The 55,847-nt window shown below is 61.0% G+C and carries 58 protein-coding genes and 1 pseudogene (2 of these 59 cut by a window edge); 34 read left to right on the top strand and 25 right to left on the bottom strand.

Translation table 11 applies throughout. The features are described 5' to 3' along the window. The 5 genes from urtB to AC3WOG_RS04320 all read left to right on the top strand — a co-directional run. Positions 1-142, top strand: partial view of an urea ABC transporter permease subunit UrtB gene (gene urtB / locus AC3WOG_RS04340; protein WP_492576845.1) — the final stretch only. Its footprint begins 1,484 nt before the window's first position; the window shows 142 of its 1,626 coding nt (coding positions 1,485-1,626); its start codon lies off the left edge, out of view; it ends in the stop codon at positions 140-142. Beyond that, a complete protein-coding gene (gene urtC / locus AC3WOG_RS04335; protein WP_492579714.1) occupies positions 142-1,326 on the top strand; it encodes an urea ABC transporter permease subunit UrtC in 1,185 nt (394 codons plus the stop codon). The genes urtB and urtC overlap by 1 nt, the downstream gene beginning before the upstream one ends. Then, a complete protein-coding gene (urtD, locus tag AC3WOG_RS04330) occupies positions 1,323-2,186 on the top strand; it encodes an urea ABC transporter ATP-binding protein UrtD (protein WP_492576844.1) in 864 nt (287 codons plus the stop codon). The genes urtC and urtD overlap by 4 nt, the downstream gene beginning before the upstream one ends. Positions 2,187-2,929: 743 nt before the next feature. Further along, complete coding sequence (gene urtE, locus AC3WOG_RS04325) at positions 2,930-3,622, top strand: urea ABC transporter ATP-binding subunit UrtE (RefSeq protein ID WP_410836715.1); 693 nt, start codon at positions 2,930-2,932, stop codon at positions 3,620-3,622. A gap of 105 nt (positions 3,623-3,727) precedes the next feature. Further along, on the top strand, positions 3,728-4,621 hold the full coding sequence (locus AC3WOG_RS04320) for an urease accessory protein UreD (protein WP_492576843.1): 894 nt from the start codon (positions 3,728-3,730) through the stop codon (positions 4,619-4,621). Between the two features lie 114 nt (positions 4,622-4,735). Here AC3WOG_RS04320 and AC3WOG_RS04315 read toward each other — a convergent pair whose 3' ends face one another. Both AC3WOG_RS04315 and AC3WOG_RS04310 read right to left on the bottom strand, forming a co-directional pair. Further along, a complete protein-coding gene (locus AC3WOG_RS04315; protein ID WP_492576842.1) occupies positions 4,736-4,972 on the bottom strand; it encodes a hypothetical protein in 237 nt (78 codons plus the stop codon). Between the two features lie 75 nt (positions 4,973-5,047). After that, positions 5,048-5,320 carry a CHC2 zinc finger domain-containing protein gene (locus AC3WOG_RS04310; RefSeq protein WP_492576841.1) on the bottom strand — a complete coding sequence of 91 codons (273 nt, stop codon included), beginning with the start codon at positions 5,318-5,320 and terminating at the stop codon, positions 5,048-5,050. Positions 5,321-5,454: 134 nt separating this feature from the next. Here AC3WOG_RS04310 and AC3WOG_RS04305 point away from each other — a divergent pair, with 134 nt between their 5' ends. Together AC3WOG_RS04305 and AC3WOG_RS04300 are read left to right on the top strand one after the other, a co-directional pair. Further along, positions 5,455-5,790 (top strand): helix-turn-helix domain-containing protein, encoded by a 336-nt coding sequence (locus AC3WOG_RS04305; protein ID WP_492579713.1) that lies wholly within the window; start codon positions 5,455-5,457, stop codon positions 5,788-5,790. 116 nt (positions 5,791-5,906) lie between these two features. Further along, positions 5,907-6,221 carry a SymE family type I addiction module toxin gene (locus tag AC3WOG_RS04300; protein WP_492576840.1) on the top strand — a complete coding sequence of 105 codons (315 nt, stop codon included), beginning with the start codon at positions 5,907-5,909 and terminating at the stop codon, positions 6,219-6,221. Positions 6,222-6,515: 294 nt separating this feature from the next. Here the strand turns inward: AC3WOG_RS04300 and AC3WOG_RS04295 are convergent, their stop codons facing one another. From AC3WOG_RS04295 to AC3WOG_RS04275, 5 genes are all read right to left on the bottom strand, one after another. Further along, positions 6,516-7,346, bottom strand: coding sequence for a hypothetical protein (locus AC3WOG_RS04295; RefSeq protein WP_492576839.1), 831 nt, complete (start codon positions 7,344-7,346; stop codon positions 6,516-6,518). A gap of 384 nt (positions 7,347-7,730) precedes the next feature. Continuing rightward, on the bottom strand, positions 7,731-8,003 hold the full coding sequence (locus AC3WOG_RS04290) for a hypothetical protein (RefSeq protein WP_492576838.1): 273 nt from the start codon (positions 8,001-8,003) through the stop codon (positions 7,731-7,733). A gap of 7 nt (positions 8,004-8,010) precedes the next feature. Further along, positions 8,011-8,766, bottom strand: coding sequence for a hypothetical protein (locus AC3WOG_RS04285; RefSeq protein WP_492576837.1), 756 nt, complete (start codon positions 8,764-8,766; stop codon positions 8,011-8,013). Position 8,767: 1 nt separating this feature from the next. Continuing rightward, positions 8,768-9,202 carry a hypothetical protein gene (locus AC3WOG_RS04280; RefSeq protein ID WP_492576836.1) on the bottom strand — a complete coding sequence of 145 codons (435 nt, stop codon included), beginning with the start codon at positions 9,200-9,202 and terminating at the stop codon, positions 8,768-8,770. 259 nt (positions 9,203-9,461) lie between these two features. Beyond that, entirely contained in the window at positions 9,462-12,827 is a 3,366-nt protein-coding gene (locus AC3WOG_RS04275; protein ID WP_492576835.1) for a two-partner secretion domain-containing protein, read from the bottom strand. Positions 12,828-13,266: 439 nt separating this feature from the next. On the opposite strand from AC3WOG_RS04275, the gene AC3WOG_RS04270 reads away from it, so the two are divergent. From AC3WOG_RS04270 to ureG, 7 genes are all read left to right on the top strand, one after another. Beyond that, positions 13,267-14,070 (top strand): transporter substrate-binding domain-containing protein, encoded by an 804-nt coding sequence (locus AC3WOG_RS04270; RefSeq protein ID WP_492576834.1) that lies wholly within the window; start codon positions 13,267-13,269, stop codon positions 14,068-14,070. 161 nt (positions 14,071-14,231) lie between these two features. After that, a complete protein-coding gene (ureA, locus tag AC3WOG_RS04265; RefSeq protein ID WP_054041799.1) occupies positions 14,232-14,534 on the top strand; it encodes an urease subunit gamma in 303 nt (100 codons plus the stop codon). 10 nt (positions 14,535-14,544) lie between these two features. After that, on the top strand, positions 14,545-14,850 hold the full coding sequence (locus tag AC3WOG_RS04260; RefSeq protein WP_492576833.1) for an urease subunit beta: 306 nt from the start codon (positions 14,545-14,547) through the stop codon (positions 14,848-14,850). A 55-nt stretch (positions 14,851-14,905) separates the two neighbouring features. Then, positions 14,906-16,612: an urease subunit alpha gene (gene ureC / locus AC3WOG_RS04255; RefSeq protein WP_492576832.1), complete on the top strand. Its 1,707-nt coding sequence runs from the start codon at positions 14,906-14,908 to the stop codon at positions 16,610-16,612. 3 nt (positions 16,613-16,615) lie between these two features. Continuing rightward, a complete protein-coding gene (gene ureE / locus AC3WOG_RS04250) occupies positions 16,616-17,266 on the top strand; it encodes an urease accessory protein UreE (protein ID WP_492576830.1) in 651 nt (216 codons plus the stop codon). Continuing rightward, the gene (locus AC3WOG_RS04245) at positions 17,253-17,933 is read left to right on the top strand and encodes an urease accessory protein UreF (RefSeq protein ID WP_492579712.1); all 681 of its coding nucleotides are present in this window, start codon (positions 17,253-17,255) and stop codon (positions 17,931-17,933) included. The genes ureE and AC3WOG_RS04245 overlap by 14 nt, the downstream gene beginning before the upstream one ends. A gap of 12 nt (positions 17,934-17,945) precedes the next feature. Beyond that, positions 17,946-18,599: an urease accessory protein UreG gene (gene ureG / locus AC3WOG_RS04240; protein WP_492576828.1), complete on the top strand. Its 654-nt coding sequence runs from the start codon at positions 17,946-17,948 to the stop codon at positions 18,597-18,599. Between the two features lie 4 nt (positions 18,600-18,603). On the opposite strand, the gene AC3WOG_RS04235 is transcribed toward ureG, so the two are convergent. The 5 genes from AC3WOG_RS04235 to AC3WOG_RS04215 all read right to left on the bottom strand — a co-directional run bounded on the left by AC3WOG_RS04235 (position 18,604) and on the right by AC3WOG_RS04215 (position 24,347). Continuing rightward, on the bottom strand, positions 18,604-19,353 hold the full coding sequence (locus AC3WOG_RS04235) for a Fic family protein (RefSeq protein WP_492576826.1): 750 nt from the start codon (positions 19,351-19,353) through the stop codon (positions 18,604-18,606). 130 nt (positions 19,354-19,483) lie between these two features. Continuing rightward, positions 19,484-20,797, bottom strand: coding sequence for a lipid IV(A) 3-deoxy-D-manno-octulosonic acid transferase (waaA, locus tag AC3WOG_RS04230; protein WP_492576825.1), 1,314 nt, complete (start codon positions 20,795-20,797; stop codon positions 19,484-19,486). A gap of 58 nt (positions 20,798-20,855) precedes the next feature. Continuing rightward, a complete protein-coding gene (gene kdoO / locus AC3WOG_RS04225; RefSeq protein ID WP_492576824.1) occupies positions 20,856-21,740 on the bottom strand; it encodes a Kdo hydroxylase KdoO in 885 nt (294 codons plus the stop codon). A gap of 47 nt (positions 21,741-21,787) precedes the next feature. Further along, positions 21,788-22,789, bottom strand: coding sequence for a lipopolysaccharide heptosyltransferase I (gene waaC / locus AC3WOG_RS04220; RefSeq protein ID WP_492576823.1), 1,002 nt, complete (start codon positions 22,787-22,789; stop codon positions 21,788-21,790). A gap of 163 nt (positions 22,790-22,952) precedes the next feature. After that, a complete protein-coding gene (locus AC3WOG_RS04215) occupies positions 22,953-24,347 on the bottom strand; it encodes a phosphomannomutase/phosphoglucomutase (protein WP_492576821.1) in 1,395 nt (464 codons plus the stop codon). A gap of 305 nt (positions 24,348-24,652) precedes the next feature. Here AC3WOG_RS04215 and AC3WOG_RS04210 point away from each other — a divergent pair, with 305 nt between their 5' ends. From AC3WOG_RS04210 to AC3WOG_RS04170, 9 genes and pseudogenes are all read left to right on the top strand, one after another. Continuing rightward, positions 24,653-25,915, top strand: coding sequence for an oligosaccharide flippase family protein (locus AC3WOG_RS04210; protein WP_492576820.1), 1,263 nt, complete (start codon positions 24,653-24,655; stop codon positions 25,913-25,915). Then, positions 25,912-26,742, top strand: a complete 831-nt coding sequence (locus AC3WOG_RS04205) for a glycosyltransferase (RefSeq protein WP_492576819.1) — start codon at positions 25,912-25,914, stop codon at positions 26,740-26,742. Before AC3WOG_RS04210 ends, AC3WOG_RS04205 begins: the two co-directional genes overlap by 4 nt. Before the next feature lie 28 nt (positions 26,743-26,770). Further along, positions 26,771-27,919: a glycosyltransferase family 4 protein gene (locus tag AC3WOG_RS04200; protein ID WP_492576817.1), complete on the top strand. Its 1,149-nt coding sequence runs from the start codon at positions 26,771-26,773 to the stop codon at positions 27,917-27,919. Positions 27,920-27,931: 12 nt separating this feature from the next. Further along, on the top strand, positions 27,932-28,954 hold the full coding sequence (galE, locus tag AC3WOG_RS04195) for a UDP-glucose 4-epimerase GalE (protein ID WP_492576815.1): 1,023 nt from the start codon (positions 27,932-27,934) through the stop codon (positions 28,952-28,954). A gap of 12 nt (positions 28,955-28,966) precedes the next feature. Then, a pseudogene (locus AC3WOG_RS04190) lies at positions 28,967-29,701 on the top strand (helix-turn-helix transcriptional regulator); the annotation flags it as partial. A gap of 209 nt (positions 29,702-29,910) precedes the next feature. Then, the gene (locus tag AC3WOG_RS04185; protein WP_492576814.1) at positions 29,911-30,693 is read left to right on the top strand and encodes a DeoR/GlpR family DNA-binding transcription regulator; all 783 of its coding nucleotides are present in this window, start codon (positions 29,911-29,913) and stop codon (positions 30,691-30,693) included. Between the two features lie 33 nt (positions 30,694-30,726). Continuing rightward, positions 30,727-31,863: an MFS transporter gene (locus tag AC3WOG_RS04180; protein ID WP_492576812.1), complete on the top strand. Its 1,137-nt coding sequence runs from the start codon at positions 30,727-30,729 to the stop codon at positions 31,861-31,863. An 11-nt stretch (positions 31,864-31,874) separates the two neighbouring features. Beyond that, complete coding sequence (locus tag AC3WOG_RS04175; protein WP_492576811.1) at positions 31,875-32,150, top strand: VOC family protein; 276 nt, start codon at positions 31,875-31,877, stop codon at positions 32,148-32,150. 254 nt (positions 32,151-32,404) lie between these two features. After that, positions 32,405-33,202, top strand: coding sequence for a class I SAM-dependent methyltransferase (locus AC3WOG_RS04170; protein WP_492576810.1), 798 nt, complete (start codon positions 32,405-32,407; stop codon positions 33,200-33,202). 462 nt (positions 33,203-33,664) lie between these two features. Here the strand turns inward: AC3WOG_RS04170 and AC3WOG_RS04165 are convergent, their stop codons facing one another. The 5 genes from AC3WOG_RS04165 to AC3WOG_RS04145 form a co-directional block, all read right to left on the bottom strand. Next, positions 33,665-34,045, bottom strand: a complete 381-nt coding sequence (locus tag AC3WOG_RS04165; RefSeq protein WP_172176801.1) for a DsrE family protein — start codon at positions 34,043-34,045, stop codon at positions 33,665-33,667. A gap of 10 nt (positions 34,046-34,055) precedes the next feature. Next, positions 34,056-34,469, bottom strand: coding sequence for a DsrE/DsrF/TusD sulfur relay family protein (locus tag AC3WOG_RS04160; protein WP_172176799.1), 414 nt, complete (start codon positions 34,467-34,469; stop codon positions 34,056-34,058). Between the two features lie 15 nt (positions 34,470-34,484). After that, positions 34,485-34,811, bottom strand: coding sequence for a sulfur reduction protein DsrE (locus AC3WOG_RS04155; RefSeq protein ID WP_492576809.1), 327 nt, complete (start codon positions 34,809-34,811; stop codon positions 34,485-34,487). Between the two features lie 564 nt (positions 34,812-35,375). Then, positions 35,376-35,723 (bottom strand): MTH938/NDUFAF3 family protein, encoded by a 348-nt coding sequence (locus tag AC3WOG_RS04150; RefSeq protein ID WP_492576807.1) that lies wholly within the window; start codon positions 35,721-35,723, stop codon positions 35,376-35,378. A 485-nt stretch (positions 35,724-36,208) separates the two neighbouring features. Further along, positions 36,209-36,571: a winged helix-turn-helix transcriptional regulator gene (locus AC3WOG_RS04145; RefSeq protein ID WP_279610703.1), complete on the bottom strand. Its 363-nt coding sequence runs from the start codon at positions 36,569-36,571 to the stop codon at positions 36,209-36,211. A gap of 89 nt (positions 36,572-36,660) precedes the next feature. Here AC3WOG_RS04145 and AC3WOG_RS04140 point away from each other — a divergent pair, with 89 nt between their 5' ends. From AC3WOG_RS04140 to AC3WOG_RS04130, 3 genes are all read left to right on the top strand, one after another. Beyond that, entirely contained in the window at positions 36,661-36,987 is a 327-nt protein-coding gene (locus tag AC3WOG_RS04140; protein ID WP_492576806.1) for a nuclear transport factor 2 family protein, read from the top strand. After that, positions 36,987-37,766 (top strand): SDR family oxidoreductase, encoded by a 780-nt coding sequence (locus tag AC3WOG_RS04135; RefSeq protein WP_492576804.1) that lies wholly within the window; start codon positions 36,987-36,989, stop codon positions 37,764-37,766. The genes AC3WOG_RS04140 and AC3WOG_RS04135 overlap by 1 nt, the downstream gene beginning before the upstream one ends. 714 nt (positions 37,767-38,480) lie before the next feature. Continuing rightward, complete coding sequence (locus tag AC3WOG_RS04130) at positions 38,481-39,380, top strand: patatin-like phospholipase family protein (RefSeq protein ID WP_492576803.1); 900 nt, start codon at positions 38,481-38,483, stop codon at positions 39,378-39,380. A gap of 126 nt (positions 39,381-39,506) precedes the next feature. Here the strand turns inward: AC3WOG_RS04130 and AC3WOG_RS04125 are convergent, their stop codons facing one another. From AC3WOG_RS04125 to AC3WOG_RS04115, 3 genes are all read right to left on the bottom strand, one after another. Then, positions 39,507-39,950 carry a cupin domain-containing protein gene (locus AC3WOG_RS04125; protein ID WP_492576802.1) on the bottom strand — a complete coding sequence of 148 codons (444 nt, stop codon included), beginning with the start codon at positions 39,948-39,950 and terminating at the stop codon, positions 39,507-39,509. Between the two features lie 398 nt (positions 39,951-40,348). Beyond that, positions 40,349-40,693: a DoxX family protein gene (locus AC3WOG_RS04120; protein WP_492576801.1), complete on the bottom strand. Its 345-nt coding sequence runs from the start codon at positions 40,691-40,693 to the stop codon at positions 40,349-40,351. Positions 40,694-40,695: 2 nt separating this feature from the next. Further along, entirely contained in the window at positions 40,696-41,619 is a 924-nt protein-coding gene (locus AC3WOG_RS04115) for an NAD-dependent epimerase/dehydratase family protein (protein WP_492576800.1), read from the bottom strand. A gap of 128 nt (positions 41,620-41,747) precedes the next feature. Here AC3WOG_RS04115 and AC3WOG_RS04110 point away from each other — a divergent pair, with 128 nt between their 5' ends. The 5 genes from AC3WOG_RS04110 (at position 41,748) to AC3WOG_RS04090 (ending at position 45,312) form a co-directional block, all read left to right on the top strand. After that, positions 41,748-42,353, top strand: coding sequence for a TetR/AcrR family transcriptional regulator (locus tag AC3WOG_RS04110; protein WP_492576799.1), 606 nt, complete (start codon positions 41,748-41,750; stop codon positions 42,351-42,353). A gap of 126 nt (positions 42,354-42,479) precedes the next feature. Continuing rightward, entirely contained in the window at positions 42,480-43,238 is a 759-nt protein-coding gene (locus AC3WOG_RS04105; RefSeq protein WP_492576797.1) for a CoA transferase subunit A, read from the top strand. Positions 43,239-43,268: 30 nt separating this feature from the next. Then, positions 43,269-43,979: a 3-oxoacid CoA-transferase subunit B gene (locus AC3WOG_RS04100; RefSeq protein ID WP_492576795.1), complete on the top strand. Its 711-nt coding sequence runs from the start codon at positions 43,269-43,271 to the stop codon at positions 43,977-43,979. Between the two features lie 2 nt (positions 43,980-43,981). After that, entirely contained in the window at positions 43,982-44,623 is a 642-nt protein-coding gene (locus AC3WOG_RS04095) for a 2-hydroxychromene-2-carboxylate isomerase (RefSeq protein WP_492576794.1), read from the top strand. Between the two features lie 14 nt (positions 44,624-44,637). Next, positions 44,638-45,312, top strand: a complete 675-nt coding sequence (locus AC3WOG_RS04090; RefSeq protein WP_492576793.1) for a Crp/Fnr family transcriptional regulator — start codon at positions 44,638-44,640, stop codon at positions 45,310-45,312. A gap of 65 nt (positions 45,313-45,377) precedes the next feature. Here the strand turns inward: AC3WOG_RS04090 and AC3WOG_RS04085 are convergent, their stop codons facing one another. Next, positions 45,378-46,928 carry a methyl-accepting chemotaxis protein gene (locus tag AC3WOG_RS04085; protein WP_492576792.1) on the bottom strand — a complete coding sequence of 517 codons (1,551 nt, stop codon included), beginning with the start codon at positions 46,926-46,928 and terminating at the stop codon, positions 45,378-45,380. Between the two features lie 271 nt (positions 46,929-47,199). Between AC3WOG_RS04085 and AC3WOG_RS04080 the strand changes: the two genes are divergently transcribed. Beyond that, complete coding sequence (locus AC3WOG_RS04080) at positions 47,200-48,300, top strand: MraY family glycosyltransferase (protein WP_492576791.1); 1,101 nt, start codon at positions 47,200-47,202, stop codon at positions 48,298-48,300. A 22-nt stretch (positions 48,301-48,322) separates the two neighbouring features. Here the strand turns inward: AC3WOG_RS04080 and AC3WOG_RS04075 are convergent, their stop codons facing one another. The 4 genes from AC3WOG_RS04075 to AC3WOG_RS04060 are packed head-to-tail and all read right to left on the bottom strand — an operon-like array spanning position 48,323 to position 52,672. After that, complete coding sequence (locus tag AC3WOG_RS04075) at positions 48,323-48,775, bottom strand: hypothetical protein (RefSeq protein ID WP_492576789.1); 453 nt, start codon at positions 48,773-48,775, stop codon at positions 48,323-48,325. A gap of 12 nt (positions 48,776-48,787) precedes the next feature. Beyond that, entirely contained in the window at positions 48,788-50,668 is a 1,881-nt protein-coding gene (locus tag AC3WOG_RS04070) for a polysaccharide biosynthesis protein (protein ID WP_492576788.1), read from the bottom strand. Between the two features lie 11 nt (positions 50,669-50,679). Next, positions 50,680-51,702 (bottom strand): MraY family glycosyltransferase, encoded by a 1,023-nt coding sequence (locus AC3WOG_RS04065; protein WP_492576787.1) that lies wholly within the window; start codon positions 51,700-51,702, stop codon positions 50,680-50,682. A 10-nt stretch (positions 51,703-51,712) separates the two neighbouring features. Continuing rightward, positions 51,713-52,672 (bottom strand): UDP-glucose 4-epimerase family protein, encoded by a 960-nt coding sequence (locus AC3WOG_RS04060; protein WP_492579711.1) that lies wholly within the window; start codon positions 52,670-52,672, stop codon positions 51,713-51,715. Positions 52,673-53,303: 631 nt separating this feature from the next. Here AC3WOG_RS04060 and AC3WOG_RS04055 point away from each other — a divergent pair. Next, positions 53,304-54,278 carry a glycosyltransferase family 4 protein gene (locus AC3WOG_RS04055; protein ID WP_492576786.1) on the top strand — a complete coding sequence of 325 codons (975 nt, stop codon included), beginning with the start codon at positions 53,304-53,306 and terminating at the stop codon, positions 54,276-54,278. Next, positions 54,275-55,847, top strand: the 5' portion of a protein-coding gene (locus AC3WOG_RS04050; protein ID WP_492576785.1) for a glycosyltransferase family 2 protein. Its footprint extends 599 nt past the window's final position; the window shows 1,573 of its 2,172 coding nt (coding positions 1-1,573); it begins with the start codon at positions 54,275-54,277; its stop codon lies beyond the right edge, outside the window. The genes AC3WOG_RS04055 and AC3WOG_RS04050 overlap by 4 nt, the downstream gene beginning before the upstream one ends.

Raw genomic sequence — 55,847 nt, 5'->3', positions numbered from 1 at the left:
ACTCGGCCTGGTCAGCAAAGCGATCGAACCGTTCTGGGGCGCGGTGCTGGCGAAGATCGCGGTGCTCGTGCTGATCGTGTTGTTCATCCAGAAGCGTCCGCAGGGGATGTTCGCCCTCAAGGGCCGTAGCGCGGAGGCATGATGACGTCTGCGACTACACCGGCTCACGTTTCGTCAGCGGCCGCGGCCGCGGGCCCCGGCCGCGAGGCGCAGTCCGGCTTCGCGCTCGGCTTGCCGCCGCGTCCCGCGCTGCTGTCACGGCGTGCATGGCTCGCGCTGATCGCGCTGATTATCGTGTTCGGCTTCGGCGTGCCGTTCGCCACGCTGGTGGTGCCGGAGACGAGCGCGTTCCATCTGTCCGCGTACGCGACGACGCTGATCGGCAAGTTCATGTGCTACGCGATCGCCGCGCTCGCGCTCGATCTCGTGTGGGGTTACTGCGGCATTCTGAGCCTCGGGCACGCATTGTTCTTTGCATTGGGCGGCTACGCGATCGGCATGTACCTGATGCGCTCGATCGGCCACGAAGGCAAATACGGCAGCGATCTGCCGGACTTCATGGTGTTTCTCGACTGGCATCAGCTCCCGTGGTACTGGCAAGGCACCCAGCATCTCGGTTATGCGCTGCTGCTGGTGGTACTGGTGCCGGCGGTGGTCGCGTGGGTGTTCGGCTTCTTCACGTTCCGCTCGCGCGTGAAGGGCGTGTACCTGTCGATCATCACGCAGGCGATGACCTTCGCCGCGATGCTGCTGTTCTATCGCAACGAAACCGGCTTCGGCGGCAACAACGGCTTCACCGACTTCAAGCGCATCGGCGGCTTTCCGATCACGCATCCGGGCACGCGCACTGTCCTCTTGCTGATCACGTTCGCCGTATTGATTCTCGCGTTTATCGGCGCACGGGCGATCGTCACGTCGAAGCTCGGCCGCGTGGTCACCGCGGTACGCGACGGTGAAACGCGCCTGATGTTCCTCGGCTACAGCCCGTTGGCGTACAAACTGTTCGTGTGGACCGTATCCGCCGTGTTGTGCGGGATTGCCGGTGCTTTGTATGTGCCGCAGGTCGGCATTATCAATCCGGGCGAGATGTCGCCGGGGAACTCGATTGAAATGGCGATCTGGGTCGCCGTGGGCGGACGCGGCACGTTGATCGGACCGATCATCGGCGCATTTGCGGTGAATGGCGCGAAGAGCTTCTTTACGGCGAACTTCCCTGAGTATTGGCTGTTCTTTCTTGGCTTGATCTTCGTACTGGTGCCGTTGCTGCTGCCGAACGGCATCATGGGACTGATCGAACTCGTGACGCGCAAGAGGAACCGTTCATGAACGAAAACCCGATGGTTCCTGATCTTGCCTTGCCTGAAGCACCTGCTGAACGGTCGTTGAGCGGCGTCGCCAGCATGGGGCACGCGGTGGTGCCGGGCGAGATCGACGTGTCGCACGGGACGATTCTGTACCTTGAAGATGTGACCGTCAGTTTCGATGGTTTTCGCGCGCTGAATGCGCTTACGTTGTCGATCGATGCCGGTGAATTGCGCTGCATCATTGGGCCTAACGGCGCGGGTAAGACGACGATGATGGATGTCATCACGGGGAAGACGGAGCCGGATTCCGGCAAGGTTTTTTTGGGGCAGTCGATTGATTTGACGCGGATGAATGAGCCTTCTATTGCGCGTGCCGGGATTGGGCGGAAGTTTCAGAAGCCTACTGTGTTCGAGCAACATCCTGTTTGGGAGAACCTTGAGTTGGCGATGAAGGCTGACAAGGGGTGGTGGGCTTCTTTACGCGCCCGGTTGGATCGCGAGGCTCAAGCTCGCATTGAAGAGACGTTGGCTTTGATTGGACTTGAGAGTGAGGCTCGACGGCTTGCTGGCGAGTTGTCGCATGGGCAGAAGCAACGGCTCGAGATTGGGATGTTGCTTATGCAGCAACCGGCGCTGCTGCTGCTCGATGAGCCTGCGGCTGGGATGACCGATGATGAAACTATGCAGTTGGCTGATTTGCTCAATCACTTGCGGGGGACCTGTTCGATGATGGTTGTGGAGCACGATATGGAGTTTGTTGCCGCTCTGTCTGGTGACACCGGGCGGGTCACCGTGATGGCCGAAGGGCGGGTTCTTGCTCATGGCACGCTTGATGACGTTAAGAAGGATGAGATGGTTATTGAGTCTTATCTAGGGAGGTGATTTGGGGTTTTTTTGCCTTTGGCGGCGGCATTGTCTGTATGCCTACGGCGTTGGCCTTTCCTTGCTTTCTTATTGGTTTATTAGCATTCCCCCTGTGCGGGGGGGCACCTACTTTTCTTTGCCTGCCGCAAAGAAAAGTAGGCAAAAGAAAGCGGCTTTACACCGCCAGCTCCTAAGCGGGTCCCCTGGCTTGGAGGAGGTAGTGGAACATCTGGAATCGGTGTCATCGCGCACTCCGCGCTGGTGACAAGGCAGTCATCCTTCCCGCCTCGCACTACGTGCTCGCCGGAACGGTATGCGAGGGAAACCAGTGGCTTTGTTCTTTTGCTGTGGGGGCCGTCGGCTTCGCGTCGGCGAGGCGCCGAAATTGGCTGGTGGTTTTGGAAGTGCGCTGAACACATGAAACGGCTAGCGCTTTTATGAAGTACCGCTACGGCGCGCGCAGCGCCGCCGGAAGTATGACTGCCTTGTCACCAGCGCCGAATGTGCGATGACACCGATTCCAGATGTTCCACTACCTCCTCCAAGCCAGGGGACCCGCTTAGGAGCTAGCGGTTTGAGCCGCTTTCTTTTGCCTACTTTTCTTTGCGGCGGCAAAGAAAAGTAGGTGCTCCCCCGCACAGGGGGAATGCTAATAAACCAATAAGAAAGCAAGGAAAGGCCAACGCCGTAGGCACACAACCAATGCCGCCGCCAAAGGCAAAAAAAAGCAAAACCACACCAGAATCAGAGGAACGATCCAAATGTTAGAAGTAGAAAACCTGAACCAATACTACGGCGGCAGCCACATCCTCCGAGATGTGAAACTAACCGTGCCGGACGGCAAGCTCACCGTCCTATTGGGCCGCAACGGCGTAGGCAAAACCACGCTGCTCAGATGCCTGATGGGCGTAGTCCAAACCAGGAGCGGTTCAATCGCCTGGCGTGGCACGCCAATCACAAAACTCCCAACTTACTCGAGAGTAGAACAAGGCTTGGCCTACGTCCCACAAGGCCGTGACATCTTCCCCCGACTGACAGTCGAAGAAAACCTATTGGTAGGCGCCGCCAGCAAAAAAGCCCCCAAAAAAATCCCCGACCGCATCTACGACCTCTTCCCAGTACTAAAGGACATGCGCACCCGCCGCGGCGGCGACCTCTCCGGCGGTCAGCAGCAACAACTCGCCATCGGCCGAGCCCTCATGAGCGATCCGCAATTGCTCATCCTCGATGAACCCACCGAAGGTATCCAGCCATCGATCATCCAGGACATCGGCCGCACACTGCGTCAACTGGTCGAAGAAATGGGCATGACCGTCCTGCTCGTCGAACAGTATTACGATTTCGCCAAGGAAATCGCCGATCGGTATTGGGTCATGAGCCGCGGTGAAATCGTCGCGGGCGGCGAAGGCGCTAACATGGACACGGATGGCGTACGCGCACTCATCGCCGTCTGACAAATACGCCCACCGCAGCGTGCTATTCTCGCCGTATCACTACGGCAATGCGTCGACCGTTGCCTAACGCGCGCCGGCTCGCTCGGCCTCTATACGTCCATTCGCATGTCGCTTCACGAAAATCACGCCACGCTCGCCACCGCACACGCCGCCGCGCAAAATACCGCGCACTCTCAATGGCGCGCTCGCCTCGAACTCGGCTTCGTCAAAGAGGGCGAGCGGAGCACGCTCAAGCATCGGCGGCATGACGGGCCGTTGCGCGTGCAACGGCCGCTCTATCCGGAAGGCAATGCGATCTGTCATGCGGTGATCGTGCATCCGCCAGGAGGAATCGCAGGCGGCGATCATCTGGATATCGATGTCGCGGTTGGCGACGGCGCGCATGCCGTTATTACTACGCCTGGGGCGACCAAGTGGTACAAGTCCAATGGACGCGTGGCGCGGCAGAATATCTCCGTGCGCGTCGGTGAGCATGCGAAGCTCGATTGGCTGCCGCAGAACAATATCGTGTTCGATCACGCTAATGCGATGCTGGATTTCACCCTGACGCTTGGTGAAGGCGCTACTGCGATTGGGTGGGATGCTACGCAGTTGGGGCGGCAAGCTGCCGGTGAACGGTGGTCTGCCGGGCAGTTGCGCGCGGTTTCGCGGATCGTTGGAGCGAGTGGCGAGTTGTTGTGGCTCGAACGCGCGAGTCTTACCGCGGAGGATCCGCTAAGGGATGCTGCGCAAGGACTCGATGGGTTTCCAGCGTATGGGATGTTGTGGGCCGTCGGGCCCGCTTGTGACGATGCGCTTGCTGAAGCGCTGACTGCTCAACTCCCGTTTGACGATGCGCTGCGCGCCGGGGCTTCTTGCGTCAGTTCTGGGGTTTTGATTGTGCGCGCCGTTTCTCGTTCTATGGAAACGCTGCAGAGGGCTCTGACTCAATGCTGGCTTCAATTGCGGCCTGTCGTGCACGGGGTTGAGGCGGTGCCGCTGCGGATCTGGTCGACGTAGTCGGTTTGTTTGCCTGCGACGCTGGAGTTTTCTTTTCTTTTTGGTTTACGGTCCGAAATCAATGTTCAACGCATAGCCAAAGAAGCGGCAGAGTTGAGTAAATAATATATGGCGTTAACCGTTCGCCAGCAGCATGTTCTGCGCCTGATCGACCGTGATGTCCTGGCCAGTCTTGTCTTTGTAGAACGCCGCAAACTCCTGCGCATTGTCCTTCGCCCACTTCCGTTCATCAGGATGCAACTGCCGGTTGAACCGAACACCACTCCCCGACACGCCCGCCGTTGGCGAATCCTCAAACGCCAGACGCGACGCGGCTCTGAGCGCAGCAATTTCCCGGATGCAGTTCTTCACGACAGATGTTTTCCCCGACGCGGGTTCTGGCCTAAAGACGCGAGTCTGCCAGAGGACACATTCCGCCCATCTCAATTACATCGCATCACGAAGCAACCTCGTCCCGCCGGGTTTGCCGGCTTTCATCACCCAGTCCAGCACCGTGCCCGACGCGTTGCAGCCGAAGCAGTGGTACACGTTCTTCGCCTCCGACACCGACAGGCTCGGCGTGTCCTCCTCATGGAACACGCAGCGCATCACCCAGTCACGCCCGCGCTTCTTCAGCTCGTGACCCTGCGACTCGATCAGCCGCACCAGCGACACTTCGCGTTTCAATCGGTCCAGCTCGGCTTCGGGGATGCGCGGCATGAATCTTCCTTCTGGCTAAAACCTGTCAATACTCTTTGAGGTTTAATTTCAATACCTTATAATGTTGTTTTTTGCAACAGATTGAGGGGCCAGGGAATACAATCATGGCATCCGCAACACTCTGGTTCCTGCCCATGAACTTCCCCGCACGCCTGATTCAGGTGCGCAAATCACGCGGCCTTACCCAGCAAGAGCTGGCCGAGGCCGCAACGCTGCACGTCAATCAGGTTCGTCGATATGAAGCAGGGTCGGCTCAACCGACCCTGGAAGCCCTGACGCGTCTGGCACAGACACTCAATGTCAGCCTTGATGAACTGGTGTTTGATGAGAACGAGCGCGGCCCGTCCGATGACTTGCGTATGCAGTTCGAGGCAGTCAGCCAGATGCCCGACGAAGACCGCAACATCATCAAGGCGCTGCTCGATGGGATGATCCTCAAGTACCGCGCCAAGCAGATCATCAGCGGCTAGGCAAGCCGTCACGACCGCACAACAGCAGGAGAACTGATGTAAACGAAGCGCGGGCGGTAAGTGCTACCAACACTCACCGCCCGCTGACCACCACCAACTCACAGCAGGAGTTGATCATGGCTGATGCCAATCTTAAACCACGTCGTACCCGTTCCGAGCCGGCCACACACATTTCCGTGGTGCTTGAGGAAGCGCCGCCCACAGGCAGCACGCAGCAACAGGGCAAACGACCCGCCTTTCCCTGGATGCAGATCACCGATGACCTGCTCGAACGCGCGGGCTTCCTGCCCGGACAGCAAGTCCTGTTCTCCGTCGATCACCGTTGCGGACACATCACCATCACACCCGATTATGACTACAGGATCGCCGGCAGATACATGACCGGGCAAAAAGCCGAAGACACGCGGCAACGACTCAGCAGACGGAAATGAACAACCCACAAACAACAAACCCGGCCAGCGCCGGCGCTTGTTGTTTGTGCGTCAATAAATTCCGCTAGTCAATGAGACCCGCCTTGCGGAGATGCTTCGGAAGCAGACGGATGTGCAGAATCAAGAACACAATGAATGACGGCACACCGATCCAAAGAAGAGCCCAATTCTCATCCAGTTTGAACATCAAACGACTCAGACCAGCGAGCAGAAAGGCGTAGACCCCGCTAGAAGCCAAGGCGATGCACCCGACGATTGTGACGGTGCGCTCTGCAGCAAGAATTCTTCGCCAGTTCATTTTCCACTCGCTTTTTTAACGTCGTTGATGACCGTTGCTCCCTTGGAGCCCACTCCGAACAGCAGAAGACCTTGCGTCGTCCCGTAAGGCGCTGTTTGATTCAAGAATGGAATCAACGTCGCATTGTCGATGCGTGGAACGGTCACATTAAACATCGAGCCGGGGCGGTTCAGGCCATCGCTCAATCCCATTTTCAAGGGAACTTGAGCACGCAGAGCCCCAATAGCAAAGATAAGATTCGCGCTATCGTATACAGCATTACCCCATGTCGGGCTTAACTGCTCGAAGCCATATCTGAGCGGATTCACCCCCGGCGAACTGATGCCGTTATAGCGGTTGTACAACCCGTCGGCACCTTCGGCCATATCGCTCAGGCCGAAGGCCACCATGCCTCCGCCACCCAAAGCACAGCCGACGCCAGTAGTTGCGCAGATACCCGCGCCGGTCTTGACGGTCACGCCACCGAGCACCACCTTGGCCGCATCTTTTGCGGTGCCCAACGGATCACTCTGAACCACATCACCAATTTTCTGAACCGGTGTGTAGTCGAACAATCGCGCTTCCTGCTGACGGTTCACCCACTCAATCTCCGGGCCGAGCTGCGTTGCCTCAAGCTGACTCACGTAATTCGCGTTATACGCATCGCTGCCAACGGGATATTCTGCCCAGCACTTCAAGGCGAGACACGCCGCTTTCGTCAGTTTGTCGGCTTCTGCTTTGTCGCTGCCGGCCTTGTCCTCGATCGCCTTCTTCTCCTCCGGATGCAACTGCCGATTGAAGCGATCTGCGTTCGCATCTTGGCGCGGGTGACTAGGCTGCTCGATCATCTCAGGGACTCGGGTGACGCGGTATGCGGCCAAGGAAATAGATACCGAGCACAATAACAACGAGAATCGTCATCATAACGAGCAACAGATTGCGCCAACCTTTGCGAGTCGTCGGAAGATCGCTTACGCTCCCCCCTGAACCCAAGCATCCACCGAGAAGTTCAAGACCGACAAGAAACAACACGGCGATAGCCATAGCCACCTTCGCAAACGTACCGAAGAATAATTCAACAAATCGATAGGGCCACGCTGAACGGCGCGGCCCTACCGGCGGACGGCGAAACGTTGGATGTTTGTTCGAGAACATAACTATGACCAGTAGATCAGCAAACAGAACTGAGCAACACTTACAAGGAGCGAACCCGGCCTGCGTCGGGGTTGTTGTTACGATGACTTGTCTTGCTCGTCGTCCTTCACTTCGTAGCTCTTGCGAGCCTTCTTGTAGCTGTTATCGAAGGGCTTGATTTTTAGTAGCGCCGCGCGACTTGTCATACCGCCCACAAGAGCGATTCCAAATCCAACAAGCAGGAAGGTCTTGGCTGCCCATGGCGACAGATTACATTCAAGAGCGATCGCAGCCAGCCCAATACCGACAACGATGAGCAGAAACCTAACCCACGAAGGGAAGTTGCCATCTTCAACTAACTTGATTTTCACAGGCGATTTACCTCTTGATTACTTCTTTCGCGCGATCTTGCACAGACGTCGCGAAACCACTGTCATTAATATTGTTTGTCACCTCATTGATTCCCGGCGTCCACATTGGCCACTTAGTTGACGCATAGTCAGAGATGATCGAGGTAAAACCATTGAACACATACTGTGCACCGTTTGGCTTTGCCAACTGACCAACTGCGTCAGCGACAATGCCCGTCACAGTCGCTGCAAATGATGCCGCAGAAAACCCAGCGGAAAAAGGTGATGGAATCTGTGCAGCCGCCGCGGTCGCCGCACTAAACCGCCCCGCATTGGTCGAAATCATGGACGCCGTGTCTGCTGTCGTATTCCGCATGAACTCTGCATCCGACTGATCGAACTTCGTGAACGGTCCCGTCACGTTGATCGACCCGCTGTTTCCCGTTAACGAATACGTGAACTGGCTCGGCACCTGTCCCGGCGAAGCGCTGTTGTAGTACGCCAGAATGTAGTTCTGCAACTGCGAATCCGCCTGCGCCGTTACCTGCGTCATGATCGGCTTGCCGTCCGCCGTTGTCCCCGCGTAGGTCCATTGTCCACCCGAATCCGTCGGCATCTGACCAACCAGCGTATCCGGCGCGCCCGACTCGCTCGTCCCGTTCGCGCTTACGCCCATAATACGCATCTGGTCTTCGATCTGCTGCTCCGTGTATTTGGAGCCACTCTTGTCTGCAAGTTGCTTGGCAAGGGTCTTTTCTTCGGGGTGCAGTTGCCGGTTGAACAAGTCAGTTTCTCAGGTCTGTACCTGCGTCTCTTCGGACCACTCCACGCCCATTCCAAACCGATACTGCGCCAGCGATCGCAAGACAGAACGTCAATACTTGATAAGGGTTGAGTTGGGCGGCTATTGCGAGTGCGGCAGCGCCGGTATTGAGCAGGAACACAGCCAGAGCGATCCGCCAGACCAGAGTCGTACATCGATTCAGGCAACGAGCTAGCAGTACATATCCGGCTGCAAAGCAAAGGATATTGATCATCGCGTTTGCAGTAATTGACACGCGTTGCATTGTCGATGCTTGCGGAGCTATGCCAAGAGGAATAGCCCCAGTGGCCGTCATTAGTGCGACCACCACTTGCAGGATCGCAAACAGATAGAGTGCCACCTGTGCGACGGCGAAGTTGTCCTTGATAGTTACCTCGTCGAATGTCGTCCTGTTCATTTCGGGTCATCCTGTTTATTGCCTTCGGTTTTGTAGCTCTTGCGTGCCTTCTTGTAGCTGTTGTCGAAAGGTTTGATATGCAACATTCGCGCCCGACTACATATACCTCCAACTGCCATAAGTACAAATCCAAACAATGCCAGAAAGGCGCTCCAGATTGAGGGGGGCGCATATTTGAACGTTGCGTATGAAATCCCAACGCCAACCGCGATTAAGGTAGTGCACGCCCACCCGGTTAGGTTACCGTCATCTATGACTTTCATTTTTTCACCGGCTGGTTAACGAAGCTGTTCCAAGAAGAATTTATAAAATCTTGAATTCTCCGAGACATATTGCTCGCATTAAATGCGTTTGCGGCCTCATTGATTACTGGACTCGCGAGCGGATATTGCGCAGAGACACGATCGGCAACAAGGGTGCTGCTGCTATTGGTCCAGTATTGCCCGACATCGGGATGCATGGCTTGGCTAACTGCATCCTCACCAATTCCAACAACGGTACCCGTCGCGTTGACAGTCGTCGCCGACGAATTGATGTCGCCGGTTGCCGTGTTCACCACGTTCGCGCCGGTTGCGCTCAGCGCACCATTGGCCGCGAGCGTGCCGGTATTGGTCAGCGTGCCGGTCGCGCTCACGGTCATGTCGCCGTCCGCGTGCAGGTTGTTCGCCGCGCCGTTCGTGTAGTCGCCCACGACGGCGAGGGACAGGTTGCGGCCCGCGACGATGTCGCCGTCACCCGATACTGCGCCGCTCGCCGCGACGTCACGGTTCGCGCGGATCGCGCCGCCCGCGTTCGACAGTGACGCGACGCTGACCACTACGTCCAGCCCGCCGAGGATCGCGCCGCCGTCGTTGATGACGGCGGCATTCGCCTGGTTCAGGGTCAGCGCGGTGCCGCCGAACAGCGTGCCGCCCGCATTGTTCACGCTCTGCGCAACGTTCAGGCTGGCCGCGCCGCCCGCGACGAGATTCGCGCCCGCGTCGTTGGCAAGCGTTTGTGCGTTGACCGTCACGTCGCCATTGCCGCCGAGCGTGCCGCCCGTATTCGTCACGGCCGCCGACGAAGTGATGGTCGTCGCCCCATCGCCCGCGTTGGTCAGCTTGCCGCCCGTGTTGTCGATGGTTGCTGCCGATACGGTAACGGCCCCGTGCGCGCCGTTCGCCGCAATCGTGCCCTGCGAATTGGTGAGCGCCCCGCCCGCCGTGACGGAGAGATCGCCCGCCGTCTGGGCCGAGCCGCCCGTGTTGTCGATCTCGCCCTGCGTGGTGACTGACAGGCCATTGCCGCCGTACAGCGTGCCGCTGCGGTTCACGATGCCCGAGGCTGCATTTGCCTGTGCGGCCTGCTGCGCGGACAGTGTGCCGCCGGTGTTATCGAGGCTTGCGCCGGTTGCGGTCAGCGCGCCATTCGTGACCACCTGGCCCGAGGCGTTGGACACTGCGCCAGTCGCATTGACGGTAAGCGCGCCAATGCCCGCGTGCTGGATGGTGCCACTATCGTTGTGGAGGGCCTGCGCGCCAATGCCCAGGTTCGTGGCGTTCGACGCGATCGTGCCGCCGCTATTGTCGAGCGCGCCGCCTGCCGTAACGGTCTGGTCGGCCGTACCGTATTGCGTGATCGTGCCGCCGTGGTTCGTGAAGTCGCCGGGCGTGGACAGGCTGAGCGTGTCGCCGTCAATGCTGCCGCCGGTATTGTCGATCGACGCGGCCGACACGGTCGTGGCCGCCCCCGACAGCGTGCCGCCCTGGTTGCTCAGCGCGCCGTTCGACGTCGTGTTGAGCGCGCCACTCGCCGTGATGCTGCCTGCGTGGTTGTCGATGCCCTGCGCGCGAACCGTTGCATTGCCTGCTGCGCTGAGTTGCCCCTGATTCGTCAGGGTGTCCGCGCTGACGTCCAGTGCGCCGTTGGTGCCAATCGTGCCCCCGGTGCCGTTGACCAGCGCGCCCGTGGTCTTAACGGTCATGCCATCGCTGTTGAGCGAGACGATGCGGCCCCCGGTATTGTCGAGCGCCTCCGCGTTGAGCGTCGCGCCGGCCGCCGACTGGATCGTGCCGCCCTGGTTCGACAAGTCACTTGCTGCCGCGACGCCGAGCGCGCCGCTCGACACAATCTGCCCGTTGCGGTTCGACACGTTCGCCGCCGTCACCTGAACCGACCCGCCTGACAGGTTGCCGGAATCATTGACAAGCGTGCCTGCTGCGTTCGCGTTCAACACGCCGCCCGCCGTCGTCGTCGCGCCCGACAGGTTCATGTCGCCACCGTTCGCCGCGAGCGCAAGCGTGCCGTTCGCCGAGGTGTTGCTGCCCCCGAGGCTGACCGACGCCCCCTGTATCGTCGTGTTGCCACCGCCCTCGTTGCGGCCCGTTGCCGTGATCGCGCCACTGGCGGAAACCGACAGGTCGCCCGCATTCGCAATCGTGCCGTCGCCGTTCACGCCCGCGCCTAGCGTGCCCGCCGATGCAACGCTGCCCGCATTGATCGTTGTGTTCTGCTGCGCTGCCAGCACGCCGCTGTTCGTGAGCGCGCCGGACGTGCTCGCGCTGACGTTCTGCTGCGCGTAGGTCGTGCCGCTGCTGTCGATGCCGTCACGCGCGGACAGGGCGAGGTTTCCGCTCGCGTTGGTCTGTCCGGCAAGGATGAGCTTGCCCTGTGTTGTCAGGATCAGGTCACCCGCCTGCGCCGCCAGCACACCTTTATTTGAGACACCCACCCCCTGTTCTGTACCAACCAGAAGGATGCGGTTCGCGTACATGCCACCGAGCTGACTTACGTCGATGGAAACACCGGTCGCAGGACCGTCACCCGCGATGGGCGTTGCATTGAGCGTGCCATGGTCGATGCTGTTCGCACCGGTCACGACATTCAGGTTCTTCGCATGGATCGCCGCGTTCGCCTGTACCGCGCGTGAGAGCAGGTCAACCTGATCGGTATCGCCCGCATTGAGTCCCGCGCCCTGGATAGTGATGTTGCCACCCGTCACGTTGAAGCCCGCGAGCGAGCCGTCCGGCGCGAAGTTCGGCGCACCCGTTGTCAGGATCGCGCGCGACGTATTGATGAACCCTCCGCCGTTCACGCTGATGCCCGAACCGTTTGCGATGACGACCTCAGCCCGCTGTCCGGCGACTTCAAGATGGCCGTTGATCTGGCTCGCCGCACTGCTGTTGACCTGGTTGACGATAACGCGTGCCGACTGGCCGGGGCCGAAGTTCGGGTTGCCGTTAATCAGGCCCGACTGCTGCGTCTGCACGATGGTCGGCGAATTGTTCTGAATCGCGCCGGGCTGCTGTACGTCGAACTGGCCGTATGTGTTCATCGAGACACCAGCGCCGGACGGCCGGTTGATGTTCACCTGCGGCAAACCGTTCTGCGTCGTGATAACGCCCGGCGCATGCGCGCCACCCGGAACGATCTGTGCGCCTGACCATGAGGGCCACACACCGAGTAACGCAAGCGCGGCGAACGCGATCTGCCGGAGCGTAAATAGTGCTGTGTGACCTGCTGTCTTGCCCCGACTGCAAACCGTGGTCTGTCCGGTTTCCTTTCCCGTTGCCGTGGCAGTTTCCTCGACGGCGACGAGCATGCTTCTCAGTCGGCTGAATACGAGCCGGTAGTTGTTCTTGTTCATCTGGTCTTATTCGGCATGCTAATTTATGGTGACCCGTAAACTAGCGCCAGATGAAACGATTGGGCTCGAACTGACCGTTGACCTTGAGCTATATACAACGCTTCAGGTCAAATCGGATTTTTCCTATCGAGCATCGACCGGATATGAATTAGCCGAATGTGCGAGAAAAAAAGCCCGCACGAAGCAGTCATCCCGCCCCTTCTCGCGCTGCGCGCTCGCCGGTAAGGTACTTCCCAAACCACTCGCTGTCTTTCACCGTCGTAAGCCCATGAACGCACCATGTTGACGCGCAAGAATGCCCGTTTTCGGTGCATCACCCCATCAGCTCCCCGCTCTCCCCGTTGCACCGGCATGGCACACACCTTGCTCGACAACCTCCCACGATGCTGCCGCGTCCCGACGGCAGCCGACCGCTTCTCGCCACCACCGCTCACATAACATGACCCGTTCGACCCTTCGTCCCGCGCGCCGCGCCTGGCTCGCCGCGCTGCTGCTCTCGCCCGTTCTCGCACTCAATGCGCCCGCCGCCCACGCGGATACGCTCGATAACATCGCCAAAGCCGGTGTGCTCAAGGTCGCCGTGCCGGAAGACTATCCGCCGTTCGGGTCGGTCGGCGCGGACATGAAGCCGCAAGGCTATGACATCGATACCGCCGCTCTGCTCGCGAAATCGATGAACGTGAAGCTCGAACTCGTGCCGGTCAACAGCGCGAACCGCATTCCGTATCTGCAAACGGGCAAGGTCGATCTGGTCATCTCGTCGCTCGGCAAAACGCCGGATCGCGAGAAGGTCATCGATTTCTCAACCGCCTATGCGCCGTACTATCAAGGCGTGTTCGGCCCCGCCGACATCAAGGTCGCGAGCCCCGCCGATCTCACCGGCAAGACGGTCGGCGCCACGCGCGGCGCACTCGAGGAAATCGGTCTCACGCAAATGGCGCCGAACGCCACCATCAAACGCTTCGAAGACAACAACGCCACCATCGCCGCGTTCCTCTCGGGTCAGGTGCAGTTGATCGCCGCCGGTAACATCGTGGCCGCCGCGATCCTCGCGAAGAATCCGCCGCGTCGTCCGGAACCGAAGTTCGTCATCAAGAATTCGCCGTGCTTCGTCGGCATGAACAAGAACGAAGGACGCTTGCAGCAGAAGGTCAATGCCGCCATCGCGCAAGCGAAACAGGACGGCACGCTCAATACGATGTCGAAAAAATGGTTCGGCGCGCCACTGCCGACGGAACTGTAAGCGCGTCGTTAGCTGAACTTGATACCGTGGTCGGCTCATCCGGCATTGCACCTGTCGTGGACTCATCCCGTGGCCAGCACGCGATGAGTCCGCGACTTGCAGCGCCTATCACTGTCGCCGCCTGCCCCCTCGGGACAGGCGCAACCCTAAGCACATAATCGATGAAGCTGACACCTCGCGAGAAGGACAAGCTGCTGATTTTCACCGCCGCGCTGCTCGCCGAACGGCGCCGCGCACGCGGTCTCAAACTGAATTACCCGGAGGCAATCGCCTTTATCACCGCCGCGCTGATGGAAGCCGCCCGCGACGGCAAAACCGTCGCCGAAGTCATGCACTACGGCACCACGCTGCTGACGCGCGCCGATGTGATGGAAGGCGTGCCCGAGATGATCCCCGACATCCAGGTCGAAGCCACCTTCCCCGACGGCACCAAGCTCGTCACCGTTCACCACCCGATCCCGTAAGGCAGGTCCCATGATTCCCGGCGAACTCCTCATCGACGACGGCGAACACGAACTCAACGCGGGCCGCGTCACCATCACGGTGGTCGTGTCGAATACCGGCGACCGTCCGGTGCAGATCGGCTCGCACTACCACTTCTACGAAGTGAACGAGGCCCTGTCGTTCGATCGCGAAGCAGCACGCGGCTTCCGGCTGAACATCGCGGCAGGCACCGCCGTGCGCTTCGAGCCCGGCCAGGAACGCACCGTCGAACTGGTCGAACTGGCGGGCGAGCGCGTCGTCTACGGCTTCAACGGCAAGGTGATGGGCAAGCTTTGACGCGTCATTCACGCGTGCCTGCTTTGACCGCCCTGCTCATTCCCGGACCCACACCATGACATTACGCATTGGCCGCCGCGCATACGCGGAAATGTTCGGCCCCACCACCGGCGACCGCGTGCGCCTCGCCGATACCGAGCTGCTGATCGAAGTCGAGCGCGACTTCACGACCTACGGCGAAGAAGTGAAATTCGGCGGCGGCAAAGTGATTCGCGACGGCATGGGCCAGTCGCAGCGCGTGCACGCCGAGGTGGTCGATACCGTCGTCACGAACGCGGTGATTCTCGATCACTGGGGCATCGTCAAAGCCGACATCGGCATCAAGAACGGCCGCATCGCCGCGATCGGCAAAGCCGGCAACCCGGACATCCAGCCAAACGTGACGATCGCGATCGGCGCGTCCACCGAAGTGATCGCCGGCGAAGGGCTGATCGTGACGGCGGGCGGCATCGATACGCACATTCACTTCATCAGCCCGCAGCAGATCGAAGAAGCGCTCGCGAGCGGCGTGACGACGATGCTCGGCGGCGGCACCGGTCCAGCTACGGGCACGAACGCGACGACCTGCACGCCGGGTCCGTGGCATCTCGAACGGATGCTGCAAGCGGCCGATGGTTATCCGATGAATCTCGGCTTCCTCGGCAAGGGCAACGTGAGTCAGCCGCAGCCCGCTTTAGAGCAGATCGCAGCCGGCGCGATCGGTCTGAAGCTGCACGAAGACTGGGGCACGACGCCCGCCGCCATCGACAACTGTCTCTCTGTCGCCGACGACACCGACACGCAGGTCGCGATCCACACGGACACGTTGAACGAAGCGGGCTTCGTCGAAGCGACGGTGGCCGCGTTCAAGGGCCGCACGATCCACACGTATCACACGGAAGGCGCGGGCGGCGGCCACGCACCGGACATCATCAAGGTGTGCGGCGAAGCGAACGTGCTGCCCTCGTCCACCAATCCGACGCGCCCATACACCGTCAACACGCTCGACGAGCATCTCGACATGCTGATGGTGTGCCACCATCTGGACCCGTCGATTGCGGAAGACATTGCGTTCGCCGAATCGCGCATCCGCCGCGAGACTATCGCCGCCGAAGATATCCTGCACGATCTCGGCGCGCTGTCGATGCTGTCGTCGGATTCGCAGGCGATGGGCCGCGTGGGCGAAGTGATCATCCGCACATGGCAGACCGCGCACAAGATGAAGGTGCAACGCGGCGCGCTGCCCGAAGACAACGCGCGCCACGACAATTTCCGCGCGAAGCGTTATGTCGCGAAGTACACGATCAACCCGGCGATCACGCACGGCATTTCGCATGAAGTCGGCTCGATCGAGCCGGGCAAGTGGGCCGACCTGGTGTTCTGGGAGCCGGCGTTTTTCGGCATCAAGCCGTCACTGATTCTGAAGGGCGGCATGATCGCGATGGCGCAAATGGGCGACCCGAACGCGTCGATTCCGACGCCGCAGCCGGTGCACTATCGCGAGATGTTCGCGACGCGCGGCGGAGCGTTGGGACGCACATCGCTGACCTTCGTCTCGCAGATGGCCGCCGATGCGGGCGTCGGCGAACGCTACGGCTTGAATAAGCGTATCGTTGCGGTGAAGAACTGCCGCAACATTACGAAGGCCGACATGATTCACAACGCGTGGCGTCCGGCGATCAGCGTCGATCCTGAAACGTATGAGGTGATCGCCGACGGTCAGTTGCTGACCTGCGAACCCGCGACGGTGCTGCCCATGGCGCAACGTTACTTCCTGTTCTAAACCATGCGCACTATCGACAAACTGATCTCGCCGCATCTGAAGCTCGCACCGGTTCTGGTGAAGCGCGCGCCGACCTTGACGCTCGCTTTCGACGACCGCCGCAAGAGCCGTCTCGCGGCAACGCTCGACAACGGCGAAGAAGTCGCGTTGTTGCTGCCGCGCGGCACGGTGCTGCGCGACGGCGATGTTCTGGTCGCCGACGATGGCGGGTTGGTCCGCGTCGTTGCCGCGCCCGAAACGGTGCTTTACGTCCGCGCCAAAGATGCGCTGACGCTGACACGCGCCGCCTATCACCTCGGCAATCGCCACACGCCGGTCGAAGTCGGTGCCGATTATCTGAAGCTCGAATACGATCCGGTGCTGGCCGATATGCTCAAGCGCATCGGCGCGACGGTCGACCAGGTGTCGATGCCGCTCCAGCCGGAATCCGGTGCATATGGCGGCGGCCACAAGCATGGTCACGACGAGACGTTCGCCGAAGACTATGCGCTCGCGCAGCAGGTGTTCGACGAGCATCACGGGCATGAGCATTCGCACGATCATGAGCATGGTCATGGCCACGCACATGGTCACTCGCATGACCACGATCACGACGATCACGTCCACGACGAATCGTGCGGCCACGGGCATCACCCTCATCATGCGCATCGCTGAACTCACGGCGCTGCTGCATCTCGCGTCGCCGGCGCTGCCGATCGGCGCGTTCAGCTACTCGCAGGGTCTCGAAGCCGCGATCGAAGCGCAACTGATCACCGATGCCGATTCCGCTCGCGATTGGATCGCCAGCGGTTTAACGGACGTGCTCGCGCATGGCGAACTGCCGTTTCTTGCTCATCAGATTGAACGCTGGCGCACGCATGATGCTGCGGGTCTCGCTGAAGCGAATAGCGAATTTCTGGCCAGCCGGGAATCGGCCGAACTAAGGCGCGAAACAGAGCAGATGGGCTGGTCGCTGCGGCAGTTGTGCGTGTCCCTGGAATGGGGCGATGCATCGAGGCGCACAACGCTGGCTTCGATGACGCCTTTGGCCCAACCCACCGCGTTTGCGTTCGCAGCGTATGCGCACGACGCAGCCGTCGACGCCGCCCTTGCCGCCTACGCGTTCAGCTGGGTGGAGAACCAGGCCGCTGCCGCTCTGAAAGCGGTGCCGCTCGGACAGCTCGCCGGCCAGCGGATCATCGTCGCGTTGCGCGGGCCGATCAACGCCGCCGTCACGCGGGCACTCGCTACCACACCGGAAAACATCAACACCTTCGCGCCGCAATTAGGCATTCTGTCGGCGCGTCATGAGTCGCAATACTCGCGGCTCTTTCGCTCATAACAAAGCTCCATCATGAACGCACCTCATCACCCCGCTCACTCGCCTGTCCGTACGAAGAAACTGCCGCCGCTGCGCGTGGGCGTCGGCGGCCCGGTCGGCTCGGGCAAGACCACGCTGCTCGAAATGCTCTGCAAGGCGATGCGCGAACAATACGACCTCGTCGCGATCACCAACGATATCTATACGAAAGAAGATCAACGTCTGTTGACGGTGGCGGGTGCCTTGCCGGCCGAGCGGATCATGGGTGTGGAGACGGGCGGCTGCCCGCACACGGCGATTCGTGAAGACGCGTCGATCAATCTGGAAGCCGTGGACCGCATGCTGACGCGCTTTCCCGATGCGGACATCGTGTTCATCGAATCGGGCGGCGACAACCTGGCGGCGACGTTCAGCCCGGAGTTGTCAGACCTGACGATCTATGTGATCGACGTCGCGGGCGGCGAGAAGATTCCGCGCAAAGGCGGACCGGGGATCACGAAGTCGGATCTGCTGGTGATCAACAAGACGGACCTGGCGCCGATGGTCGGCGCGAATCTCGACGTGATGGCTTCGGATGCGAAGAAGATGCGCGGCGAGCGGCCCTTCGTGATGTGCAATCTGAAGGCGCTCGACGGACTGGATGTGGTGGTGAAATTTATCGAGAAGAAGGGGTTGTTGAAGGTTTGAGCCTTCACTCACCTGGATGGCATTCGAGCAGGAATGCCATCATCTCGGTCCCATCCTTCGATAGATAGAAGCGCACCATCTTCTCGTTGAAGTCGCCCGCGCGCTGCGCCGGGACACTGATGGCGTCGATGCCGTTCGACATGAGCACGCCGTTCATCATGAAGCGTGACGTGCGCTTGTTGCCGTCGAAGAAGAATTGCTGCAACGCGCCGAACAGAAAGAACGCGCAACCACGTTCGAACGCATTTGAGACCTGATCGGTCAGCGCGCGGGTCCCGGCAGCAAAGACCCGGTTGAGTTCAGGAGCGCCCGCCATGGTCGAAAGCGGCGTGTATCGCCCTGCCGCACCCAACGCTACGTCGGGCGTGTATCGGGCTTCATCTCCCTCCGTGCGGAACGCGCCCCACCCCAGTGCCTTGTTGTGGGTAACAAGGCGATACAGATCGCAGAACGTCGCTCTGTCAATCGCGAACCGGCCGTTTCGTACGATCGCATGCAGGTGTTTGGAAGCTTGTACCAGGTTCAGGACCTGTGCCTGATCGGATATCTTCCGTCCGCCAACTGTTACGCCGTCGAGCAGCGTTTTTACCTCGGGAAACGTAAAGGGATTACCTTCGAGTACACTCGCGTCCCACACGAATTCCGACAGCATCCGATGAAAACGGAAGCACGCCCGTTTGACCGAATGGGTTGGCAAGTCTTGCGGAATCGCGGCGCGGTCCCATTGGAAGCCAAGGTCGATGAAAAGTGTCATGGCAGGCTGCAAGGAAAGACGATTTAAGTCACAGCGCCGTCAATGCACAAGCCGCAATGCTTGCGGAGTAGATGATTTATCGGCACACAAAGCGATAACGCGAGCGCCACATTTCGCGGCGCTCGAACTACTACTCCGGCAACAACGCCATCAACACATCCACCGTCCGCGCGGTCGCGCCGCGATGGCGCGCGGCAAACGCCGAGGCCGCACCGCCCATCGCCAGCCGCCGTGCCTTGTCGCCGAACAGCTCGCGCAGCACGCGCGCCAGGTCCGCCGAGTCTTGCACCTGCACTGCCGCGCCGGCCGCGACCGCATCGGCGGTGGCCTGCGTGAAGTTGAACACATGCGGCCCGATCAGCACCGGCACGCCCACCGCGCATGCCTCGATCAGATTCTGCCCACCCAGCGGCAACAGACTTCCGCCGATGAACGCCAGATCCGAAGCGGCATAGTAAGCGCCCAACTCGCCCATCGAATCGCCGAGCAGCACGTTCACGCCAGACGGCAAAGCAGGCACACCGCTGCCTGCGGTCGAAGCAGCCGATGCCATCGTCGCGGCCGGTGCCCACGTCGAACGCCGCTCGATGCGCAGGCCGGCCTTCTCGACCAGCGCCGCCACTTCGTTAAACCGCTGCGGATGACGCGGCACCAGAATCAGCAACGCATTGTCGACGCCGAGCGCCGCGAACGCCTGCAGCACCAGTTCCTCTTCGCCTTCGCGCGTACTCGCCGCGACCCACACCGGCCGCGCACCGATCGCCGCACGCCACGCATGACCGCGCGCCGCCAGTTCCGGTGGCGTGTTCATATCGAACTTGAGATTGCCGAGCACCGCGACATTGCGCGCGCCCAGCGCCGTGAGCCGCTCCGCATCCGACGGACTCTGCGCCAGCACACGCGCAAAACCGCCGAACACGTCCCTGGTTGCGTTGCCGAATTTGGCCGCCCGCTTGAACGAACGCGCCGACATCCGCGCATTGGTCAGCACCAGCGGCACATCCGCGCGACGGCATTCGTCGATCAGCGTCGGCCACACTTCGGTTTCCATCACCAGACCGAGCGACGGCCGCCATGTCCGCAAAAACCGCCGTACCGCGTGCGGCATGTCGTACGGCAAATAGCTGCGCAACACGCGGTCGCCGAAAATCTGCTCGCCGGTCGCGCGGCCGCTCGGCGTCATATGCGTAAGAAGAATCCGCGCGTCGGGCCGCGCCTTCATCAGCGCGTCGATCAGCGGTTGCGCGGCACGCGTCTCGCCCACGGATACCGCATGCACCCAGATCAGCGGCGCGTTGTCTTCCGGCAGCCGGCCACGCGCATAACCGAAACGCTCGCCAATATGCTCGCGATAACCGCGCTCCTTGCGCGAGCGGATCAGCAAACGCAACACGGCAAGCGGCGCGACGAGCCACCAGAGCGCGTTATAAATCGCCCTCAGCATCGGCGCTCCGCTTTTCGCCGCGTGTGGTTCAGCGCGCCTGGCACGAAGAAAGCGGCGCTCAAACCAGCGCCCTGCCCTTCAGGCGTTCGAGAATGCCGAGCGGCGCGCATTCCGGCTGCGCCATCGCCTTGACCGGCAGGAAAAAAGTCTGCTCCAGCATGAACTGGCCGGACATCACCGCATGCGAGGTCTGGTCGGAGAAACACACCCACACGCTACCCGACGGAAACGGCATGGCCTCCTGCGGACACGACTTCTGATACTCGAGGTCGGCCTTCATGCTGTCATGCAGATTCAGCATCAGATGGTCGTATTCGCTGCGCGGCGATTTGGTCACGTGCAGCAGATTCAAAAGCCATGCGGAGCCAGGCATCTGCGGTTTGATACGCGGCAGGAAGCGTTTGGCCATGTCCTCGAACGGCTCGCCCACGCGCCACACGCGCGGCACGCCTTGCGGATTGATGTTGGTGAACACGCGCAGGATGCGCTCGCCGTAGTTCGGCCGCGACGGGAATGCGTCTACATGCAAACGGCTATCGTCCTTGCGCCAGGACGTCTGGCGCGTTTCCACCTTATGCAGCCGCAAACTCGTCGGCGCGACGCGCAGCTTGCCGTTGTATTCGGGGAAGAGTCCATCGACCAGCGTGCGCGCATTGGCCTGATAACGCGCAATCAACGCGCGTACCGCCGATTGCGTGACGGCGTCGCCGGCCACGCCGTGCAGCGCGCCGCCATTCGGTTCGAGGCTGATGTTCTTGCGGTTCGGATCGGCGAGCGCCGGATCGAGCAGCGCCTGCTCGCCGCCGCCGATCGCAAAGCGCAGATTCGGGAAATACAGCACTTTGCCGCGTTCGACGCCGGCCAGCAGCGTCTCGCGCGGCACGGACAGGTTGCGTCCGTGCCAGTCAGCGGTGGCAACTTCGATGATCTGGGTTTCGTTCATGGTCGCCCTTGAAAACGGATGAAGCGTAAGGCGAAGCGCACGCCGCGTTACAGCAGGCCGAAACCGGCCAGTGCGGACTTCACCTGTTGCAGCGTGGGCGGCTGCCCGGCCGTGCCGAGATTGACGACGTTCGGCGACCAGTAGCCGCCGGTGCGCCATGCGGTGGCGAAATTGTACAACTCGACCGTCGGCCGCTTCAGCGCCGCCGCGATATGAACTAGACCTGTGTCAACACCGACCGTCGCGGCCGCGCCCTCGATCAGGCCGACCACCGCCGGCAGCGACAGGCGCGGCGGCACGATCGCCGCGGCGCCGAATTCCTTCGCCAGACGTTCGCTGGTGACGCGCTCCTCTTCGTTGCCCCACGGCAATACGATCGACGCACCGCGCCGCACCAGCGACTGGCCGAGTTCGATCCACGCGGCATCGGGCCATTGCTTGTCGGCGCGCGAGGTGGCGTGGACGAACACCACGTAGGGCACCGGCAGGTTCAGATTCGCCTCCGACAACGCCAGCGCCGCGCGCCCGGTGTCGAGGCCGAAATCGATATCATCGGTGGGTTGCGGCTGCGGGTCGTTCAGCCCCGCGGCCACCAGTTGGCGCGTGCGTTCAACCACGTGAGTGCGCGGCTCGATCGGCACGCGCTTGTCATAGAAGAAACGCACCGGCCATTCGAAACCCGCGCCGTCGGTGCGGTTCGAGAGGCCGACCAGCGGCCCGCGCGCCATCCGCGCGACCCACGCGGTCTTGATGAGCCCCTGGCAGTCGATCACCAGATCGTAATTCTCGGCGGCGAGCGCGCGGCGAAACGCGCCGATCTCGCGCCAGTTGTCGACCGAAAAAAGGCGCTTGCGCCAGCGCCGCAGCGACACGGGAATCGCCCGGTGCACGCCGCCCACGAGCTGCACGAGCCCCACGAAGCTCTCTTCGACGAGCCAGTCGATCTGCGCTTGCGGATGGCGGCGTCGGATGTCGGCGATCACCGGCATGTTGTGAACGACGTCGCCCAGTGACGACACCCTCACGATCAGTATCTTTTGCACGCTCAAGTGTGGGAAAACCGGCTATCCGGCCCGAAGATGCGTTGAAAGGACCGCAATTCTAGCGCGACACGGGTAAATGACATGAAAAAACGCGGCGCGGTAAGTGAAACCCGCGCCGCGTTCGACGACGGCCCGCGGTTCAATTCGAACCGCGCCGCCGCTGGAGCTTTTAGAACGGCAGCTTCGCGTCCGCCTTCTCCGCGAGGATCACGCGGCGGAAGTCTTCCTGGATGCGCTTGAGCGCTGCGTCGTTATCGGCCTCGAAACGCATCACGACCACCGGCGTCGTGTTCGACGAACGCGCGAGGCCGAAGCCGTCCGGATACTCGACGCGCAGGCCGTCGATCTTCACGACGTCGTCCGCGCCGGTGAACTTCGCGTTCTGCTGCAAACGCGCGATCAGTTCGAAGTTTTCGCCTTCTTCGAGCTTCAGTTGCAGTTCCGGCGTGGAATGCGAGTTCGGCAGCGAGTTCAGCAGCTGGCTCGGATCGGCCACGCGCGTGAGGATTTCCAGCAAACGCGCGCCGGTGTACAGGCCGTCGTCGAAGCCGTACCAGCGGTCCTTGAAGAACACGTGGCCGCTCATTTCGCCTGCCAGCGGCGCGCCGGTTTCGCGCAGCTTCGCCTTCACGAGCGAGTGGCCGGTCTTCCACATCAGCGGTTCGCCGCCCTTGTCCTTGACCCACTTGGCCAGATTGCGCGTGCACTTCACGTCGTAGATGATCTGCGCGCCCTTGTTGCGCGACAGCACTTCCTCGGCGAACAGCATCAGTTGGCGGTCCGGATAAATGATCTGGCCGTCTTTGGTGACGACGCCAAGGCGGTCGCCGTCGCCGTCGAACGCGAAACCGATTTCAGCGTCGGTTTCCTTCAGCGCGCGGATCACGTCCTGGAGATTCTCCGGGTGCGCCGGGTCCGGGTGGTGATTCGGGAAGTTGCCGTCGATCTCGGTGAACAGTTCGACCAGTTCGCAGCCGAGCTTCTTGAACAACTTGGGAGCCAGGCCACCCGCCACGCCATTGCCGGTGTCGACCACGATCTTGATCGGGCGCGCGAGCTTGACGTCGCTGACGATGCGATCGAGATACGCATCGGCGATGTCGTACTCGGTGTACGTGCCGCTGCCTGTGGCGAAGTTATCGTCGACGATCCGCTGATGCAGCGCGAGAATCTGCTCGCCGTAAATGGCGGCACCGCGCAGCACCATCTTGAAGCCGTTGTAGTCCGGCGGATTGTGGCTGCCCGTTACCACGATGCACGAATCGACGCGGCGTTCACCGCCTTCGAGCTGCAACGGTACGCTGGCCGCGAAGTAGCCGACCGGCGTGGGCACCATACCGACGTTGACCACGTCGACGCCCGCCGCGCGCAAGCCGTCCGATAGCGCCTGGATCAGTTCGGGACCCGACAGGCGCCCGTCACGCGCGACCACCACGGCGTCGCCGCCTTGCGCCCGCACTTCGCTGCCGAACGCGCGGCCGATCGAACGGGCTGTGTCGGCATCGAGCGTCTTGCCGATCACACCGCGAATGTCATACGCCTTGAAAATAGATTTGGAGATCATGTTGGCTCACTTGCGTGCAATGGAAAATTTTGACCGGCGCCTCGCTGATTGATCGGTAATTTCGTCGTTAACCAATCGGTACAACCGCGCGAAACGCCCTTGCCGGAAGCGATCCGGTTCCAACTTATAATTGCGCTTTTCGGACCTGCCTTATAGACGCCTATTCTAATGCTTAGACGCCCTCCTTTTGGAAAGTTGCCGCGACAGTCGGCCAGGTGGGCAATTGCGCGCGCTGCCGCCGCGCGGCTTGCGAAGCTCGCGCCACGCGGGCAATTCGCGCAACCGGATTGGCGAGCGTCGACCGGATGCTGACGCTCAAACGCTTCGCCAACCCCGACGTCACGCGCGCCTTTACCAATATCGTCTGGCTCGGGCTGGAGCGGCTCACGCAGATCGGCGTCGCGATCGTGATCAGCGGCATGCTGGCGCGCTACTTCGGACCGGACGTCTTCGGCAAATGGCAGTACGCGAACACGCTGCTGCTGGTGCTTGCGCCGGTCACCTGGGTGTGCGGCGCGGAGATTCTGGTCCCCACCATCGTCAACCGGCCGCCGGCTCAACTCGGCACCGTGCTCGGCAGCGCCTTCGCGCTACGCATTGCCGTTTCCGTGGCGGCGCTGCTGCTGACGTGGCTCGGCATCGCGTTGCACTTATTCGAACCGCTGGTCGGCGCCATGCTCGCCGGCCTCGCGGTGACGATGCTGTTTCGCGAACCGTTCGTCGGCGTGGTCAATGCGTGGCTGCAAAGCATGACGTACAGCAAGCCGCAGTTGCTCACCAGCATGAGCACCGCGGTGCTGAAGGCGGGCTTCGTCTATCTGCTGGTGCGCGCCTCCGCGGCGCCTGCGCGCTTCGGCTGGCTGTGGGCACTCGAAGCCGCGGCGATCGGCGCCGTGCTGCTGATCTATTACATCCGCCGGCATGGCGGCAAGCTCGGCTGGCACGTCGACCGATCGCTGTTTCGCCACTTCGCGAGCGCGGGCACGGTGTTCTGGCTCGGCCTGATCTGTATGTATCTGTTCCTGAAACTGGACCGGCTGATGCTCGAACGGGCGATTTCCTTCGCCGACCTCGGACGTTATTCGGCCGCGCAACAGTTGAACGAAAACTGGATCACGCTCGCGTTGATGCTCGCGCAGACGATTGCGCCCGCCTTCGTCTATCGCGTGCAGGACGCCGCGCAACTGCGCCGTAACATGTGGCGGCTCACCGCGATGACCGCCGCGTTGATGGTGAGCGGCGCGATCGTGCTCGATCTGCTGGCGGGCTTCATCATCCGCCGCGTGTTCGGGCCGGACTATGAAGGCGCGATCGAGATCTTCCGCTGGGCCGTGTGGCTTTCCGTGCCCGCCGGGATCGAAGCGATCGGCAATCTGATCGTGCTGAAATATCAGGCCAAATTCGTGTTGCTGGCGAAGTGGCTGCTGGCGCTGGCGGTCGCCTTCGTCGTCAATCTGCTGGCGATTCCTCGGCTGGGTCCATATGGCGCGCTGGTGGGTCTCGCGCTCGGTTATCTGGCTGCTGCGTCGGTCAATCTCTACTACATCCGCTTCAAATTGCGCCCATGACGAATTCATCCGCCGCCGCGCAGATTTCCCTCGACGACGTCGCGGTCCTGATGCCCGCGTATAACGGCCAGGCCGACGTCGATCTCACACTGGCCTCGTTCAGCGAAAGCGCCCCGGTGCACGTGCTGATCGTCGACGACGGCAGCATGCCGCCGATCATCGCGCCGGCGATTGCCAATATGCATATCGAAGTGCTGCGCATGGCGCAGAACGGCGGCATCGAGCGCGCGCTGCAAACCGGCATCGACGCGCTCGCCCAACGCGGCTTCCGCTATGCCGCGCGCATCGACGCGGGCGACCGCAGCGTGCCGCAACGGCTGGCCAAACAGCGCATGTTCATGGCATTGCATCCACAGGTGGCCGGCCTCGGCATGTGGACCCAGGTCGTCACGCGTGAAGGCAAACCGCTTTTCATGCTGACGCCGCCCGCCGAGCCGGACGCGATTCGTCGTCTGCGATTTTTCCGCTCGTGCCTCGCTCACCCTTCGATGATGCTGCGTATCGACGCGGTCCGCGCGGTCGGCAACTATCGCGCGCAATACCGCTCGGCGGAAGACCTCGATCTGTTCGTGCGCTTGATGGAGCGCTACGACTGCGCGAATCTGCCGGAACTCGGGCTCTACTACGAGCTGAACGAAGGCGGCATCAGCGCGACCAAACGGCGCCGCCAGGTGAGCTCGACGTTGCGGCTGCAACTGCGCTACTTCAACGCCGCCAATCTGTACGACTGGCTCGGCCTCGCCAAAAATCTGCTGCATCTGGTCACGCCTTACCGCGCGTTACAGCGGGTCAAACGCACTCTGCTCGCAGCGCGCGCGAGTCATTAATCCATTCCACCGTCGAGCCCGTTCCCGCATGAAGCCTGCCTTGAAGTCGACGCCCGCGCTGCGCATTACACTCGTCTGTAACACCGCGTGGGCAATCTATACATATCGGCAAGGGCTGATCCGCATGCTAGTTGGACGTGGCGTCGACGTGACGGTGCTTGCGCCGCGCGATCGCACCTTCGAACTGCTCGCCGCGATGGGTTGCCGCTGCATCGAATTGCCGGTGGCGTCGAAAGGCACCAATCCACGCGACGACCTGCGGACGCTTTTGTCGCTGTATCGTTTGTACCGGAGCATTCACCCGCACGTCGTGTTTCATTACACGATCAAGCCAAATATCTACGGCTCGATCGCGGCGAAACTGGCGGGTGTGCAATCGGTGGCGGTGACGACCGGGCTCGGTTACGTGTTTATCCAGCAGAGCCGCGCTGCGCAAGTCGCCAAAAAACTGTACCGTTTCGCGTTCCGTTTCCCGCGCGAAATCTGGTTTTTGAATCGCGACGATCAGGCAGCGTTTGTCGAGCAGAATTTGTTGGTGCATCCTGAGCGTGCGCGTCTGTTGCATGGCGAAGGCGTCGATCTCAAGCAGTTCGCGTTCACGCCGCTGCCCGAGCGGGCGGAATTCAAGTTTGTGTTGATCGGGCGGCTCCTGTGGGACAAGGGCGTCGGCGAATATGTCGAAGCCGCGCGGCGGTTGCGTGAACGTTATCCTCAGGCGCGTTTCCAACTGCTCGGGCCGGTCGGCGTCGACAATCCGAGCGCGATCACGCGCGAAGAAGTCGCCGCCTGGGAACGGGAAGGGATCGTCGAGTACCTCGGAGAGGCGCACGACGTGCGGCCTTTCATCGCCGATGCGGATTGCATCGTATTGCCGTCGTATCGTGAAGGCGTGCCGCGCACGCTGATGGAAGCCTCGGCGATGGGCCGGCCGATTGTCACGACCGATGTGCCGGGCTGCCGCGAAGTGGTGGCTGACGGCGTCAATGGCTGGCTGTGCGAAGTGCGCAATGCGGACAGTCTCGCAGCGAAACTGGCGCAGATGCTCGACATGAGCAGCGCCGCGCGCCGCGCAATGGCAGAACGCGGCCGACAGAAAGTCGCAGAAGAATTCGACGAACGCGTGGTCGTCGAAACATATAAAGACCTGGTGCAGAAAATGACGGGCGTATTACTTTAACGGAGCAACAGCATGACCACGAAGGGCACGATTCTGGTAACAGGCGGCGCGGGATTTATCGGCTCGCACACCTGTGTCGAACTGCTGAACGGCGGTTTCGACGTCGTGGTAATCGACAATCTCGTGAACAGCAATCGCGAATCGCTGCGGCGCGTGGAGAAGATCACCGGCAAGGCGGTGGCCTTCTACGAGGCCGACGCGCGCGACGAAGCCGCGCTCAACCGTATCTTCGACGCGCATCCGATTACGGGCGCGATTCACTTTGCCGCTTTGAAGGCGGTGGGCGAATCGGTTGCCAAGCCGATCGAGTACTACAGCAATAACGTCGGCAGCCTGCTGACCTTGCTCGGCGTGATGCGCAATCGCGATGTGAAGCAGTTCGTGTTCAGCTCTTCCGCGACGGTTTATGGCGTGCCGAAGCGCTCGCCGATCGATGAATCGTTTCCGCTCTCCGCGACCAATCCTTATGGGCAATCGAAGCTGATCGCCGAGCAGGTTTTGCGCGATCTGGAGATTGCGGATCCTGGCTGGCGGATCGCGACGCTGCGATATTTCAATCCGGTTGGCGCGCATGAGAGCGGCTTGATCGGTGAGGATCCGGCTGGCATTCCTAACAATCTGATGCCGTATGTGGCGCAGGTTGCCGTGGGTAAGCTCGAGAAGCTGCGGGTGTTCGGCGGCGACTATGAAACGCCTGATGGCACCGGCGTGCGCGATTACATTCACGTGGTGGATCTGGCGCGCGGGCATCTGGCGGCGCTCGATGCGCTGGTCACACGCGATGCGAGTTTCGTCGTGAATCTTGGGACGGGGCAAGGGTACAGCGTGCTGGACGTGGTTCGCTCGTTCGAGAAGGCGTCAGGCAAACCCGTGCCGTACGAGATCGTGGCGCGCCGTCCGGGCGATGTGGCTTCGTGTTTTGCCGATCCGGCGGCGGCTTTGGAAGTGCTTGGCTGGCGCGCGGAGTTTGGAATCGAGCGGATGTGCGCGGATCACTGGCGCTGGCAGGAGAAGAATCCTCGCGGTTTCGCCTGAGTAGTCGCCCCGGCCCAGCGCGCGAACATCAGTTCCATCTGGTACACGTGGCTCGAACAGGGCCGCGGCGGCGCGCCTTCCGCGGAGGTGCTGGAGCGGATCTGCGCGGCGCTGATGCTGACGGATACGGAGCGCGAACATCTCTTCATGCTGGGTCTCGGGCGGCCGCCGGAAGTGCGCTACCGGTTCGTCGACGGCGTGAATCCGCGGTTGCAGCGCGTGCTCGATTCGCTCGACGCCAGCCCGTCGATCATCAAGACCGCGACGTGGGACGTCGTGGCATGGAATCGTGCCGCGGCCGTCGTGCTCACCGACTACAGCACGCTGCCGCCCGACCAGCGCAATATCCTCCGCGTCCTGTTCGGCGACCCGGCCGTCCGCGCAAAACAGCACGACTGGGAAAGCGTCGCGCGCTTCGTCGTGGGGACGTTCCGCGCGGATGTGGCACGCGCGGGGCTGGCTTCCGAAGTGGGCGATCTCGTGGATGATCTATGCCGCGCCAGCCCCGGCTTCGACCGCATGTGGCGCGAAAACCAGGTGCTGAGCCACAGCGAGGGCGAGAACGTGAAGCGCCTGCTGCGTCCCAAGCTGGGGCCTATCGAGATGGAGTATTCACTGTTCGCTGTCGATGGTCGGCCGGACCTCAGCATGATCGTCTACACGCCGCTCGACGCCCAGATCGCGGAGCGCATCCGCACTGCCGCTGCACAACCTCGAGTGATGGCGGCACTGACACCGAGCCTTTGACCGCTTGTAGTCGCCTTCAACGGTCGACCATCAGCGCCACCGCCGAATCGCACTTGCGACTGGGGATCGCATCGCCTGGCCACGTGTGGATCGTTGCGACGGTCGCGCCAGCTGTGTGTGAAACCCCAAAGTCGAGCGGAGCTTATCGCCGCCCGACTTGCACGTTTATGCACGTTTACATTCTTGTTTGTGCATGTTAATCTGCCAACATGAATGACGAAATCCCCCTCGCTCGACGCGACGAGATCGCGAACCGGCTCGCACAAGGCCAGCCGGTAGTGGCGGCTACGCTCGCTGTCGAATTCAATGTTTCCGAAGACGCGATACGGCGCGATCTCCGCGCGCTGGCGGCCGAAGGCCGCTGCCGTCGAGTCTACGGGGGCGCGCTGCCCATTACGCCCGCGTCTGCGCCGATGGCGGCCCGAATGGACGAAGCGCGCGAGCGAAAGGCGGCATTGGCTCGAGCAGCCGTGGTCCTGATTCAACGCGGCGAACTCCTGTTCCTCGATAGCGGCAGCACCAATCTTGCACTCGTCGGGCTGTTGCCCGAGGACTACGAACTCACCGTGGCGACCAATTCCATTGATATCGCTGCTGCCGTGCTTCGGCGATCCGATCTGCACCTCATCATGATCGGTGGGGCGGTCGACCTCGCAGTGGGCGGATGTGTCGATGCGAACGCTGTTCAGAACGTCGCGCAACTGAATGTCGACCGATGCTTCATCGGTACCTGCGCGATATCGCCAAAGGGTGGCATCAGCGCATTCGGTATCGCCGACGCGACATTCAAACGCGCCGTCCTCGATGCAAGCGAGCAAAGCATAGTGCTTGCAACGACCGACAAGCTCGCCGCCCGCGCGCCTCACCGGGTGGCAATGATCAAGGTGATCGATTACCTCATCGTCGAACACGACATGCCACGCGCAGAGTATGCGGCCTTGTCAAAAGCCGGCCGTTCGGTTTTGAAGGCCGAGCCTCCGGCGAGCCAGTGAGCGCGCGCCCGATTCATCCTGGAGTAAAGCGAGATGTCTTCTGACCGGTCGGCAACCAGGCTCGCAACCCGCCTTGCCTTTCTCGTGGCGGGATTGGGTGTCGCATGCTGGGCGCCGCTCGTGCCGTTTGCCAAGCAACGACTTGGCGTTGATGACGGCGCGCTCGGCATGCTGCTACTTTGCATTGGACTGGGTTCGGTCGTCGCGATGGCGGTGACAGGCGCACTCAACGCGCGATACGGCAGCAAGCCGATCATTGTCGCCGGAGGACTCGGGCTAGCCGTGATCCTGCCGTTGCTGACAATTGTCAGCACACCGTTCGCACTCGGAATCGCCTTGTTCGCTTTTGGCGCGTCGCTCGGTTCGCTCGATGTTGCGATGAATGTCCACGCGGTCGAAGTCGAATGCGCGGCGGGCCGACCTTTGATGTCGGGGTTTCACGCGCTATTCAGTGTCGGTGGATTTGCCGGATCCACTTTGATGACCTTTTTGCTTTCGATGCGCATCGGGACGCTCGCGAGCGCATTGATATGTGCTGCACTGATGCTCACCGCAATCGCAATTGCACAGCCGCGGCTACTCAAAACGCTCCAGACGAATGACGGCCCCCTGTTCGTCACACCACGAGGCATTGTGCTGCTGCTCGCCGGTCTCGCCGCGATCACATTTCTTACCGAAGGTGCGCTACTTGACTGGAGCGCTCTGCTCATCACGGACAAGGGACTGGTTGTCGCCACCCAGGGTGGACTGGGCTATATGCTTTTCTCCATCGCAATGACTGCCGGACGATTAGGAGGGGACGCGATTACGGCACGCGTCGGAGATCGGTCCACGATGTTCTGGGGCGGGCTGCTCGCGACCGCCGGCTTTGTGATTCTGCTGACTGCGCCGATGAGCGCGATTGCGATGGCCGGCTTCCTGCTGATTGGCCTCGGCGCATCGAATATCGTGCCCATCCTGTTTCGCCGCGCGGGTTCGCAAAAAGCCATGCCATCCGCACTCGCTGTCGCAGCCATCACGACCACCGGTTATGCGGGGAACCTTGTCGGCCCGGCGGGCGTGGGCTTCGTCGCCAAGGGTGTCGGTCTGCAAGGTGCGTTCTGGTTATTGGCTGTCTTGCTCTGTCTCGTCCCGTGCTGCGCTCGCCTCATCACGGCAACCCGATCCTGAGAGGATGAATCATGAAGTTCGCTCACGTTGCCTTGTGGACGCACGATCTGAAACAGGCCGCCACGTTCTGGCGTCGATATTTCGGCGCCGAGGTCGGGGATAGGTACCAAAGCAAGCGCCGGCCCGGATTTGTTTCATGCTTTGTCACGCTGCCCGGCGGCCGCGCGACTATCGAACTCATGACGGGTAGCATCGTGAACGTCGGGCCGGGCTGCCGCACGATGGCAATCACCGGCCGGAGAGGGTCTGCTGCACAGCGCAGAAGCGACGTTGGAATGTCAGTCTGAGAGCGCGGTCGAACGGCGCAAAGTGGCCGACTGCCGCCCGATCCGGCTGGCCGTAGCCGACCCGATACGCTTGCTGTATCGACTGAAGGTATTCCAATAGTTGAAGCGTGCGCCATGAATCCAAGACGAGTTACTCCATCTCGCCACCTTGGTCCAGTCGATTTGCACTCTTCTCCACCACGAACTACTCTGACGGGGGGAATACTAACGATCTTCTCCCCGATAGTGTCCAACGTTTTCCCGTGGAGGTCCCCATGCCTGACGATCCCTTTGCCGAACTGAAGACGGTGCAGCGCGAAGCCTGGGCAGTTTTTGCACCGCTGGAAGCGGTTACGACGATGCCGGCGGCTGAATTGGTCCGCCATGCGCGTGTGTTTCCACAGCAATCGGTACTCGACGTCGGTTGCGGCACTGGTGTGGTCGCGCTGACCGCTGCGCGCCTCGGCGCCCGGGTATGTGGCTTGGATCTGGCACCGGCACTGATTGAGCACGCGAAGAAGAATGCCGCACTCGCCGGCGTCGAGATCGATTTCCGGGAAGGCGACGTCGAGGCGCTGCCCTATGACAATGCCAGCTTCGACGTAGTGCTAAGCCAATTCGGCCACATGTTCGCACCACGGCCCGAAGTGGCGGTTGCGGAAATGCTGCGCGTACTAAAACCGGGCGGCACCATCGCGTTTTCGACCTGGCCACCAGAACACTTTGTCGGCCAAATGTTTGCACTGGTTGGCAAATACCAGCCGCCGCCCCCGGGCGCAGCGCCCCCGCCGCAATGGGGCGACCCGAATATCGTCCGCCAGCGGCTGGGCGAGACGGTCGCTGACATCGTGTTCGACCGCGGCGTGATGTGCTTCCCGACATTAAGCCCACAGCACAACCGAAAAGCTTTGGAGGAGACACTTGGGCCGGTCGTAAAACTGGTGCAGACCTTGCAAGGTGATGCGTCCAAGCTGGCGACCTTCCGCGCCGAGCTGGACGGCTACATCGACCGCCACCTAGAAAACAACATGCTGCGGCAGCACTATCTGATGACACGCGCGATCAAACGCTAATTCAGCGTCTTGCAAGGGCTGTGGCGGGAAGCCTTCTGAGATTGGATTCTCAAAGGCTATGCAAGCGCTCGTGACGCGTTTTGTGTGACCAGTTGTCCTCCGTGAGTTTCCAGCCGCCCTCGGTGACTTCGCCCTCAAACTGGCCGGTATCCGTCAACTGAGGGGAGGGTGCCAGACGGCGCTTCGCGACCCTTATGAGCCGCTCAGTCAAACTTCGCGACCGTCCGCTCCTCGATCGACAGGCGACGATCGGGGATGACACGGCAACTTTCCGCCCAGCCACTTTGTAGCCTTTCGGGACATTCCGAAGCAATGGGATGACGCGCATCCGTCAAGCAATCAGCACTGAGCAGGACACCGGGAAGCAAGCGGGGGCGCTGTCAACGGGGCGCCCCGTAACTGTTGCCAGCCAAGCGTAACCATTCGCACATGGTCGGCCGAATGTGGTACAGCCTTGATCCATTACCAGTGCCAGACCTGATCAAAGCGGTCGAACAGAGCGGGAATCTCGGCCCGCCCCAGTGCCGTCAAGCCGCCAATGACGTCTTCCTGTGACAATCCACAGTCGCCCATGTCCTCGGTGACCGCATACACGGCGACGCCGGCGCCGATCATTTTTTCCAGATCCTTGTCGAGCGCCGGCGGATGGGAATGCCGGCGCGCGCCGAACGCGAGGCCTGTGGCATCCTGGCCGCGCACGCCATAGTTCACGGCGTTGCCGCGCAGCAGCAGGCTGATGTCCGCGCCGGCGTTTTTCAGCACATGGTTCAACCACAGGATGGTGTCATCCTGCTCTTCAAGCGTAGCCCGGTACGCTGTCTCAACAATGCTCAGGATTTTCATGGCGCGACTCCTATTTCGTCGGGATTACGAGCACGGCGTCACTCTGGGTCACGGACTCAAGAAAATCTTTAGGGCTGCCGCGGCGCGGACCCTCAATCCAGTCGCCTGCACCGCGTTCGTCCACACATAGGCCGCAGTTGATCCAATCGAGCTTGACACCTTCCTGGCCAGCGAGTTGAAACAGGGCTGCAACCCAGTCCCTGGTGGTCGGGTGATCCTCTTCCTCCACAGATGTGCCCTTGACCGGATTGGCATGCGGGGCCTGCGCCTTCATCGTCAGATTGACTGCCCCTTCGTAGGCGAACACCGTCACGTCGTGGCCTCGACGCAGTGCCGCATCGACAATGCGTAGCGCCGTGGTGCTAGCTGCCTTCTCATACGGGGGATCCATCAGTGCCAGCGTCAATTTCTTACCGGTAGCCATCACGTTCTCCCTGCTTCAATGCCAAATGGCCTTGGTGCCTGCCACAAACAGGAGGTCCACAAGTTGGTCGATGTCTGCCTTCTGGACACCTTCCGTCAACCTCCCGATCGCCCGTTCACGAAGGGAGAATTCATCAGCAAGAACAGTGATGCCGCTGCGCGTCAGCTCCGCGTACCGCTCGCTGAATTTCGCACCCGGGCGAGTGGAAAGCACGCCGTTTTGAACTAGGAAAAGCGTGACCGCGTTGTTCCTCTGGCGTAGACCCTTGACCAGTTCACCGATCTGTTGGGTATCCCCAGTACCATACGGATCGCGCGATTCTACGAACAGGTAATTTGCCATATCAGCCTCCTGGCGGCCTGCCGCCCGAAGAAGCGGTTCCCACCAAAGCGTTGCCCCTGTATCGCGCTCGTCGCAACGCGCGCCGACTGACCGTGCAGCAGGTGGGCCGCGCACAGCCTATGCGTTGGGTATAGCAGAACGGAGAAACAGTCCAAATAACTAAGTGTCATATCGTGTGCACATGTCGGTTATTATCGGGCGCCTCGTTCGACGGACTACAGTCGGCCGGAACTCGGACCTGTCGCGAACTTCCGGAACGGCTCGCTGGACCATTGAAGTGCCGGTCGAGAAATTCCTGACCGGCCGGTTTTGGTCTGTAAACGCCCAATCGACCGATCTCAAGCGACCGTCGCTTCGTGGCCGGGTCCGGCCCTATGTTGGTGTTGCTCGTGAGCGGTCCGTCATTAGAACCGGATAGCCGCCGTCGCAGCCGGGAAAGCCGAAACTGACGCTGTCGCGACAAACGACAACCCGTTTTGGCAGCGCATATTTCGCCTACAGTCGCCACCACCCGACCAAGATTCAATACACACTCGAACCCGGAAACCCGCGCCAATGCGCGGTCTAGCACGTGACATGCAGGATCGCATTGGTCTGGTCAGGGTGCTCCTTGAGTTTGGCGATGGCTTCCGCTGTCGGCAGGATAACCAATTCGACTTGCCGACGCTGGGCCTCGTGCTTCACCTCTTCCATCACCGGTAACGCCCCGGTGCCGGTGCCAATCACGAGCCGGCGGCACTTCCAGGGTATGTCCTCCTGCGCGGACAGCGGTGTGTGCCCGAAGGCCTCGCGGAACGGCTTGGAGGGTTTCTTCTTGCGTTTGCGAACCTGCCCGTGGTCGATCACCACGTCATGCTGGTAGGTGACCCCATCAATACGGATGGAACCAAACGAAAAAGCTTCGAAGCGCATACCCACCTCCGCCGGTTTCGTGCTGGCAGCGACTCCCCCAGTCAAGTCAAGGCTCATCGGATTGATGTCCGACACGAATAATTATAGGTTGGAACCATTTGTCGGCGAACCGCGCGAGCCGACTGAGGCGACCGACGACATCGACGATTCGGAGGTGATGTCACGAGTGCCATTGAGAAGGCCGGTTGGGGTAGGGATTCGCGAACTACCGGTATCGACCCGATGGAGCCGCTCGGACAAGATTTACCACCGTCCGCTCCGGGAGCGACATGAGACGACCGCGGATAACGCGTCGGCCTTTATCTCGTCGGCCATCACGGAAAGTGGCGGATCGCTGACGCGGTCCGACCATACCGCGACCCGACGGCGTGACTCCGAAAACGTTGGGAGAGCACCCCAAACCGATGTAGACGCATCCGTTGACTTAGCAGACACCTCGTCGACGACCCACAGAATTCGAATTCAGGAAAACAGGTCAGTCAGCCTTAGACACGCACGCTCGACGCAGCCGATGGAAAGTCTTCACGGCGCTCCGCCCATTTCAGGATCGCGTCCAGTGCCGGGCACAGCGCCTGCCCCCAATCGGTCAGGCGGTAGTCCACCTTCGGCGGCACCTGGTGATAGACCGTGCGCGTCACAATGCCGTCCTCTTCGAGGCGGCGTAGCTGCTGGGCAAGCATCTTCTGCGTGATGCCTGGGATCAGCCTCTCGAGGTCCGAAAAGCGTCGCACCTGACCACCGAAAAGGTGAAACAGGATGACCAGCTTCCAACGTCCTTCCAGCAGCTTGAATGCGGCTTCGACGTCGATCGCAGCGGTCGTGGGCGTGTAGGCTTTTCGGTTGGGCACGGCTTACTTACTTTTTAGTGCGTTCTTGCGATGTGGTAACTATAGCGCCATCATTGGGACATGCAAGCGTGACGTTCAGGAAAAGTCCGATGAACATGACCCTGCCCCCGCCACTGGATGTCTATCTGAACGCGGAAGCCACCAGTGACACCACTCCTCTCGCGAACTGCTTCGCGGCCGATGCCGTCGTGCGCGACGAGGGTCGCACTATCGAGGGGCTCGAAGCCATCCAGGCCTGGAAGAAAGACGCCAAAGCCAGGTACCAATACAACGTCGAGCCGTTGGACCTGTCCCAAGATGGCGCCGCCGTGACGATGCGCGCCAGGCTCACCGGCGCCTTCCCCGGTAGCCCGGTCGAGCTGACCTACACGTTTGTCCTGGCCGGCGGCAAGATCGCGTCTCTGGAGATTCACTGATGAGCGCCGCACTCGAACTTCAGGGCCTTCGGGCGCTTGTCACAGGCGGGACCAAAGGAGTCGGTAAAGCCGTTGTCGCGCATCTTTGCGAGGCCGGCGCGAACGTCCTTGCGACGGCACGTTCGCGTACCGATGACCTTTCCGAAGAAAGGTTCATCGGTACGGACATCACGACGGCCGAAGGCTGTAAAACCATTGTCGACGCCGTGCTCGACCGGCTCGGCGGCGTCGATATAATCGTGCACGTGGCGGGTGGCTCATCTGCGCCGGCGGGTGGCTTCAGGGTGCTCGACGACGACGAATGGAACAAGGCACTGAACCTGAACCTGTTCCCGGCAGTGCGCATCGATCGCGCGCTGTTGCCCTCGATGGTCGAGCAGCGCTCGGGCGTTATCATCCACGTCACGTCGATCCAGCGGCAGTTACCGTTGCCGGAAGCCACGATTGCCTATGCCGCCGCCAAGGCTGCCCTGTCGAACTACAGCAAAGCCTTGTCCAAGGAAGTCAGTCCGAAAGGCGTTAGGGTCGTGCGTGTCTCCCCGGGCTGGGTCGAGACGGATGCCGCCGCGAGTCTCGTTGCTGAGATCGCCCGGCAGAACGGTATCGACACGGAAGGCGCCCGCAAGATCATCATGGATTCGCTCGGGGGCATTCCTCTCGGCCGGCCATGCTCTCCCCGAGAAGTCGCAGAACTCATCGGTTTCCTCGTCTCCGCGCGGGCCAGCGCTATCACCGGCACTGAGTACGTCATCGACGGCGGAACCGTTCCGACTGCGTGATCTGAGCCGCTTGTCGGTGGACGTCGACGTGCTTCGGCGTACGCGAAGCGCGTTTCGCAGGTAGCTGTTCGCGGTTCCCATTGAGGCGCCGGCCTTCACGTGGTGTGCCCGCCCAATGAACCTCTGCTTTTCTGCAGCACGGCCACCCGTGGTGGGCCGGGCATTATTCACCGGCGTCGTCGCACCTGGACGTCAGGTCACACAGCAGGTCACCCTTCGTCCGCAATTCGCGATGCCCTGGAATGGCGGACGGCAAGCTCAGAGCGCGATCAGCGACCGTCTCATGTCGAGCCGGGAGCGGACCCGCGAACGCTTCCTCTGAATGGCTCAAACTGGCCGCGTCCTGCCCGTCGCCACCAACCGAACCAGGCTTTGGTCGGTGATCAATGTTGACATGCAGCATCCATTCGCAAACGCTGACCAGCGACTTGCTCTTTTCGGGAATAGTCGCGCCGAACCGACAAGCAAAGCAACACGGCGCCTACGGTAACCAGTTCGTCTCGATCGTCAGATGCGGATTCCGGTCAGACCGAACATTGATTCCGGCGAGCACTGAACACTCTGCTGGTGCTGACCAGGGGCGGGTGGCCTGCTGCTGTCATGCCCCACAGGCTATATTCTGAAAAGGTCCGCTTTTGACCCAATGAAGCGGACAGACTTGACCAGCAGGCAAAAATCATCGACTTGATCGGATCAACCCATACAGGGGGTGGCATGGAAACCAGACGTGAGCGAGCGTTGGTCCTCCATGGTGGTGGATCGGCCGGCAATGCGTGGGAGATCGGCGTCGTCGCCGGCCTGTTCGATGCCGGGTTGGATGTGACCGAGGCCGATTTGATCATCGGGACGTCGGCTGGATCGACTGCCGCGGCCCAGATCACTAGCGCGACCCCGACCGAACTGCTTGCCGACATCCTTTCCGCTGCATCCCAGCAACGGACTGGTCCGAGCGGACCCGAGGGTGGACGCGTTCCCATTGGGCCGGCGGCGAACCATATGGAGATAACGAGCCGAATCATCGCCGCCGCTGAGGATGCGGCCGACATGCGCCGCAGAATGGGGGCGGCGGCGCTCGAAATGGACGCGGCGTCGGACGGCTCCGGGCAAACGCGGTGGCGCGCTGTCGTCGCCGCTCGGCTGCCCAGTCAGCGCTGGCCGGAACGGCCGTTGCTCATCACGGCGGTCGATGCCCATACCGGTGAACCGGTCGTGTTCGACCGCCACAGCGGAGTCGACCTCGTGGACGCCGTCGCCGCCAGCACTTCCAACGGCTTCGGTGTCCCTCCCTACAGCATCGGCGACAACCGATACATCGACGGCGGCTACCGACGCAACGAGAATGCCGATCTGGCGGCCGGATACGCACGGGTGCTGGTGCTGTCACCCTTCGGTGGCAGATCACGGCATCCGCTGGAGTGGGGCATGCACCTTGCTGCACAGGTCGACGAACTCCGCGCGGGCAACAGCAGAGTCGAGACGATCTTCCCGGACGGCGACTCGCTCAGCGCGTTCGGTGTCAACATGATGGATCTGTCGACGCGTCCGCCCGCCGCTCAAGCCGGTTACAACCAGGGCAGAGGCCTTGCCGATCAGCTCACCGAATTCTGGCGCTGACGCCTGACATCCGCTTTCGACCCATTGCGGTCAGATGAGCTTTCCGAAAGCCGACGTTCAACGCCTGGGTTCAGAGGCTCCCGCGGAGCCGCAATCCCCTGCAGGCAATCGTTGGGTGACCGCTGTTTATTGTGGCGGCGCCGGCACGAGTCCGTACCTGGACATGACACCGATAAGCTTCTCGCGGTCGGGCGGCCCGCCGGCATTTACGATTGTTCCGACATCACGAAAATATTGGGCACCAATGTCGGGCGTCATGACGATCAGCGCGCGGGCCGTGCCATTGTGCGGGTTGCTAAAGTGATGGACCGATCCGCGTGGGGTAAACATCCATTCTCCCGGCGTTAGGTCTCGGACTACTCCGTCGACCGAATACCGAAGCATGCCCTCCAGCACATAGACGCACTCTTCGTTATGTGTGTGGCTGTGTGGCGGCGGAACTTGCGAGCTGGGGGGCACAGTCAACTCAAAAACTCCCATCCCGCCTGTGGCAGTTCCATCTATCAGGTACTGAATGCTCAAATGACCAACGTTGATTGGTTCGCTTGGCGCCACGCCGCTGATAGTCATTCTCAAACTCCTTCAGATTGAGGATTCTCGTCGTTCCGCCAACGTTGCAGGTAGGGTGCGCTGCTTGCGGCCGCTTCTGGCGACCGAAGGGAGCGCAATTCAATGAAGATTATGCGCCTCTCAGGAACGTATTTTGTACGAGAGCGGCGACAGGCCGGTATTGGCCGCCCGCTGCCCCATGCACGAGGGACCGTTTCCTGTGGCACGTAAAGCGGTGATCTGCGGCCGGCGACCCGGAGCGCCCAGCCATCACTACAAAAGCGGACGCATGACGCACGTGATCAAATTGGAGTTGCTCCAATGCCGCTATCCATGTGCGTATTTCAAGTACCTGCAGCACGGATTGCCCGCGCGGCCTGTTAGCGTCCCGGCCTTACTCGCCTGGTGGCGAGCAAGCCTCAACCGCGGAGCGCCACAGTAACCACAACGAGAGCCGAGAAGATCAGCGCCGGGGCGAGATGCCCGAACGGCTCCCGGTTTCGTAGCAACGTGAAGAGCACGACGACCAAGATCGCACCGGCCAGCGTTAGGCCCAAGACTCTGGTTTGTTGTCCAAAAAGAAGTGCCGCACACAACAGCTCAAGAGCGCCACAGAGCAAATGAAACCATGCCGGGTAACCCCAGCGCGCGAAGTCGCGCTTCACCGCGCCGCGTCCTGCGAGATTGACCACCCCAGCAACCGCGAACAGAACCGCTACGATCATCGCGAGAATCGACTCGAAAGATGCACTGTTCCACGCCATGGTCATGCTCCGTTGATTTGCTGAAAGTGCGTTTGTACAGAGAGGTCCGCAATCAGGCCGGGGCCATGGGGCGTCCACGCAAGAACTCGCCGGGCATGCTGGCCGCTTACTGTCTGATCGAGCGCCAGTGCGTCAGCGAACGGCCCAAGCGATTTGCGAGCATCGTCGAGCGGCCAGGGCTCGACGCGATCGGCGCCGACCGAGGCCCGAATCGCTTCACCCATTTCGGCAACGGCAACGGCATCTTCCGCGACCACGTTGAAGATCTGTCCCGCGACTCGACCGTCCCCACTTGCCGCCCGCTCCATCGCGCTCAGGTAGGCCGTGGCGAGATCATCGACGTGAACGGCAGGCCAGTGGTTGCGACCATCGCCGACGACCCTCACACTGCCGGTCTGACGGACCATGCCGGCAAGCATGCCGAAGACGCCGCCGCCGTAGCCGTGCACCATCGCCGGCCTGAGGATCACTGCAGCAATCGAGCGGCGTGCTGCTAGCGCCAGTACCTGTTGCTCCACTGCGGGCCGCCAGGCGATGAGTGGTGTCGGGTTCAGCGCCGATGCTTCAGTCGCGGGCTCCCCCTCCGTATTGCCGTAGACCCAGGTGCCCGACGTATAGACAAACGCCGCGCCCGGATGCAAATGCGAAAGCATCGCTACAGCCGCGGCCTCATCAGCAGCAGCGGCGGAAGCATCGTTGGTCGACGCCGCGTGCACCACGCCATCAGCGGCACCGGCAGTCGCCGCGAAAGACTGTGGCTCGCGCAGGTCGCCGGAGTGCAGTGTCACACCGAGGCGTGCCAGCGCGCTGGCAGTCGCCGAGCTGTCGTCGCGCACCAGCGCCGTCACCTGATGGCCGAGGCTGATTGCCTTGCGCGCGACCGCTTGCCCGATGAAGCCAGTACCACCTGTAATGAACAGTTTCAAAGCGTTCTCCAATGATTGGCTGCGAAGTCGAATAGTCACATAAACGAGACCAACTAGTCTCGTTTTGACAAATCTAAACGAGACCGGCCAGTCTTGTCAACAACTCGACGATCTGTTATTTATCTCGCATGGACACTTCCTCTCTCTCCGGCCTGAGCCCGCTGCAATGCCGCAAGCGGTCTGCCATTCTCGACGGCGCGAAAACCGTTTTCTTACGCGAGGGTTTCGGCCTGGCAACGATGGATGATGTCGCCGCGGCCGCTGGCGTCGGCAAACAGACGGTCTACCGCCACTTCAAGTCGAAGGAGGCGCTCTTCGTTGGTCTGGTGAGCTCGATGTGCGCTCAGGTGGGTGGACTTCTTGCCAGCGCTCAGGACGAGCAATCCGATGGATCACTCGAAGTCGAGTTGCGCGAGTTGGGATGGGTGTTGGCACAAATCCTTATCGCGCCGGATAATCTGCGGCTTTACCGGGCCATCGTTGCTGAGGCCGAGCGTCTTCCGGAACTCGGCCAGGTGTTTTACGAAAATGGTGCAAAGGGCGTGCGTGCCTTCGCCGCAAAAATTCTGCGAAAGCGATTTGACGAATCGACTGCTGCATTGCGGGCAGCGACATTCGTTCAGTTGGTGCTAGGCGACGCGTATCTGGAACTGTCCATTGGCTACACGGTGCCCGATGTTGAAGCGCGCTTTGCGCTGCAGATTGACGAGGCGGTGGCGGCTGCACTTCGCTAAGGAGCGCCGCACTTGCACCTGCGATTCTTGCTGAAATGTCAGGCGCAGGACATTTCGAAGCGCCGCTCTGCCGTACTGTAAGTGCCATCTCGCGCACCGCCGCGCATGAACCGACAGGACGATACGATGGCACACACGAACAAGGTCGTTGCGCTAGATACCGCGATGCAACAGGTCACACCCGGCACGCGGCTCATGATGGGCGAGTTTGTCGGTGCAGGCGAGCCGGCAAAATGCATCGAGTGGCTGCTCGAACAGCGCGTCGCCAACCTCACGCTGATCGCCAACACGCCGGGAATGCGCGGTGGATTTCTCAAGGCGAGACTGTTCGAGCAAGGACAGATCGCGGAATTCATCGGCACGCATATCGGCACCACGAGCGAATCGACCGAGCAGTACCTGTCGGGCAATCTGAAACTCGCAGAATTCTTTCCGATGGGGACATGGGCCGAGAAAGTTCGCGCGGGAGCGGTCGGACTGGGCGGCGTGCTGGTGCCGGTCGGGATCGGCATTCTCGACCAGGACGGCATTTTTCCGGATCTGCAAGCGCCTAAACCCAAGCTGCGCGTAGGAGACCGGGAATACTTCGTCGAGGCAGCACTGAACGCCGAGGTCGCCATCATCAAGGGATGGCGCGCCGACACCTTGGGCAACATCGAATTTCGCGGCACCGCCTCGCAGAATCAGCGCGATCTCGCAATGGCAGGCCGCTATACGATTGCCGAGGTCAACGAAATCGTCGAAGTCGGCGCTATCGATCCGCAGCGCGTCGGCTGCCCTGGCGTGTTCGTCGATGCCGTCGTACAGGGCTACTCGCTGGCCGAGCAGCATGACCTCTATCGCCGTCACTGGACCAAACTCGGCCGTCTGCCATCTGACGCGTAAATGCGCCGGCCGCAACCAGAGGAACCCGCCATGTCTTCAATCAGCGCGAAAGAAATCATTGCGCGTCGCTGCGCGCTTGAACTCAAGTCCGGCGAAGTCGTCAATCTCGGCCTCGGCATACCGACGCTGACTGCGAACTATCTTCCACCGCATCTCGATGTGATCTTTCATACGGAGAACGGCGCCTTCGGCTTCGGTGCGCGCCCCACTGCTTTCAATGCAGACAGCGATCTCACCAACGCCGGATGTGAGCCGATCACGCTCAAACCCGGTGCAGTACTAATGGACCTGACCACGTCGTTCGGCGCAATGCGCAATGGCTATATCGACGTGACGATTCTCGGTGCGTTGCAGGTCGACGCATCCGGCAATCTGGCGAACTGGGCGTGCCAGCGCGGCGGCAAGTGGTGGCCGGGTATCGGCGGCGCGATGGATCTCTGTTATGGCACGCCCAAGGTGATCGCGGCACTGCAACACACCGACAAGAACGGCTCCTCCAAAATACGCGAACGTTGTAAGCTGCCGCTGACGGGTAAGGGCTGCGTGAAAGTCATCGTGACCGAGCATGCCGTATTCGATGTGCTGCCCGACGGCCTGGTGCTACGCGAACTGTTTCCAGGCATCGATGTGAAGTATCTTCGGCGTATCACCGAGGCCCGGTTCGACGTGTCGCCGAATCTGACCGAGATGAACCTCGGCACTGCCACAGATCATGTTTCCGCATCCGCTACCACACGGTGACCATGCCAAATCCTGTAGACGTCGACTGGTATTTCGACTTCGTTTCGCCATTCGCTTACCTGCAACTGGAGCAGTTCGAGCGCTTGCCGGCGAATGCGAAGGTGACACTCAAGCCGGTCGTGCTAGGCGCGTTGCTGACGCACTGGGAAAACCGGGGGCCAGCCGAAATCCCGGAGAAGCGGCGCTTCACCTACCGCTATGTGCATTTCCGCGCGCAGCAGCTTGGCATCCCGTTGCGCATGCCACCTGCCCACCCCTTCAATCCGATCAGGCTGCTACGGCTGGCACTGGTGTTGGGATGCACGCAGGATGCGGTGCGCGAGATTTTCCGCTTCGTCTGGCGGGAGGGCCGCGCCGTCGAAACCGAACAGGATTGGCTTGATCTGCGCAGCCGCCTCGGGACCCATGTCACCGGCGACGCGCTTGCGCAAGCGGAAATCAAAGCGCAACTGCGCCGCAATACGGATCAGGCGCTTGCACGCGGTCTGTTCGGCGTACCGACGTTTGCGTTGGGCGACGATCTGTTCTGGGGAGAAGACTCGACAGCGCTGCTGTTGCATTGCCTGAGCAATCCGGCATGGCTGCAATCCGACGAGTTGCGCCGTATCAGTGCGCTACCCGTCGGCATCCAGCGCAACGCGTGACGGCGAACGACAGCATGATCGGTGCCGAATATCTGAGACGCATTGCTGCGTGGTCGCGTGAACTTGACGGGCAGGAGATCGAACGCGCGCGCAGCGGTATCGTTGAAAAGTCCTTCAAGGCGGACGAATTTATCTGCCTGCGCGGCGACCGTTTCGAATACTGGACCGGGGTCATCACCGGCCTCGTCAAACTAGGTACCGTTTCGCGCGCCGGTAAAGCCGTCAGCTTCACCGGTGTAACGGCCGGTGCGTGGTTTGGCGAAGGGACGGTGCTCAAGAACGAGGCGCGGCGTTACGATCTGGTCGCGTTGCGCGATACACGCCTTGCGATGATGGACCGCCCGACTTTCCTTTGGTTGTTCGAAAACAGCGTCGTTTTCAACCGCTTCCTGGTCGGACAACTAAACGAACGCCTCGGCCAGTTCATGGCCTTGCTCGAATACGACCGCATGCTGGATGCGACTGCACGCCTCGCACGCTGCATCGCGTCGCTGTTCAATCCGATTCTCTATCCCGACGTAACACGTCATCTGGAAATCACGCAGGAAGAGATAGGCTCGCTGTCCGGCATCTCGCGCCAGAATGCGAACCAGTGCCTGAAGACACTCGAAAAAGAGGGCTTGCTGCGGCTCGAGTACGGCGGTATCACGATCGTCGACCTCGAACGCTTGCGCCACTACGGCGAATAGTCGAAGCCGCGCCACGCCGGCGGCTTGTTCAGGAGCGAGTCATTGAGGGCGTCGAGGGTGGACCGCTAGGCCGAGACCTGAAATACCGCGACCGCATCGCGCAACACAGCCGCCTGCTCCTCCAGCGATTTCGCCGCGGCCGCGGCTTCTTCGACGAGCGCCGCATTGTGCTGCGTGACTTCGTCGATCTGTGAAACCGCCTTGTTGACCTGCTCGATGCCGTCGCTCTGTTCAAGCGCGGACGCCTCGATCTCGTTCATGACGCCGGTGACGCGCTGGACCGCGCTCATGGCTTCGTGAATCGTCTTCTGCGCATCGGACACAAGGGAGGCCCCCTCCTGCACCTTGGCTGCCGATACGCCGATCAACTCCTTGATTTCCTTCGCCGCCGCGCCTGAGCGCTGTGCAAGGCTGCGCACTTCCGATGCGACAACCGCGAACCCGCGGCCCTGTTCACCCGCCCGGGCTGCCTCCACTGCCGCGTTCAGCGCGAGAATATTGGTCTGAAAGGCGATCCCTTCGATCATGCCGATGATCTCGGCCACCTTGCGCGACGACTCGGTAATCCCATCCATCGTCTGCGTGACGCGCGACACCACCGATCCGCCGCGCGTCACCGTGTCCAACGCGCCCTGCGCCAATCGATTCGCCTGCTTGGCGTTGTCCGCGTTCTGCTTCACCGTCGCCGACAGTTGCTCCATGCTCGCCGCCGTCTGCTGAAGCGCAGCGGCCTGTTGCTCAGTACGCGACGACAAATCCGCATTGCCCGACGCAATCTCGTTCGCGCCTTGCGTGATCGCCGTCGTGCTGCCGCGCACCTTCGCCACCGTCTCCACGAGGCCATCGCGCATCTTCGTCAGGGCACTGAGCAACTGGCCCATCTCGTTGCGCGATTTGATTGCGATCGCAATCGTCAGATCGCCGGCGGCGATTCGCTCGAAATGTTTGATGGTCACATTGACCGGCTTGATCAGCGCGGCCGACAAACCGATCCGCGCCGCCACACCGATCACGATCGCAACGGCGCCAATCGCCGCGAACAGTAGCGTCGCCAGGCGGAAGCGCTGCGCGCCGGTCTCGGCCTGCTGGTGCTGATTGCCGATCTGCACGCGCTCGAGCGCATCGATGGCTTTCGAATACGCCGCGTAAAAGTTGTTCGCGGTTTCGCCCTGGATGTTGCGGAAGGTGTTGAAGTCGAAGTCGGTGAGCGCCTTGAACTCCGGCTCGATGGCCTTGTCGACGAGCGCGGCGCGCGCCTGCTCGACGGCCTGCGCGAGCTTCTTTTCCTCTTCGCTCACGAACGGGCTGGTCATGTAGTTGCGGAATTCCTTGTTCGACTCGACCAGCACCTTGTGCGCGGCCGGCAACAGATCGTCGGTCTGCTTGCCGACGCTAAAGAGCGTCTGATACGTGCCGACTGCGAGCTGCACTTGCAGCAGCTTCTCGGAGCTCGCCTTCAGATGCGATAGCGCGGCCGCGCTGTGCTGCGTTTCGTCGAGGCTGCTATTCGCGAGCTTGAGCGCGCCGTAGCCGACACCGATCACGGTCAGCAGGAAAGCGACGAACACGCTGATGACCAGCGTCAGCCCGCCACGAATGGTGATGTTGTTTAACATTGGGTCTCCGGAACGTCCTGTCGAGCGGCGGCGAAATCGGGGAAACGCCGGCGCGCGGTGTTGTTTCATGCGCCATTTACACTTCGCCGCATCCAGGTTAACGGCCTTCGCGAGCCCCCGTTAAATAGGTGGAATCCATGACAGGCAAGGCTTTGCGGGGCGTCTCAGACTCACTATCTGGGATATTTCGCGTGATCTACGCGAGCGCTGCTTTTCCGGGCACAGCGCGTTTCGTTTGTATAATTCGGCGTCTTCGCTCAGGCCCACTTTCATGCTTAGTTTTGCGCTCGGCTTTCTCGTTTCACTGCTGATCACACTGTTGATCGTGCGCTATGCGCATCTGCATGAAAAATTCTCCACCGATACCGATCTGGCCGGCGTGCAGAAATTCCATGTGCGCCCGGTGCCGCGCATCGGCGGGACCGGGATTCTGATCGGGCTGATCGTCTCGGCGGTGCAACTACATCACGCGTATCCCGCCGTTTCGAGCGGCATTCTGGGGCTTATCGCGTGCGGTATGCCGGCGTTCGGCTCGGGCCTGGTCGAAGATCTGACCAAGCGCGTGTCGCCGCTCGCGCGGCTCGTCTGCACGATGGCGGCCGCCGCCCTCGCCTACTTTCTGCTGAACATCGCCGTCACCCGCATCAGTGTGCCGCCGCTCGACTTTCTGCTGTCGTATGCGGTGATCTCCTGCGTGGTCACGGTGCTGGCCGTCGCGGCGCTCGCCAACGCGATCAATATCATCGACGGCTTCAACGGCCTCGCGTCGATGGTCGCGTTCATGATGTTCGCCTCGCTTGCTTATGTGGCGTTCCAGGTGTCCGATCCGATCGTGCTGTCGGCATCGTTCATGATGATGGGCGCGGTGCTCGGCTTCTTCATCTGGAATTTTCCGGCCGGGTTGATCTTTCTCGGCGACGGCGGCGCATATTTCATCGGCTTCATGCTCGCCGAGCTGTCGATCATGCTGGTGATGCGCAATCGCGATGTGTCAGCGTGGTATCCGGTGCTGCTCTTCATGTACCCGATCTTCGAGACCTGCTTCTCGATCTATCGGAAGAAGTTCATTCGCGGGATGTCGCCGGGGATTCCCGACGGTGTGCATCTGCATATGCTGGTCTATAAGCGGCTGATGCGCTGGGCGGTCGGCGCGCGCACCGCACGCGAACTGACGCGGCGTAATTCGCTGACCTCGCCGTATCTCTGGCTGCTGTGCCTGATCGCAGTCGTGCCGGCTACCCTGTTCTGGCGGCATACGCTGCATCTGTTCTGCTTTGTGGTGGTGTTCGCGGCGACTTATGTCTGGCTGTATATGAGTATTGTGCGGTTCAAATCGCCGCGGTGGATGGTGGTGAGGAAGGGGCGGCGGTAATCAAGGTGCATGGATTCGGCGCTTAATTTGTCTGAATGCGGCGCGTGGAAATATCATCGGGCAAATCTATTATTCGCGAAGGGGCCGTTATGAACTGGAAAGCATACGTCGTCGCGCTGGGCACAATCGCAGCAAGCGTGCCGGCGTTCGCCAATACAGCATCGAACAATATCGTCTGGAGCGCCAAGCAGCCGACGGCGACGATGAGCGGACAGCCGGAATGCACGGCGTACTCGCGTCGGCAGATCGCCGGCACGAGTGACGCAACGTCCGATCCGCTGGCGAAAACCTTGAAAGTGGTTGGGACGATGGCGGCGCTAGCAGCAGTATCGGCGGCGACGAAGGCTACGACGACTAGCGCACCTAACCCCTGCGGGAGCTTTTGATCATCCGTACGGTCAAGCGATGTATGCCGATAATAAAAAAGGCGCTCCGAGTTGAGCGCCTTTTTCTTTTGATGCTTGACCGGAAGCACAACCGCTAACGTTCAGGAGACCCGCGTTACCGGCGTGACGCTGCGCAACGCCGGAGCGCTGCCCGGCTGATATTCCGGCACCCAGCGCCGCAGATCGCGTCGCACTTCGTCGTCGCTTGGCACGCGGTGCTGCATCAGCCAGGGAAGCAGATTGTCGATGAAGCTGTCGGGCACTTCACGCGCCCGCGCTATTCGCAGCTTCGGATGCGGCGTACGCGTGGTCGTTTCGTCGTCCGCCAAAAGTTCCTCGTATAGCTTCTCGCCTGGGCGAAGACCCGTGAACACCACGCGAATCTGCTCTTCGGTAAAGCCGTACAGGCGAATCAAGTCATGCGCCAAGTCGGCGATCCGCACCGGCTTGCCCATGTCGAGGATGAAGATTTCGCCGCCGTGTCCCATGCTAGACGCCTGCAGCACCAGTTGCGACGCTTCCGGAATCGTCATAAAAAACCGGGTGATTTCCGGGTGAGTGACAGTCACCGGGCCACCGCGCGCAATCTGCTCCTGAAACTTCGGAATCACGCTGCCGGCGCTGCCGAGCACATTGCCGAATCGCACCGTTTCGAATTGCGTGCGCTTCGAGCCCTGCTGCTGCAACGCTGAACAAGCCATCTCCGCAAGGCGCTTGCTCGCGCCCATGACGTTGGTCGGGTTGACGGCCTTGTCCGTGGAAATCAGCACGAAATGGGCGACGTCGTGACGGATCGCAGCACGCCCGACTCGATACGTGCCGAGCACGTTGTTGCGCACCGCCTGCCACGTGTTGACCTCTTCCATCAGCGGCACGTGCTTGTAAGCTGCCGCATGAAAGACGATATACGGGCAGTAACGCGCCAGCACCTGGTCGAGCAGCAAGGAATCCTTCACGTCGCCAATGATCGGCACCACCGATACTTCGGGATATTTGTCGCGTAGCTCTTCGTTGAGCCGATAAATCGAGAATTCGGAAATATCGAACGCCACCAACTGCACCGGCCCGTAGCGCAGAATCTGCCGGCACAGTTCAGAGCCGATCGAGCCGCCCGCGCCGGTCACCATCACGACGCGGTTCTTAAGCAGCGCTTCGACGTGCGGCGTATCGATCATCACTGGATCACGGCCTAGCAGGTCTTCCAGATCGATCTGACGCACCCGCGACAAGAACGCCTGGCCCTGCGTAAGCGGAGTCAGCGCCGGCAGCGTCATGGCGCGCACGCCTGCGCGCACGCACAGCGTGGCAATCCGCCGATGCGCTTCCACCGAAGCCGACGGCACGGCAATGATCACGTGCTCGACTTTCAGTTCGGCGGTGATCTTGTGCAGATCGCTGATTGCGCCGAGTACGCGATAGCCGTAGATTTCGCGGCCCTGTTTGACCGGGTCGTCGTCGAGCAGACCCGCGAGCCGCCATTCGCCGGAGCGTTTCAGTTCACGCACCAGGTTCGCGCCCGCATTGCCCGCGCCGAGCACCAGGACAGGCTTGCCCTGCCCGACCAACCCGCCGTAGCGATAGAACTCCTTGGCCGCCCGGTACAGCGCGCGCGAACCGCCCATTGCGAGGAACAGCAGCATGGGAGAAACGATCAGGACGGAGCGCGGCACCACTGGGCTCGGCTGCACAAGCGCGGAACCGATGACGACAACCAGCGCCCCGACGCCGATCGCTTTGGCGATCCGCACGAGGTCGGGCAAGCTGGCGAAGACCCACATACCGCGATACAGCCCATAGCTGCGGAACATCACTGCGTAGATCACCAGCACCCAGACCAACGCATGCAGCCCGCCCATCCGGAACGGCTCGGGCACAGGACCGTTGAAACGGATCACGTATGCAAGCATCCAGGCCAGGGTCACCGCGCACAAATCGAACGCAAACGCACTGAACGAAAGCCACCGGGCTTTGAATCTTTTCATTGCGTAGTACCTCAGGATTGCCCAGAACGGGACAAGTGACGCCGCCAATGCCGATCAATGCAGACACCGGCGAGTACAAGCACAGCAGCCCATGCAACGACAACCAGCCATTGATACACCACAGCAATTCCCATCGCCCACAAAGCAAGCATTATGCCCGTCGCCATGAAGAAATACCAAACTCGCGCCGTCGACGCATGGCCGAAGCCGGCCTGCACCAGTCTTTGATAGTAGTGTTCGCGGTGCGCCTGCCAAAATTTTTCGCCGCGGAACAGGCGTTTGAGCAAAGTGACCGAGGCATCACCGATGAAAGGGGCAAAACTTACCGCCGGAAACCAGATCGGCCATACGCCTTCGCGCCAGCCCCAATAACCGAGAGCGCCAGCCAGGAAACCCAACGGGATCGAGCCGGCGTCGCCGAGAAAAATCCGTGCGGGGTGGAAATTAAACAGAAGAAAGCCCGCCGCCGCCCCCGCCACCACGGCGCAGGCGAGCGCGAGCGCGGGGTCCGGATGCGCCGCGATGGACGCGGCGATCGCATAGCCGCCGAAGCCGAACATGGCCATGCCGCCGGCCAGACCGTCCGAGCCGTCCATAAAATTGTACAAATTGACCAGCCAGACGAGTAAAAACGCCAGCGAGGCAAGCGCCCACCAGGGGACATCGGCCGGATAGGCGGCGACCAGCGCTGCCACGGCCAAGGCATGGCCGCCGAACCGGACGCGTGCGGGCAGGCCGCGACGGTCGTCGATCTGCGACAACGTGGCAAGCAGTGCCGCCGCGAGGGCCGGCAGCCAAAGCGCAGGCGCCATAAGCCAGATCAGGACCACGACCACTGGCACAATGCCCCAACCGCCGACGCGCGGCGTCGGGCGCGTGTGCAGCGAGCGGTCGTTAGGGATGTCGGTGGCGAGGCGCCAGGCGAGGCCGGTCTTGAGCAAAGCCCACATAATCGCGGCGCACGCGCACAGCGCGACCAGCCCCCAAAGGAGCAGATGCGCGGCTGGACCAGCAAAGAGTGAAGCAATCGGCATGACGGACATTTCAGTGGGTAGAGCGATACCAGGCAGCAGTCTCCAGCAGGCCATGTTCAACGGTATGGGGCGGATACCAGCCAAGACATTCGCGGATATGGGAACTGTCCAACCGCAATTCGCCGATCAGCCGGTCGATCTGGGCCGAGCGACCGGTCAGGCGGCCGGCAAGGCGCAACAAGCCAACGGGGACCGGGACGAGACGTGCCGGCGCGTGCAGTTGCATGGCGAGCGCCCGCGCCAGTTCGGCGACGCTCAGATCGCGGCCGTCGGTGACGTGGAAGGTCTGGCCCGCGGCGCGCGGGTCGGTTGTGCAGTGCACTAGCGCGTCCGCAAGGTTGTCGACGAATACAAGGCTGCGCCGCGCGCTGATTGCGCCGAGCGGCAGAGGGACACCGTTGGCGATCGCGCGCATCAGTTGCAGAAAGTTGGCTCGCACGCCCGGACCGTAAACGAGCGGCGGGCGCACGATCACGATTTCGAGGCCCGACTTACGCCCGTACTCGACCAGTGCGCGCTCGGCTTCGAGTTTGGAGATGCCGTAGGGGTCGGTGGGGCTGGGTTCGTCCCCTTCCGTAATGGGTCGCCCGGCACTGCTTTCCGCCGCCGCCTTGATGCTGCTCACAAAAACGAACCGCCGTGCGCCGGCGCGGCGGGCGGCGGCAGCGACACGCAAGGCGCCGGTGACGTTGGTAGCGCGGTACGCGGCAAGCGGATCGGCCGCCGATTCCCGCACCATGTGGACGCGGGCCGCGAGATGGATGACCGTGTCGCAATGCATTGCCACCGGCCACCGTTCGTCGATGCCCTCGAAGTCGTTCGCATCGAAGATCCATTCGCGGACGCCGTCAGCGGTCGTTTGCGGGCGGCGTACCAAGCCGGTGACGCTGTCTCCGCGCTGCAGCAAGGCGCGCGAAACCGCCTTGCCGACGAAACCGTTGGCGCCGGTAATCAGCACTCGTTGAGTCATCGACGCGCCTCGCATAACCGGGCTCCGGCGCGCGCCGATCGAAGACAGGCAAGCGCCGCGGTGAGGCTTCCCACGCCGACGTACGGCAGGACAGGCAGGTGAGACACGATACAATCTGGCATCGGCGATGCTTATAAGGGAATCCGTTTGGAAAGCGTATTGTATGCGGGCAGCTTCCGCTTCAGTCCGCTCCTCGTGCCCGTTAGACGCTAAAATATGCGCGCAGCTAACAGACTGAAAGCACGGCAGATATCTTGGGTCGTGATGATAAAACGGACGAGCCACCCAGACGCCCAGTCCAAACACTTCTTAACATCTCAAACATATTCGCGCATGTGGAATTCGCGGTTTCGATCCGACGTGCTCGACGACAGCACAATCAGCTTCGCCCCCGAGCGACGTGGGCGCGCAACGGCCCGCGTTCAGGTGAGCCAACACTTGGTTACCACTGTTACCACTGAGCTTTGCATCGTGCCGCGGCGCGTGCGTCTGGCGACGTGCCGGCCGAATCGCAGCCATGCATCTCATGGAGCGCCGTTTCGCGCCGCATGAAACGCTGGCGTGTCATGCCACACGCGCAGGCAGGAAGTGTTGATCTGAATAAACGATTGAGCAGATAGAGAACCCTTCGATGAAAGTGCTGTTCGCCACTTACCCTATGGCCTTCCATACCCCCGGAGGCGGAGAAATACAGCTGCTTGCGTATCACAAGCACCTCCCCGCTCATGGAGTGGACGTCACGCTGTTCGATCCATGGAACCCACGGTTCCTCGAACATGACGTGGTCCACTTCTTCTCGTGCGTCGGTGGCTCGGTCCATTTCTGTAACTTTGTTAAACAGTTGGGCTTGCCGTTGGTGGTTTCGTCTAGCCTGTGGGTGACGGAAGAGACCAAGCATCTGTATCCGATCGGCGAAATTCATCATCAGTTTTCGTTGGCGGATCGCGTGGTAGCGAACTCGGATATCGAGTGTGAGACGCTTGCGCGGGTATTCGATCTACCGCGCGAAAAATTCGTCAGCGTCTTGAATGGCGTCGAGGATTCGTTCTACGAAAAGGTGTCGCCCGAGCTGTTTCGCGCACACTTCAATCAGCGGGAGAAGTTCGTTCTCAATGTCGGCAACATAGAGCCGCGCAAGAATCAGCTTCAACTCGTCAAGGCAATGAAGTCGATGCCGGAACTGAAGCTCCTGCTGATCGGTCACGAGCGTGACACAGCCTACGCTCGCGCCTGCCGCGATGAAGGTGGCGACCAGGTCGTCTACCTGGGCCCGCTGGCGCATGACTCTGAGTTGCTACGCTCCGCGTACGCTGCCTGCGAAGTGTTCTGCCTGCCTAGCACACTGGAAACGCCTGGACTCGCAGCGCTCGAAGCCTACGCGGCAGGTTGCCGCGCAGCGATTACCGCAGTAGGTTCAACTAGGGAGTATTTTGGCGATCGCGTCGAATATCTCGATCCCGCAAACACCGACAGCATTGTGCGCGCCATACGCAATGCAATTGCAACGGACAACAAATCCCGGACTGACGGCGACCGACATCAACTGAATTGGCAGAACGTAGTTCAGCCCCTGCAATCCATCTATAGCTCCCTGACGACAAAATGAAATTCGATTTACAACCATTGGGCAATGTCGAGGCGTCTTCCGATCAGGATTTCGATTGGAAAGCGACGAATAGCGATCCTCAGTTCTCCATATCCAACTGGGAGATTTTGCGCGGACGCGCACTACGAATTTCGTTCCGTCTGTCAACGAGCAACTCGCGCCGATCGGTCTGCATCTTTTATATGGACACCGGCACTGGCATGTCGGAACAAAGCGCTCTGCGCCTGTCTGTCGACGCCGAGGGAAATGTCGACCAGGAAATTGCGTTCCCGGAGACGTTGCGCGCCTTGCGCTTCGACCCGCTAGCGCATCCCGGGGCGTTTTCTCTAAAGGATTTCAACATCGAGATTCTCTCCCGCTCGAACGAACAGATCAAACGTCTGCTTGATTCGTATCACATTGTGCCCACGCACACCGGCGCGCTCGACCAGTTGGGCAACCCGGTCACCGAGCTGACGTACGAAAACTGGATCAAGATCAATGAGACGCCTCAGCAGAGGTATCACGTGCTTCGTGAGCATGTGGCTTCGTGGGATAGCAAGCCACTGATCAGCATCGTGATGCCAACCTATCAGACGCCTGAGAAATGGCTCAGGAAGGCAATCGATTCAGTCGTCGATCAAGTCTATGAAAACTGGGAATTCTGCATTGCAGACGACTGCTCAACGTCACCTCACGTGAAGGCGATCCTCGACGAGTATTCTGCGAAGGATCCGCGCATCAAAGTAACCTATCGCACCGAGAACGGCCATATCAGTGCGGCAAGCAACACGGCGCTCGACATGGCCTCCGGTGAATTCGTCGCCCTGCTAGATCACGACGATGAACTACATCCGCTGGCGCTTTTTTACGTAGCTGAAGCGATCCGTGCCTTCCCGCATGCCGCATTGATTTACAGCGACGAAGACAAGATCTCGGTTGACGGCGTTCGATCTGAACCGTACTTCAAGTGCGATTTCAACTACGACTTGTTCCTGAACCAAAATATGATCTGCCATTTTGGTGCATACAAGACTTCTTCGTTGAAGGAAATCGGTGGATTCAGAATCGGCTTCGAAGGCGCGCAAGACTATGACCTCGCACTGCGTGTGCTCGACCAGGCGGGCGCCCAGAATATCTATCACATCCCTCGAGTGCTGTATCACTGGCGCGTCATTCCGGAGAGTACCGCATCCACTCACGAAGCCAAACCCTACGCGGTATCCGCTGCTGCACGGGCACTAGCAGACCACCTCGAGCGGAATAAGGTACCCGGCAAGGTGGAGCCCGCTCCCGACGCGCCTGCGTTCAACAAGATCAGCTACATCATCCCTGATCCTCATCCGCGCGTCGAAATTATCATTCCGACGCGCGATGCAGCGGGGCTGGTACGTCAATGCGTAGACTCGATCCGTGAAAAGACCGTCTACGACAATTACCTCATTACGATTATCGATAACGGGTCGACGGAACAGGAAACATTCGACCTGTTTGCCTCCTTCAAAGATGATGAGCGCATCCGAGTCTCCAGGGACGATTCGCCCTTCAATTATTCGGCGCTGAACAATCGTGTCGGGCTGGCGAGCGAAG

This window comes from Paraburkholderia sp. FW306-02-B (assembly GCF_058782725.1).
Note: the sequence above shows the minus strand (reverse complement) of the source record. Positions and strands in the feature narration are given on the sequence as shown.

Bases quoted from the DNA above. Each gene is read 5' to 3' on its own strand.
- AC3WOG_RS04150 (WP_492576807.1), bottom strand. From the start codon at position 35,723: ATGCGCTTCGAAGCTTTTTCGTTTGGTTCCATCCGTATTGATGGGGTC.
- AC3WOG_RS04085 (WP_492576792.1), bottom strand. From the start codon at position 46,928: ATGTTAAACAACATCACCATTCGTGGCGGGCTGACGCTGGTCATCAGC.
- AC3WOG_RS04205 (WP_492576819.1), top strand. From the start codon at position 25,912: ATGACGAATTCATCCGCCGCCGCGCAGATTTCCCTCGACGACGTCGCG.
- AC3WOG_RS04260 (WP_492576833.1), top strand. From the start codon at position 14,545: ATGATTCCCGGCGAACTCCTCATCGACGACGGCGAACACGAACTCAAC.
- AC3WOG_RS04210 (WP_492576820.1), top strand. From the start codon at position 24,653: ATGCTGACGCTCAAACGCTTCGCCAACCCCGACGTCACGCGCGCCTTT.
- AC3WOG_RS04135 (WP_492576804.1), top strand. From the start codon at position 36,987: ATGAGCGCCGCACTCGAACTTCAGGGCCTTCGGGCGCTTGTCACAGGC.
- AC3WOG_RS04305 (WP_492579713.1), top strand. From the start codon at position 5,455: ATGAACTTCCCCGCACGCCTGATTCAGGTGCGCAAATCACGCGGCCTT.
- AC3WOG_RS04275 (WP_492576835.1), bottom strand. From the start codon at position 12,827: ATGAACAAGAACAACTACCGGCTCGTATTCAGCCGACTGAGAAGCATG.
- AC3WOG_RS04160 (WP_172176799.1), bottom strand. From the start codon at position 34,469: ATGGCTACCGGTAAGAAATTGACGCTGGCACTGATGGATCCCCCGTAT.
- AC3WOG_RS04200 (WP_492576817.1), top strand. From the start codon at position 26,771: ATGAAGCCTGCCTTGAAGTCGACGCCCGCGCTGCGCATTACACTCGTC.
- AC3WOG_RS04055 (WP_492576786.1), top strand. From the start codon at position 53,304: ATGAAAGTGCTGTTCGCCACTTACCCTATGGCCTTCCATACCCCCGGA.
- ureA (WP_054041799.1), top strand. From the start codon at position 14,232: ATGAAGCTGACACCTCGCGAGAAGGACAAGCTGCTGATTTTCACCGCC.
- AC3WOG_RS04105 (WP_492576797.1), top strand. From the start codon at position 42,480: ATGGCACACACGAACAAGGTCGTTGCGCTAGATACCGCGATGCAACAG.
- AC3WOG_RS04100 (WP_492576795.1), top strand. From the start codon at position 43,269: ATGTCTTCAATCAGCGCGAAAGAAATCATTGCGCGTCGCTGCGCGCTT.
- AC3WOG_RS04065 (WP_492576787.1), bottom strand. From the start codon at position 51,702: ATGCCGATTGCTTCACTCTTTGCTGGTCCAGCCGCGCATCTGCTCCTT.
- ureC (WP_492576832.1), top strand. From the start codon at position 14,906: ATGACATTACGCATTGGCCGCCGCGCATACGCGGAAATGTTCGGCCCC.
- AC3WOG_RS04170 (WP_492576810.1), top strand. From the start codon at position 32,405: ATGCCTGACGATCCCTTTGCCGAACTGAAGACGGTGCAGCGCGAAGCC.
- AC3WOG_RS04090 (WP_492576793.1), top strand. From the start codon at position 44,638: ATGATCGGTGCCGAATATCTGAGACGCATTGCTGCGTGGTCGCGTGAA.
- urtD (WP_492576844.1), top strand. From the start codon at position 1,323: ATGAACGAAAACCCGATGGTTCCTGATCTTGCCTTGCCTGAAGCACCT.
- ureE (WP_492576830.1), top strand. From the start codon at position 16,616: ATGCGCACTATCGACAAACTGATCTCGCCGCATCTGAAGCTCGCACCG.
- AC3WOG_RS04095 (WP_492576794.1), top strand. From the start codon at position 43,982: ATGCCAAATCCTGTAGACGTCGACTGGTATTTCGACTTCGTTTCGCCA.
- AC3WOG_RS04140 (WP_492576806.1), top strand. From the start codon at position 36,661: ATGAACATGACCCTGCCCCCGCCACTGGATGTCTATCTGAACGCGGAA.
- AC3WOG_RS04125 (WP_492576802.1), bottom strand. From the start codon at position 39,950: ATGACTATCAGCGGCGTGGCGCCAAGCGAACCAATCAACGTTGGTCAT.
- AC3WOG_RS04120 (WP_492576801.1), bottom strand. From the start codon at position 40,693: ATGGCGTGGAACAGTGCATCTTTCGAGTCGATTCTCGCGATGATCGTA.
- AC3WOG_RS04280 (WP_492576836.1), bottom strand. From the start codon at position 9,202: ATGAACAGGACGACATTCGACGAGGTAACTATCAAGGACAACTTCGCC.
- ureG (WP_492576828.1), top strand. From the start codon at position 17,946: ATGAACGCACCTCATCACCCCGCTCACTCGCCTGTCCGTACGAAGAAA.
- AC3WOG_RS04175 (WP_492576811.1), top strand. From the start codon at position 31,875: ATGAAGTTCGCTCACGTTGCCTTGTGGACGCACGATCTGAAACAGGCC.
- waaA (WP_492576825.1), bottom strand. From the start codon at position 20,797: ATGCTGAGGGCGATTTATAACGCGCTCTGGTGGCTCGTCGCGCCGCTT.
- AC3WOG_RS04060 (WP_492579711.1), bottom strand. From the start codon at position 52,672: ATGACTCAACGAGTGCTGATTACCGGCGCCAACGGTTTCGTCGGCAAG.
- AC3WOG_RS04215 (WP_492576821.1), bottom strand. From the start codon at position 24,347: ATGATCTCCAAATCTATTTTCAAGGCGTATGACATTCGCGGTGTGATC.
- galE (WP_492576815.1), top strand. From the start codon at position 27,932: ATGACCACGAAGGGCACGATTCTGGTAACAGGCGGCGCGGGATTTATC.
- AC3WOG_RS04070 (WP_492576788.1), bottom strand. From the start codon at position 50,668: ATGAAAAGATTCAAAGCCCGGTGGCTTTCGTTCAGTGCGTTTGCGTTC.
- AC3WOG_RS04165 (WP_172176801.1), bottom strand. From the start codon at position 34,045: ATGAAAATCCTGAGCATTGTTGAGACAGCGTACCGGGCTACGCTTGAA.
- kdoO (WP_492576824.1), bottom strand. From the start codon at position 21,740: ATGAACGAAACCCAGATCATCGAAGTTGCCACCGCTGACTGGCACGGA.
- AC3WOG_RS04300 (WP_492576840.1), top strand. From the start codon at position 5,907: ATGGCTGATGCCAATCTTAAACCACGTCGTACCCGTTCCGAGCCGGCC.
- AC3WOG_RS04130 (WP_492576803.1), top strand. From the start codon at position 38,481: ATGGAAACCAGACGTGAGCGAGCGTTGGTCCTCCATGGTGGTGGATCG.
- AC3WOG_RS04185 (WP_492576814.1), top strand. From the start codon at position 29,911: ATGAATGACGAAATCCCCCTCGCTCGACGCGACGAGATCGCGAACCGG.
- AC3WOG_RS04310 (WP_492576841.1), bottom strand. From the start codon at position 5,320: ATGCCGCGCATCCCCGAAGCCGAGCTGGACCGATTGAAACGCGAAGTG.
- AC3WOG_RS04110 (WP_492576799.1), top strand. From the start codon at position 41,748: ATGGACACTTCCTCTCTCTCCGGCCTGAGCCCGCTGCAATGCCGCAAG.
- AC3WOG_RS04180 (WP_492576812.1), top strand. From the start codon at position 30,727: ATGTCTTCTGACCGGTCGGCAACCAGGCTCGCAACCCGCCTTGCCTTT.
- AC3WOG_RS04155 (WP_492576809.1), bottom strand. From the start codon at position 34,811: ATGGCAAATTACCTGTTCGTAGAATCGCGCGATCCGTATGGTACTGGG.
- AC3WOG_RS04295 (WP_492576839.1), bottom strand. From the start codon at position 7,346: ATGATCGAGCAGCCTAGTCACCCGCGCCAAGATGCGAACGCAGATCGC.
- AC3WOG_RS04270 (WP_492576834.1), top strand. From the start codon at position 13,267: ATGACCCGTTCGACCCTTCGTCCCGCGCGCCGCGCCTGGCTCGCCGCG.
- AC3WOG_RS04245 (WP_492579712.1), top strand. From the start codon at position 17,253: ATGCGCATCGCTGAACTCACGGCGCTGCTGCATCTCGCGTCGCCGGCG.
- urtE (WP_410836715.1), top strand. From the start codon at position 2,930: ATGTTAGAAGTAGAAAACCTGAACCAATACTACGGCGGCAGCCACATC.
- AC3WOG_RS04080 (WP_492576791.1), top strand. From the start codon at position 47,200: ATGCTTAGTTTTGCGCTCGGCTTTCTCGTTTCACTGCTGATCACACTG.
- urtC (WP_492579714.1), top strand. From the start codon at position 142: ATGACGTCTGCGACTACACCGGCTCACGTTTCGTCAGCGGCCGCGGCC.
- AC3WOG_RS04320 (WP_492576843.1), top strand. From the start codon at position 3,728: ATGTCGCTTCACGAAAATCACGCCACGCTCGCCACCGCACACGCCGCC.
- AC3WOG_RS04235 (WP_492576826.1), bottom strand. From the start codon at position 19,353: ATGACACTTTTCATCGACCTTGGCTTCCAATGGGACCGCGCCGCGATT.